The organism is Tabrizicola sp. (assembly GCF_051645465.1).
Taxonomy (GTDB): Bacteria; Pseudomonadota; Alphaproteobacteria; order Rhodobacterales; family Rhodobacteraceae; genus Tabrizicola.
Map to the genome: position 1 here is coordinate 1 of NZ_JBOFBI010000183.1, position 41,112 is coordinate 41,112.

The window sequence follows — 41,112 nt, forward strand, 5'->3', positions numbered from 1 at the left end:
GCCATGGCCTGATCGATCTGCGCTTTGCTCATTTCGATAAGCGTGGCCTGATCGACCCCGCTTTGCGCGGCAAGGGATTCCAGAACCTTCGGGGGCATATAGTCAAAGACCGCGCCCATGTCGCCGCTGGCAAAGATCTCATTGAAGGAGGCCACCCGTTCGGTCATGGCGGCGCGACCTTCTTCGCTCAGCTCCTGCGCGTGAAGGGCGGAAGTCGAAAGGGCAAGGCAAAGTGCTGCAGTTTTCCAGAAAGTCATGCATCATCTCCTGATATTAGGCTGAGTATGGACTTGGGCCGTGACTGACCCGCAGGCAACGAGCACCGGGTTACAGGCCAGACGGTGCCATCTCAAGTAAGGAAAAACGTCGGGCGGCAACCTGCCGATCCTCTCGGCAGTTGTGATCCCCGCGCCGTCACGGAAGGGCTAGTCCAGGACCGGTTCTATGGTCTCGCCCTTGAAGGTGACGCCCGCGAAGGCCGGGTAGGCATCCTGCAGGAGGGCGGTGTGGCTAGGGTCGGTGACGCGAGCGAGATACCACTGGCCGTCATCCTGGAAAGCAAGCATATCACTGGTGGCCTTCATCTTGCCGGCACCTTCGATAGTCATCACTATCTCGGTTGGGATCAGGAGATAGCCCAAGCTGCCATCCGGGGTCATCTGATAGGTGGCTGCGTCGACATTCATCGAGACGCTGTCAAACTTCATCTTAGGCGCCAACTCCGCCATGTTCGCTTTGGTCATCTCGATCAGAGTCGCTTCGTCCACGCCTTGCAGACTGGCAAGACGGGAAAGCAACTTCGGCGGCATGTAGTCGAGGGGCGCGCCCATGTCGCCCGCAGCGAAGCTTGTTTTGAAGCCTTCGACCCGTTCGGTCGCGGCAGCGCGGGCCTCTGCACTTAGCTCCTGCGCGTGAAGAGCAGAGGTCGAAAGAACAAGACAAAGTGCTGCAGTTTTCCAGAAAGTCATGCATCATCTCCTGATAAGAGGCTGAGTATGGACCTTTGGCCAAGACTGACCCGCAGGCAACGAGCACCGGGTTACAGGCCGGGCGGTGCCATCTCAAGTAAGGAAAAACGTCGGGCGGCGACCTGCCGGTCCTCTCGGCAGTTGTGGTCCCCGCGCCGTCACGGAAGGGCTACTCCACCACGGGTTCGGTTATCTCGCTTTTGAAGGTGACGCCCTCAAAGGCCGGATAGACGGTCTGCAGCAACGTGACCAGGCTCGGATTGTCAGTGCGCGCAAGATACCATTCGCCTTCATCTTCGAAAGCCAGCGTTTCGGCGGTGGACTTCATCTTGCCTGCGCCTTCGATCGTCATCACGGTCTCGGTCGGGATCAGGACATAGCCAAGGCTGCCGTCCGGCGTCATCTGATAGGTCGCGGCATCGGCATCCATCGAGAAGCTGTTGATCGTGGCGCTGGCCATCACCGTTTCCATTTGCGCCTTGCCCATCTCGACGAAAGTCGGGACATCAACGCTGCTCAGATCGGCAAATGCGGTTAGCAGTCTTGGCGGCATAAAGTCGAAGGCCGCGCCCATGTCGCCTTCGGCCACGCTTGCGCTGAAAGCTTCGACCCGCTCGGTCAAAGCGGTGCGGGCGTTCGCGCTTAACTCCTGTGCCTCAGCCGCGGGGGCCATAAGTGCAAGGCAAAGCGCTGCGGTTTTCCAGAAATTCATGCATCATCTCCTGATATGAGGCTGAGTATGGACTTTGGCCAAGACTGACCCGCAGGCAACGAGCACCGGGTTACAGGCCAGGCGGTGCCATCTCAAGTAAGGAAAAACGTCGGGCGGCAACCTTCTGGTAAGCACCGGGGCATAGTCGCTGCGCCTCCGTTGAAGGACTACTCTGCTACCGGTTCGATGATCTCGCCCTCAAAGGAAACACCTTCAAAGGCGGGATAAGCGGCCTTAAGGATATCGTCTTCACCCGAAAGCTCGATCCGGTAGAGATACCATTCGCCTGCGTCTTCGAAAGCCAAAGTGTCGCCGGTGTTCTTCATCTTGCCCATTCCATCGACCGTCACCACGGCCTCGGTGGGGATCAGGATGTAGGTGATGCTGCCATCCGGTGTCAGGTGAACAGTCGCGGCCTCGAGATCAAACGAAAAGCTCTCGATTGTGACTATTGCCATCGCCTCTTCCATCAGCGACTTGGTAGTCTCCATGATGAGTGCTTCGTCTCCACCGCCCTCTCTGACCAAATCGGCCAGGATCTTGGGTGGCATGTAGTCGAATGTCGCGCCCCAATCGCCTGCGGTCATGCTTTTATGATAGCGATCGACCGTCTCGCTCAGCGCGGCGCGGGCTTCGTCGCTCAACTCCTGCGCTTCAGCGGCCGGAGCCACAAGAGCAAGGAAAAGCGCTGCGGTTTTCCAGAATGTCATAGGGTATCTCCTGACCGGGGAAGGGGCGGCGAAAGACCCTTTCTGGTGTCCGCCGTCAGCCCCGCCTCCTCAAGTCCGGAAATCCGTCTTGACCGCCCGCTGCCTTAGAAGGCCTCGGCCGACAGCGCCATCACCGTGTCCGCGCCGCTTTCGATCCGGGCCAGATGCATCGAGCAGGCCGGAAGCTGGCGGGCCATGTAGAACCGGCCCGTCGCGATCTTCGCCTCGTAGAAGTCGCGGTCGCCCGCGCCTGCATCCAGAGCCACGTAGGCCGCCTTCGCCATCCGCACCCACATCAGGCCCAGGCAGACATGGCCCATCATGTGCATGAAGTCATAAGACCCGGCGAGTGCTGCATTGGGGTTCTTCATGCCGTTCTGCATGAAGAACATCCCCGCCTGCTGCAGCTGCTTCGAGGCAGCCTTCAGCGGCTCTACCAGACCCGCCATCCGTGCGTCGCCGTCGTGCGACTTGCATTCGGCCTTCACCATCTCGAAGAACGCCATCACATGCTTGCCGCCATCGGTCGCGAGCTTCCGGCCCACAAGGTCCAGCGCCTGCACGCCGTTCGCGCCCTCGTAGATCATGGCGATCCGGGCGTCGCGGGCGAACTGGGACATGCCCCATTCCTCGATATAGCCATGCCCGCCATAGACCTGCTGGGCTTGGATGGCCATGTCAAAGCCCTTGTCGGTCATAAAGCCCTTCAGGACCGGGGTCAGCAGGCCGATCAGCCCGTCCGCCGCCATGTCGCCCTGATGCGCCCGGTCGATCAGCGTGGCACCCCAGAAGGTCAGCGCCCGGGCACCTTCGACGAAGCTTTTCTGCTCCATCAGGTTGCGGCGGATGTCGGGATGGACGATCAGCGGGTCCGCCGGGCCGGTGGGGTTCTTGACCCCGGTCACGTCGCGGCCCTGCAGGCGGTCCTTCGCATAGATCAGTGCGTTCTGATAGGCGGCCTCAGCCTGGGCATAGCCCTGCAGTGCCACGCCAAGCCGGGCCTCGTTCATCATCGTGAACATGGCCTTCATGCCCTTGTGAAGGTCGCCCAGCAGCCAGCCCGTCGCCCCGTCATAGTTCATCACGCAGGTCGAGTTGCCGTGGATGCCCATCTTCTCTTCGACCTTGCCGACCGAGACGGCATTGCGGGCGCCAAGCGAGCCGTCCTCGTTCACCATGACCTTCGGCACGATGAAAAGGCTGATCCCCTTGGTGCCTTCTCCGCCGCCGGGAGCCTTCGCCAGCACCAGATGGACGATGTTCGACGCCATATCGTGGTCGCCGGCCGAGATGAAGATCTTCTGCCCGGTGATCTTGTAGCTGCCATCCGCCTGCGGTTCGGCCTTGGTGCGCATCAGCCCGAGGTCGGTGCCGCAATGCGGTTCCGTCAAGTTCATGGTGCCGGTCCATTCGCAGGTGACCATCTTCGGCAGCCACTTCTGCTTCTGGTCCTCGGTCCCATGGACCAGGATCGCCGAATAGGCGCCGTGGGTCAGGCCCTGGTACATGTTGAAGGCCATGTTGGCGGAAACGAAGGCCTCGTTCACCGCCGTATGCATCAGATAGGGCAGACCCTGTCCGCCAAACTCCGGCGCGGCGTCGAGCGCGGTCCAGCCGCCTTCGCGCACCGCATCGAACGCCGCCTTGAAGCCCGTGGGCGTGCGGACCACGCCGTTCTCCAGAACGCAGCCTTCACGGTCGCCCACGGCATTCAGTGGGGCGAGGATATCCGAGGCGACCTTCGCCGCCTCGTCCAGCACCGCCTCGGTGAAGCTTCGGTCCAGATCGGAATAGCCGGGGATATCGGCCTCGCTGATCTTCAGAACGTCGTGCAGCAGGAACTGCATATCCTTCACGGGGGCGGTGTAGCTTGGCATTGTCCTGTCCTCTTCCCTATGTCTGGCCGCCCCCTCTTTCGGGGGGCGGATCGTTCAGGCCGCCCGCCGGGGCGTCAGACCCTTGGCTTCGGCGTCTTTCAGTTCGGCCTTCAGCTCGGTGATGGCCGTATCGAGCTCGGCCCGCTGGGCCTCCATCTCGGCCAGCCGCTTGATCGCAAGCTCGTAGGCCTTCGTCCTTTGGGCGGTGTTGCCACCGTCCCGGTCATAAAGGTCCAGCGTCTGGCGGATATCCTCCAGGCTGAACCCAAAGCGCTTGCCCCGCAGGATAAGCGCCAGCCGCGCCCGATCGCGCCGACCGAAGAGCCGCTTGGTCCCGATACGGATCGGGTTCAGCAGTTCCTTGGCTTCGTAGAACCGCAAGGTGCGCGGGGTCACATCGTAGGCGTCACACATCTCGCGGATGGTCATCACGTCATTTGGAACTTCGGTTTTCATGGTCGACTCGTAAACAGGTTGCATTGACGCGACGTCAGATGCGTACCCTTGCTTCGGTTTACCAGAGCAGTTGACGTTAACGTCAGCGTGACGTCACGTCATGAAAGGGACTGACGTGAAGTCAGGGCAATTCCGTTTTGCCGGAAGGTGGCGGGGGCGCAGTTTTCTGTCGTTTGGATGATTTGCCGGGGCGCAACTGGCGGCAAGAGTGGGGTCGGCACCGTCGTTGATGGGCGGCAGTCTGGGCCGTCACTCGACGGCTTTGCACTCTAGCCCGAACTCAGCATGCATGATCGTGAATACCCCGAGAATCCCGTGATCCAAAGCAGAAGGATCGGGGCTTTTGAACCACTCTTCCAGACTGTCGGGCGTAGTGGCAAGGGAGATGAGCATTGGCGCTGCGGTCACGGGGTGCTCGAAAACCAAGGCTGCCCAGTCCTTCGACGGGTTGACCTCAGGAGGGTAGCTCGTGTCGCAGGCAGGCATGTCCGAAAGAGCGCCCGTTGCTTGAAGCTCCAAAATCGCCTCACGCAACGCTGTGAATTCGGCAAAGTCGTGGATGACGAGTTCGTGGGTTCCCCGCTTCTTCTCGATCGGGGCCTTTTCTGAGAATTGGTCGACAAGGAAAACGGCGACAGTTTCCATCGCAAGGCCTTCAGCGTCGCTTCTTGTGTGCACAAATCCGATCTGGGCTTCCGCGTCGAAGCAGCTGCTGCGGACAACTCCCGTTTCGTAGGTCTCGGCGACGACGCAATCAAAACCGCCAAGGTCGAACTTCCCGTCCTGCCCAATCGAGGTCACGATATTCTCGGCAAAAGCCGTCAACGACGAAGTACTGGGTTCCTGGGCCAGAGCGGCGGATGCAAGAAGGGCTGTCGAGCAGGACATCAACCGGACGGCGGCCTTGGAAAACCGGGCGGGTCTTGTTGCCATGGGCCTGCTCCCGATGCTGCTGTTGCGACAAGTTGGTTTGGGGTGGAAGCCCATCATCGCGCTGACAGTGATAGCTCAGAACGCGCTCGCGCGAACGTCACCAAATCCTTACCCAGACCCTAATGATCACATCCAACCCATTGATTTTACGAACCCGGAACGGCTGTTCACTGAGAACACCCTTGCGGAAGCATGTCCTGCCCGCATCGTCTGCGGGCAGGCCCGACGTGCCCTCAGCGCAGCAGCATCCCCTCGGGCCAGGTAAGGGTGTGTTCCAGCGTGATCGTCTCTTTCCCCCCGGCGGCAAGGTCGAACTCCCAGGCGAGGATGCCGCGCTGGCCTTCGACGTCGGCCTCGGTAGGCTCCGGGCTGGCCGAGGTCTCGATCTCAAGATCGTCCTGCTCGCTGTAGGGCACCTGATCCAGAATGCGGACCGGCCAGGCCTCGTCACCGGTGTTCTCGATGGTGATGACCGCGCTTTCGACCCGCTCGTTCGCGCTGCTGAAAACCCCGGTTTCACCTTCCGCCCGCTTCGGCATCTCCCGCTTGACCCGCAGGGTCTCCAGCGCCCCGAAGGCCACGTCGGTCTCGACCCCCGGAGCGATCACGTCGAGATAGGTCGATCCGACAAGCACACCCTCACGGAAGAGCATCGCCTCGCCCGGAAGCAGGGGTTCGCTCGACGCATTCGTAAAGCTCGCCATCACAAAGGCCGTCCGGTCCAGGCGCGGCACGGCGACCGCTTCGACGACGGGGGAGTAGGACAGACTGTCGAGGGAGAGGCGCAGGTCTTCGGCACCGGAGGCGACCGTTACAGCCTCGGGGTAGATGTAGACGACCGTGTCGCCTTCCATCGCGACCCCGGCAGTGGTGATAGCAGGCGCGGCCTCGGTCACGGCTTCCATCGGTGCGGGGGCCATGTCCGCCGCGACCTCGGATTTGCGGAGCCGTTCATCTTCCGAGACCTCTGCCTCGATGTAGCGCAGTTCCGGCCAGAGCTGCGAGGGCGCCGCCTGTTCCGAGGGACGGGAGGAGGAGAGCGTCAGGTCGACACCTGCCCAGTCTTCCCCCGTGTACTGGGTCACCAGAACCGACCGGTTCAGCGTCAGTGCATCGCCGCCCTCGCGGGTCAGGTTCAGGTCATAGACCGGGCGCCAGCTGGCCCCCGCGACATATTGCGTGACGGTCACCGTCTGCTCGCCCGCCACCGCGGCCTTCACGGCGACGGACAAAGCGGTGTACTCCATGTCGACCGAGGGAAGCGCGTCGTAGGCGGCCTGCGCCTTGGCGAGCGCCTCTTGCGCGTCCTCCAGCGCCTTCTGCGTCGGGAACAGCTCGGCCCGGGCGGCGAGGGCGGCCTGGCGGGCGGCCAGCGTCTCGGCGCCGATCATCGTGGCCATCGACTTGATCGTCTCGGGCGTCGCCCCGTCCGGCAGCGCGCCGGTGAAGGATGACAGGAAGCCGACCTGCGCCTCGGCCGCCTCGACCTTTGCGTTGACCGCCTCCAGCGCGAGGGCGGCCTGCAGCTGGGCGGCCTCAAGCCGCTCCACCTCGGCCTTCGCGGCCTCCTGCTCTGGCGTCAGCGGGTCCTCGCGCGGCGGAAGCCGATCGGCACGAAGGTTGAAGGCGCCCAGCTGCAGTCCCTCGCTCGGGGCAAGCCGGATCATGCCGGGCTGGCTTTCGACGGGCAGGTCGGTGACCAGAAGCTCGTGCGCGCCCGCCGACGGGGCGGTGAAGGTGACCTCACGCGTCAGCTTCGCGCCGTCGGGGTAGACAGTGATGGCAGTGATCGTGCTGGTGGCAGAGATCGTATCGGCCAGCGCAGGCATGGCGGTGGTCGCAAGAAGAACTGCAAGGAGGGCGCGCATCGACGGGGCCTTTCTAAGGGTGGGTTCGGGCGGAGCGTAGGCCCGTGGCCAGAGGCCCGGCAAGGGCGGTAAACCCGTCCCAAGGATTTTGCGGTGGCTTGCGTCAACCCATCTCGAAGGTCGCTGGGTCAGGCCCGCAGCGGGCACCTTCGTCCAGCGTCGCCATGGCGGCCATTTCGGCCTCGGTCAAGGCAAAGTCGAAGATATCCAGGTTCTCGGCCAGCCCCGCTTCGCGGGTGGAACGCGGGATCACCGAAGCGCCGATCTGGATGTGCCAGCGCAGGATGACCTGCACCGGCGTCTTGCCGCTGCGTCGGGCGGCGGCCTGGATGGGTGAGGCATCGAAGCTCTGCCCCCGGCCGAGCGGCGTCCAGCTTTGGGTGACGATGCCGTGTTTCGCATGGAACGCGCGCAAGGCCGGTTGCTGGAGACGCGGGTTGAGCTCCACCTGGTTCAGGACGGGGGTGACTCCGGTCTCGCCGATGATCCGTTCCAGATGCGGCTCAAGGAAGTTGGAAACGCCGATGGAGCGGGCCTTGCCGTCGTCGCGCAGCCGGATCAACGCGCGCCAGGTGTCGAGATAGCGGTCCTTTCTGGAACAGGGCCAGTGGATCAGAAGGAGGTCGACGTAAGGAAGACCCAGACGCTTGAGGCTGGCCTCCGCGGCGCGGATCGCGCTGTCGAAACCCTGGTCGCTGTTCCAGACCTTGGTGGTGACGAAGAACTGATCGCGCGGCAGACCACTTTGGCGGACACCTTCGCCCTGACCTGCCTCATTCCCATAGACCGCCGCGCCATCGACGAGACGGTAGCCGAGGCGAAGCGCGGCGGCGGTGGTCGTGGCGGTCGAACCAGCGGGGACCTGCCAGAGGCCGAAGCCAAGCTGGGGGATGCTTCGGTCATCGTTCAGGGCAAGGAGTGGCTGGGTCATGGCGCTGCCTTTACGGGGGGACCAGGGCAGGAAAGCGGGCGTAGCGGGGAAGCGCAAGGGGTCAGGCGCGGGCAAGGGCCTGGGCGGCAAGTCCGGGACGGGGATGGCCGGGGAAACCCGCGCTGAAGCGGCGGACGAGATCGAGATAGGCGGGGCCGACCTGGCTGGACTTGGCGAGGCTTCGGCTGGTTGCGATGTCGGTCAGAGTCAGGCCGCCGCCCGACGGAACAAAGCGCAGACCCCGGTGTCGGAGGGCGGACTGCAGGGAAGACCAGCCGTCAGCCTCGGCCAGGGCCTCAGCGACGAGGAGACGAAGTCGAACGAGGAGCCGCTCGTCGATGACTTCGTCACTCCTCGCTTTGCGGGATTCGTGGCGTTTGACTTCCAGGCGGACAAGGTCGCGCAGGACCGCACCGGGGGTTTCGTCCTGTGCACGGCAAAGTGCAGTGAACCGCATCCAGAGGGCGTCATCGCAATGAAAAAGGGTCTCGGCCATGACCGAGACCCTCTCAGATCAGGATTAAGGAAGGGTTAGCCCTTCTTCAGGACCCTCGAGCCCAGAAGCTCGGCAATCTGCACGGCGTTCAGCGCGGCCCCCTTGCGGAGGTTGTCCGACACGCACCAGAGCGACAGCCCGTTCTCGATGGTCGAGTCCTGGCGGACGCGGCTGACATAGGTCGCATATTCGCCCACGCATTCGATCGGGGTGATGTAGCCACCCGTTTCGCGCTTGTCGATCAGCATGATCCCCGGCGCCTCGCGCAGGATGTCCTGGGCTTCTTCCCAGTCGAGGAAATCCTCGAACTCGATATTGATCGCTTCCGAATGCCCGACGAAGACCGGCACCCGGACACAGGTCGCGGTGACCCTGATCTTCGGGTCGAGGATCTTCTTCGTCTCGGCCACCATCTTCCACTCTTCCTTGGTCTCGCCCGAGTCCAGGAAAACGTCGATCTGCGGGATCACGTTGAAGGCGATCTGCTTCTGGAACTTCTGCGGCGGCACTTCCTTGACCGGGTTGTAGACGGCCTTGGTCTGCTCCCAAAGCTCATCCATCCCTTCCTTGCCCGCGCCACTGACGGACTGGTAAGTCGCCACCACAACGCGCTTGATACGTGCCCTGTCGTGCAAAGGCTTCAGCGCCACCACCATCTGCGCGGTCGAGCAGTTGGGGTTCGCGATGATGTTCTTCTTGGCATAGCCATGGATCGCCTCGGCGTTCACTTCCGGCACGATCAGCGGGATATCGGGGTCGTAGCGGTAGAGCGACGAGTTGTCGATCACCACGCAGCCGACAGCGGCAGCCCTTGGGGCGTAGATCTTGGTCGCATCCGACCCGATGGCGAAAAGTGCGATGTCCCAGCCGGTGAAATCGAAGGTATCCAGGTCCTTGGTCTTCAGGGTCTTGTCGCCAAAGCTGACTTCGGTGCCGAGAGATTTGCGCGACGCCAGCGCGGCGATCTCATCGACCGGGAACTCGCGCTCGGCGAGGATGTTCAGCATTTCGCGGCCCACGTTGCCCGTGGCACCCGCGACGACGACCTTGTAGCCCATCGGGGTTCTCCTCATGTTCGTCCCCCACGTGGGGACGGGCGGCTGTTAGCGCATGGCTTGGGCGGGGGAAAGCGGATTCGACCTTGCGCCCGCAACCGGTGCGGACCTGTGGCGCCGGAAGGGCGGGAACGCCGGACTTGCCGGGCGGCGCGGTCATGAGTCAGATGAGGCGATCGCGATTGCATGGAGCCTCTATGATGCTTGACCGGACCTTCGTCCTTGCCGGAGCTGTCTGCCTTCTCGCCCTGCCAACAGCGGCGAATGACGGGTTCGGCGGGCTTTCGGCGACCGGGCTCACGTTCTCGGAAACCGAAGCGGTGGCAATGGAGGAGGAAAACCTCTTCATCGGCCTTGACCGGATCGCGGTCGATTATGTGTTCCGCAACATCACCGACAAGGATGTGACGGGCGAGGTGATCTTTCCGCTTCCGCCGGTACCCATATGGTCGGACTACGACTGGAACCTGCCCGAGGATCGCAACCGCCCCAACTTTGTGAACTTTACCGCAGTGGTGGATGGCGTCGAAGTGCCGGTCAGCGTCGACCGGATCGCGGTGATCGAGCCCCCATGGGAAGACGGTCGTCCTTTGGCCGAGCAGTACGACACCCCGGGCCGCGACGTCACGGCAGACCTGGAGCGGCTGGGCATTCCGCTGACGCTGGACGGCGATGCGGTGGTCTCGGCCCTGACCGCTCTTGACGAGGCAGGAAGAGCCGAGGTTCAGTCGTTGGAGCTGGCAGATTACGACAGTCTGGCCGCGGGCATCTATCCGAAATGGTCAATCGTTCTCCGCTATCACTGGACGCAGACCTTTCCGGCTGGAAAGACCGTGAAGATCAGCCATGAGTATGAAAACTACCCTTATGGCGGTCTGTTCGGGTGGAGCGATCCGCCGGATGAGTACGAGGCCGATCTGGCGAAACAATATTGTGTTGACCCAGGCACCTCGCGGGCAATGGAAAAGGCGTTGACGTTTACGGGTGATGACGGAGAGGTCCATTCCGCGGGCTACGCCTATTACACCGACTACGTCCTGCGCACCGCGAACAGCTGGGCGGGACCGATTGGCAAGTTCACCCTGACGCTCGACAAGGGCGATCCGAAGAACGTGATCTCGCTCTGCGCCGATGGGGTGAAGAAGACCGGCCCGACGACCTTCGTGGTTGAGAAGACCAACTACACGCCGGACCGCGATCTGGAGATTCTGATCGTGCAGCCCGTCCCGCGCGAATAGCGCTGCAGGTCACGCTGCCTGCACGACCATCGGCCTCTCGCGGATCGGGAGGTGGACAAGCGCCGAGAACGCCCCGACCCCGACCCCGATCCACCAGACGAGCGTGTAATCGCCGTTCAGGTCGTACATCCGCCCGCCCAGCCAGACGCCGAGGAATCCGCCGATCTGGTGGCTTAGGAACACGAAGCCGTAAAGCGTGCCCATGTAGCGGATGCCATAGATATGCGCGACAAGGCCGGAGGTGAGCGGCACGGTGGCAAGCCAGAGCGAGCCCATTACGGCGGAAAAGATCAGCACCGACGTGGGGGTGATGGGCAACAGGATGAAGACCGCCGCCGCGATCGTGCGACCGACATAGATGCCGAACAGGAGGTACTTCTTGGTGTAGCGCTTGCCGAGCCAGCCTGCGTAAAGCGTTCCCGCGATGTTGAAAATCCCGATGACCGCGATGGACACCGCGCCCAGGGCGGAGGTGGTGGTGACGCCGATCCCGGCCAGCATTCCGCCGGGGTCGATGGGGCCGCAAAGCTCGGTGACGAAGGCGGGGAAGTGGGCGGTGATGAAGGCCAGCTGATAGCCGCAGGAAAAGAAGCCGAGGAAGATCAGCGTATAGGTCGGGTCCTTGAAGGCTCGGATCAGGACGGTGCCGAGGCTTTCCTCCAGCTCCACCTTCGAGGCGAGTTTCGGGCTGCGCAGGAACGGCAGCGCGAAGAGCGTCAGAAGGATCACCACCGCGAAGATCACGAAGACGGTCTGCCAGCTGTAGCTCTGCAGAAGCCACTCGGCGGTCGGCGCGCCAAAGACTTGACCGGCGGAACCTGCGGCGGTGGCGATGCCCAGGGACATCGAGCGGTTCTCGGGGCTCGTCGCACGGCCGACGATGGCCAGGATCACCCCAAACCCGGTGCCTGCGATGCCGAAGCCGATCAGGATGTTCAGAAGCTGATGCTCGCCGGGCGTGATGGCATAGGACGAGATCACCAGGCCCGCCGCATAGAGGATCGCCCCCGTGATGATCGCCCGCCGGTCTCCGAAGCGTTCGGCCATGGCCCCGAACAGCGGCTGGCCGATGCCCCAGGCGAGGTTCTGGATCGCGATGGCCAGGGAGAAGTCGGTGCGGAGCCACCCGAACTCGGCTTCGATCGGGATCTGGAACACGCCAAAGCTTGCCCGGACCGCAAACGAGAACATCAGGATCACGCAGCCCGCGATCAGGACGGGGGTGATGAGGGGAGCTTTGGTCATGACGGCCTCCGGTCAGGCCTGGAAGGTGCTGCCAGGCGAAGGCAGGGTCAATCGGGATATTGTGATGGGTACAGGCCGACGTCATCCGAAGCTTTCCAACCGCCACGTCTTGCGTTGCGGATGTGCCTCAAACCGGTTCATTCTAGCGCCTGCAGGTCGAGCAAAACGCTTTGGGCTTTTGCGAAAGCCGAAGGCCGGTTAAGGGCCAGATCAGGCGTTTGAGGAGGCGGATATGACCGAGTGGTGGCGTGGTGCCGTGACCTATCAGGTCTATCCCCGGTCGTTTCAGGATTCGAACGGTGACGGGGTCGGCGATCTGCCCGGCATCACCCGCCGCTTGCCGCATCTGGCCGAATTGGGGGTCGACGCGGTCTGGCTCTCGCCCTTCTTCAAGAGCCCGATGAAGGACATGGGCTATGACGTCAGCGACTATTGCGACGTCGATCCGGTCTTCGGCACGCTGGCCGATTTTGACGCGCTGGTCGCCAAGGCCCATGCGCTGGGCCTGAAGGTAATCATCGACCAGGTCCTGAGCCACAGCTCGGACCAGCACCCGGCCTTTGCGGAAAGCCGGGCGGACCGAATGAACCCGAAGGCGGACTGGTATGTCTGGGCCGATCCCAAACATGACGGGACGCCGCCCTGCAACTGGCAATCGGTGTTCGGGGGCGCTGCCTGGACCTGGGACGCGCGGCGGAAGCAGTACTACCTGCACAACTTCCTCAGCACCCAGCCCGACCTGAACTACCACAATCCGGCCGTACAGGACTGGGCGCTTGGCGTCTTGCGGTTCTGGCTGGAGCGGGGGGTGGACGGCTTCCGCTTCGACACTGTGAACTACTTCTTCCACGACCCCCTCTTCCGCGACAACCCGGCGGACTACCGCGTGAAGACCGAGGCCGAGGGCAGCCCCTACGGCATGCAGTACCACCTCTTCGACAAGAACCGGCCCGAGAACCTGGCCTGGATGGAGCGGATCCGGCGGCTTCTGGACGAATACGGTGCGGCCTCGGTGGGCGAGATGGGCGAGGCGCACCACGCGATCCGGATGATGGGGGAATACACCGCCCCCGGTCGGCTGCACCAGTGCTACAGCTTCGAAATGTTCGGCTACGAGTATACTCCCGAGTTCTTCCGTTCGCGTGTCGAGGGCTTCTTCAAGGGCGCGCCGGATGGCTGGCCGATGTGGGCGTTTTCCAACCATGACGTTCCCCGGCAGGTCAGCCGCTGGGCCAAGCATGGCGTTTCGCCGGAGGCCGTGGCGAAGCAGGCGGCCTCGCTGCTTCTGTCGTTCGAGGGCTCGATTTGCCTTTGGCAGGGGGAGGAGCTGGGCCAGACGGATACCGAGCTGGACTTCGAGGATCTGACCGACCCGCAGGGCATTGCCTTCTGGCCCGAGCCGGTGGGTCGTGACAACACCCGCACGCCGATGGTCTGGGATGGGTCGGCAAATGGCGGCTTCACCACGGGCAAGCCCTGGCTGCCGGTGAAGCCGGAGCAGGCGGCGCGGCATGTGGCGGGGCAGACCGGGGTGGCGGGGTCGGTGCTGGAGCATTACCGCGCGATGATCGCGTTCCGGAAGACCGAGGCAGCGCTACGGGAAGGGCGGACGCGGTTTCTGGACCTTGACGAGCCGGTGCTGGGGTTCGTCCGGGGTGAGGGCGATGGAGCACTCCTGTGCCTTTTCAACCTCTCGCCGATCGCCCGGACCGTAACAGTGGCGGGGGTGGCCGGTCTGCTTGGACCTTCGCTGCACACCGCTCAGGAGGGGGAACGGCTGACGCTGGGGCCGAACGCTGCGGCCATGTTGCGCGTAGCGGGCGCCGTGAGCGTCAAGGACTGAGCGAGGGAGTCCACGATTTTTCGGCGAAAAATCGGGGATTTATGATCAGAGCGCGCTCCAATGCACCCCGGCGGGGGGAATGCTGACGCCGCCCCAGTCCGCCGGGACCGGGTTGTAGTTGAAGAGGAACCGGTGCGTCGCGGTGTCGCGGCGGCGGAGGCCTTCGGGGAGGGGGTCGGTCTCGATGCCCTCGGCCGCGCAGGCGCGCTGGAGGATGCGGGCGAGGGTGGTATCGTCCGGCCAGCCGGCGAGGTAGTGGAGCTTCTCGGCTGCGACGAGGGCGGGCCAGCCGTCCTCGGCGGCCTCGACGACCGTCGCCGACCCTTCCAGCTTTTCGCGCCAGTTGATCAGGGCTCCACCTTCGGTGAGCGGCACGGGGCAATCGGGGGGCAGGCTTTCGACCCGAGCGATGCGGGCATCGAGGCCGGGCAGGTTCGGCGGCAGGGGGACGGGGATCGAGAAGTTCGGGGTCTTGGAGTTCGTCCGGGGGCCGAGAAGCGACGTACCCTTGTGGGCGACAAGGGCGGCCTTCAGCGGGTCGGAGAGGGTGAAGAGACCAGGCGCGAGGACCAGTTTGTAGGCCGAAAGGTCGCCGGTGTCCGGGGGCAGGATGTCGACATTAAGGCCAAGGCGGCGGAGGCCTTTGTAGATGTGGAACACCAGCCAGAAGTAGCTGAAGCCGCGGCCCTGGGGCTGGATTTCCCAGGCCCAGTCGGAGGCATAGTCGAAGATCAGCGCCACATCAGCCTTGGTGGTGCCGACATCAGGCATCGCAGCTAGTTCCTTCGCCACCGTCTCGGCCTCGCCAAAGGCCTGCGCAGGGGCAGAGTCCGGGCGCAGCAACCCGGCGTGCATCTGCTCCTGCGCGAAGGGGGCCTGGCGCCAGCGGAAGTAGCAGACGGCCTCGGCGCCGTGGGCGAAGGCCTCCCACGCCCAGAGGCGGGCCATGCCGGGCAAGGGATCGGGGTTGTAGGGCGCCCAGTTCACCGGGCCGGGCTGCTGCTCCATGATCCACCAGCGGCCACGGCCCACGGCGCGGTAGAGGTCGTGGTGGAAGGCCTGGAAGTCCGGGTCGCCCTGGCGGACGAACCGGCGCTTGTGCTCGGGGTCGGCGGGGACGCGGTCGGAGAGAAAGCCCAGGGGGTAGCTGTCCCAGCTGGCGATATCGAGGTCGGCGCCGGTGGCGAAATGGTCGAACTCGGTAATCGCACCCATGTAGTTGTGCGCGATGGGGTAGGGCGAGTGCTTGCGGAGGATCTCGGTCTGCAGGCGGTTGAAGCTGGCCACCTCGTCCGACGCGAAACGGCGGAAGTCCATGACGTGGCTGGGGTTCGGTTCGGTGACGGTCAGGTTCGGCAAGCCGATCTCGTTGAAATCGCGGTATTCCATCGACCAGAAGACATTGCCCCAGCCGCGGTTCAGGGCGTCCGGCGACTGGTACTTCTGCGCCAGCCAGTCGCGGAAGGCTTCGGTGGCGGCCTTGGAGTAGCTGAGGGTCGTGGCGTGGCAGGCATACTCGTTGTCGGTCTGCCAGGCGGCGACATGGGGGTTCTTGCCGTAGCGCTCGGCCAGCGCTGTCACGATCTTCGCGCATTCGGTGCGGTAGCCCTTGTGCGAGAAGCAGTAGTGACGGCGCGAGCCGAAGCCGCGGGGTTTGCCGTCCTTGTCGAGGGCCACCATGTCGGGATGGCGGTCGATCATCCAGCGTGGGGGAGTGGCGGTGGGCGTGCCGAGGACGACCTTCAGCCCCGCCTTGCCCAGCGTATCGATCGCGCGGTCAAGCCAGGCCCAGTCGTAGCGGCCCGGTTCCGGCTCCATCCGGCTCCAGGCGAATTCGCCGATGCGGACCCAGGTGAGGCCGAGCTTGGCCATGCGGGCGGCGTCTTCGGCCCATTGGGTTTCAAGCCAGTGTTCGGGGTAGTAGCAGACGCCGAGCGTGCGTTTCATAAGGTGACCTGCGGTTCGGGAAGGCCCTTGGCGATGCCTTCGAAGGCGAAGACCTGGCCCGAAGCCGGGTTGGCGGTGCGGGCGGCGGCGTCCATGTGCTCCAGGGCCGTGGTGACGTAGAGGGTGGAAAGGTCCGGGCCGCCGAAGGCCGGGCAGGAGGAATGCGGCGCCAGCGGGGTTTCAACGGCGCGGACGAAGCTGCCGTCCGGCGCATAGGCCGCGACCTGGCCCGCGCCCCATTGGGCGTTCCAGAAGAGGCCCTGGGCGTCGATCACCGCGCCGTCGGGGTGGAGGCCTTCGCGGGTCAGGTCAAGCCATACCTGCGGTTCGCCCCTGGGCCAGCCGTCGGCGTCGAGGGCTACCTTCATCACCTGGCCAGTGATCGTGTCGGTGAAATGCGCGGCCTGTCCGTCAGGTGTGAAGCAGATCGCGTTCGGGATGGTGATCTCGGGGAAAAGCCGCCGATGCTCGCCCTTGTACCAGCGCCAGATCGAGCCGACACCCTTCTCGGCACGCTTGCCCATGAGGCCGAACCAGAAGCCGCCCTGCCGGTCGGCGCGGCCGTCGTTGGACCGGGTGGCGTGGGTGCCGGTGTGGACCAGGGCCTCACGCACGCCGGTCTCGATGTCGAAGCGGAAGAGGCCGGTTTCCGAGGCGATGATGAGCTGGTCGCGCGAGACCCATCCGGCGGCGGACACGATTTCGGGGAAGCTCCAGCTGACGGGGCGGCTACCGGAGGTTCGGGAGTGAAGCTTCTGACTCAGGATATCGAACCAGAACAGTTGTTCACGTATCGGGTGCCAGAGCGCGCCTTCGCCAAGCGTACATTTGCGGTCATCGTAGATCATGGGAAGGCCGCGTCGTAGGCCGCGACGATTGTGGCGGCGCGGGTGGCGATGTCGGCTGTCGAAAGGCCGGGGGTGTAAAGTGCCGTGCCGATGCCGAAGCCGTTGGCGCCCGCCTTCGCCCAGTCGGCGAAGTTTGCGGGCCCGGCGCCGCCGACAGCGTAGACGGGAAGGCTTTTCGGCAGGACGGCGCGGATGGCCTTCAGGCCCTCGGGTCCGATCAGGCTGCCGGGGAATAGTTTAAGGCCGGTGGCCCCGGCCTTGATGGCCGCGAAGCATTCGGTGGGGGTCATGACGCCGGGCCACGAAGCCATGCCTTGGGCGCGTGTGGCGGCGATGACTTCGGGGTCGCAGTTGGGCGAGACGACGAGAGTGCCGCCTGCAGCCTTGACCTGGGCAACCTCGGCGGTGGTCAGGACGGTGCCCGCGCCGATCTCGGTGCCCTCGGGTGCGGCGGCGACCATGGCGGCGATGGAGCGGAAGGGATCGGGCGAGTTCAGCGGCACTTCGATCCGGGTGATTCCGGCGGCGATCAGGGCCTGGACGGCGGGCACGGCCTCATCCGGGGTGATCCCGCGCAGGATGGCGATGAGGTTCCTGTGGGTCATCGGGCTGCCTCGGTCTGGGGGGCCAGGGACGTCAGGCCCGCAAGGGTGCAGTCGGTAGCCGAGAGGCGCTGCGCATCGATCCCCTGGGCGGCAAGCGCGCGGGCATAGGCGGCGGAAAGCTTTTCCGCCCCGATCAGCGTGACGCGCTGGCCAAGCCAGTAGGGCCTTGATCCGGCCAGTTCGAGCCCGATCAGCAGGCCCGACAGGCGCGAACGGGCGGCATCCGGGCTAAGGCCAGCGATCAGCCCCTCGGCTCGGAGGGAGAAGAGCCGGGTGCTCAGCCGGTTCGGATGTGAGATGGCGTCCGACACGGCGGCGTCGAAAGCCGCATCGTCCCAGCCATCGCCTTGCATGCCGTGGCGCAGGACGGATTGTCCGGACAGAAGAGCGAAAAGCTCGCCCGTCATGAAGGTATGGAAGCTGACGACTTCGCCCGCGCTGATGTGGGCCCATTTCGAGTGTGTGCCGGGTAGGCAGAAGACACCGTCATAGCCCGGCATCAGGGCAAGGGCGCCCGCGATCTGGGTTTCCTCGCCCCGCATGACATCAGGGGGGTTGGTCTGCTTCAGGCCGGGGGCGATGTGGACAGTCAGGCGGGGGTCGGTCGTCGGGGCGGTGGCCTGTGCCGCAGGGTCAAGGGGTGTGCAGGGAACGGCGCGATACGGCGCCTCGCACCAGCCCTGGCGGCTACCGACCATGCCGCAGGCGATGACCGGGGGTTGGGTCCCAAGCCAGGGCGAGATCAGCTGGAGGAGCGCAGGCTCGAAACCGTCACGGGTCAGCTTGCCCATCCCTTCGTCGGAGCTGGCTTCGGCCAGAATCTCACCACGCCCGCCCATGGCCCAGGCGCGGAGGTTGGAGGTGCCCCAGTCGACAGCGATCCAGGCGGGGGTGACACGTGTTTCGGTCATGAGGAGATATAGCCTCCATCCAGGATCAGGGTCTGCGAAGTCATCATCCGCGAGGCTTTCGAGGCTAGGAACAGAACCGCGCCCACCATGTCTTCGGGTTCGATGGGGTCGGGCAGGCACTGGCGCGCCAAGTGGGCCGCAAGGCTTTCGGGGGTCACCCAGAGCTCTTTTTGCCGATCAGTCAGCACCCAGCCCGGCGCAATCGCGTTGACGCGGATACGGTCCGGGCCGAACTCGCGCGCCAAAGTCCGCGTAAGGCCGACGATCCCGGCGTTCGCGGTGATGTAGGACGCATAGCCCGTATCGGCCATCATGAAGCTGATCGAGGAGAAGTTGATGATGCTGCCCCCGCCTGCCGCTTTCATGCCCGGGATCACCGACTGGCACGCGAAGAAGTACGACCGCAGGTTCACGGCCATCGACCAGTCCCACAAGGTCTCGTCGGTCTTCAGCGTCTCATGCCGCCGGTCATTGGCGGCATTGTTCACTAGGACGGTGATCGGCCCATGCGCCTTTGCGGCGGTGGAGAGCGTCAGCTGCAACTGATCGGTGACCGAGATGTCGCAGGGCAGGAACAGCGGCCGGTTGCCGGTGGCCTTCTCCATCGCATCGCAGAACCCGGTCGCATCGGACCGCTGGCAGAACGCGACCTTCGCCCCCTGGCGCAGGAACCCTTCGGTCAAGGCCGCGCCAATGCCCGATCCGCCGCCGGTGATGAAGACGGACTGGCCTTTCAGATCGGGGAAGACCGGATCGGTCATGCTTTGCGTCCTTCGACAATCCACATGGTCGCGGGCCAGGCCACGGGCAAGTGTATGCCGCGCGTCATCAGTGCCCGACCGGTCAGCATCAACGGCCCGGTCTTCAGCGCATTCGGCCCCCGCGACTGACGCGGCGCGTCTTCGGGGTTGAGGAGCCGGACTTCGTACTTCGCCTCCGGGTCAAGCCCGGTCAGGCGCAGCGGGCGGGGCAGGATCTGGCGGCTCGTCTCGGCCTGGCCCGCAAAGGTGACGAAGCGGCTGCCATCGCTGGCGATCTGCATCTCGCCGGTCACGGCTGGGTCATCGCTGTCCAGGCGGTGGATCGTGCCGCCGAGCATCCAGCCGCGGTTGTCCTTCCACCAGCGGGTGACGCGGGCGAGGGTCAGCGCCTCATCCTCGGTCAGTTCGCGCAGGTCCATCTCGAAGCCCATATGGCGCTGGGCGGCGACCCAGGCGCGGAACGCCATCGGCAGGACCCGGCCTGAGGTGTGGCAATGGCGGGGGCCGACATGGGAGCCAGTGATCGCGGCGGGCAGGAACAGGGCGGCATCGTGCTGGATCCGCAGGCGTTCGAGGGCGTCGTTGCTGTCGGAAAGCCAGACGCGGTGGGTTCGGGCAAGGATGCCGGCATCGATCCGGCCGCCGCCGCTGGCGCAGCTTTCGATCTCAACGCTGGGATGAGCGGCACGCAGGCGGCCCAGCAGGTCATAGATGCCGCGGGTCTGGGCGGCGTCGACGACGGGAAGCAGGCGGTTGTGGTCCCATTTGATGTAGTCGATGGGGTATTCAGCAAGCACAGCCGAGACCTGCTGAAAAAGGTTTTCACGCACCTCCGGCAAGGCGAGGTTCAGCACCATCTGGTGTCGCCCGGTGGTCTGGTCTTCCGGCCCCAGCCTCCAGTCCGGATGGGCGCGGTAGAGGTCGCTGTCGGGGTTGACCATCTCGGGCTCGAACCAGAGACCGAAGGTCATTCCCAGGGAATGGATGTGTTTGATCAGAGGGTGAAGGCCGTCGGGCCACTTGCGGCGGTCGATGGTCCAGTCGCCGAGGGACGAGCGGTCGTCGTCGCGCTTCCCGAACCAGCCGTCGTCCAACACAAAGCGTTCCGCCCCAAGGGCGGCGGCGCGGGTCGCGATTTCGGCCAGCGTGTCAAGCTTGTGGTCGAAGTAGACGGCTTCCCAGCAGTTGTAGTGGACGGGGCGCGGGCGGGTGGGTTCGGGCCATTGCACGACGCGGTCGCGCAGGTCTTTCTGGAATGCGGTGGCGATGCCGTTAAGGCCGGTGGTGGAGGCGGTGGCGATAAGCTCGGCGGTCTCGAAATGCGTGCCGGGTTCGGTTTCCGCACCGAAGGGGTGGCCGAACTGGACTTGGCGGCGGCCATCGGGAAGCTCTTCCGCCACCATGCGGTGCCCGCCGGACCAGGCGTAGTGCAGCGCAAGCGCGTCTCCGGCGGTGTTGGTGCAGCCGTCGCCCGCAAGGATCAGATAGGGCGGGTGTTCGTGGCCAGAGCGGCCGGTGCGGGCCTCACGCTGGCGGATGCCGGGGGTCCAGGGGGTGCGGATCAGGTGGAACTCACCGATCCATTTGCCGTGGACGTCGATCATGTCTCCGTGCTGAGGCGCGGGCAGGACGGGCGCGGCAAGCCATTGGACGCGGACCGGGCGGTCGGCTTGCAGCGTGGTTTTCAGGGTGATGGTGCCGGTCGGCTGGGCGGTCAGGTGGTGCGACAGCGTCAGGCCAGGCGCGCGGGAGATCAGGGTCAGGCGTCCGGGTGCGGTTTCGGCCCGGTCGAAGGCAAAGGCGGGATGGAGCTGTGTGCCGTCCGCCCCGGCCAGGATATGTCCCGGCTGGCCCTGAAAGGCGCGGCCCGGCTCGGGCGACAGCGACAGCGCGGGGAGCTTGTCAAGCATCCCGCCGGTAAGGTCATTCCGCTGTGCGGCGGCAAGCTGGGCAAGATCCTCGCTGTCAGGCAGGCGGGGACCCCACCAGATCACCTCGGGGATGCCGCCCGATGAGGCGAGCGCGATGGTCTGTCGGCCCGCGTCGACCCGCCAGTGCATTACTTGACGGCCCCAAGCGTCAGGCCCGCGATGAAGTGTTTCTGCATCAGGAAGAACATGGCGACCGGGGGCAGGGCGGCGAGGATCGAGCCTGCCGAGACGAGGTGCCACGCCGCGACCCACTGGCCGTTCAGCGACGACAGGCCCGCGGTGATCGGCTGGGTCTCGGGGCTGGTGGTCAGGACCGTGGCCCAGAAGAAATCGTTCCAGATGAAGGTGAAGATCAGCACTGAAAGCGCCGCTATGGCGGGCCGCATCAGGGGCAGCACGATGAACCAGAAGATGCGCCATTCGGCGACGCCTTCGACGCGGGCGGCTTCGATCAGTTCGAACGGCAGGGCCTTGATGAAGTTGCGCATGAAGAGGGTGCAGAAGCCGGTCTGGAACGCGATGTGGAATAGGGCAAGGCCCCAGTAGGTGTTGTACATCCCAAGGTTCAGCGTCATGTCGCGGACCGGGACCATGAGGATCTGGAACGGTACGAAGTTCCCAGCAACGAACATGAAGAACAGGATCAGGTTCGCCTTGAACTTGTAGACCGCCAGCGCGAAGCCCGTCATCAGGCTAAGGGCCACCGCGCCGATCACCGTGGGGATCGTCACGATGAAGCTGTTCAGGATGTAGCGGCCCATCGGCGTGTTGCGGAACACGTCGGCGTAATTCTCGAACGCGATGTAAGAGGGGATGCCGAAGTAGTTCCCTTGCGCAAGGTCAGCGGCGGGCCGGACCGAGGTGATCGCCACCCCGATCAGCGGGAAGAGCCACAGGAACAGCGAGACCGGAAGGGCGATCTTGTAGACCCACTGGGCGGCTTGCGAGCGTTGCTGGATGGGGCGCGGGAACATGGCTTAACGCTCCGTCTCGTCGCGCCACATCTTCCAGATGAAGCCCGAGATGAAGATCATCATGATGGCGAAGAGGACGACGGCGATGGCCGCGCCATAGCCCATCCGGTAGCCGTATTCGGAAAGCGCCGTCTCGTACATGTAGTAGCTGAGGACGCGGGACGAGCCGAAGGGGCCTCCGCTGGTCATGATCGACACAAGGTCGAACGACCGCAGCGCGCCGATCACTGTCACGACCACGGCGATGAACGTCGCAGGGCGCAGCTGCGGCAGGATGACGTAGTAGAGCATCCGCCAGCCCTTGGCGCCGTCCAGCCTTGCGGCCTCGACCTGGTCGGGGGCGACGTTGTTCAGGCCCGTAAGGTACAGGATCATCACATAGGCGATCTGCGGCCAAAGGCCTGCGGCGATGATGCCGTAGGTCACAAGGTCGGGGTCCGCCAGCACGGCGATGCCCGTTCCCGTGAAGAACTCGATGACCTTGTAGAGAAGGCCGAAACCGGGGGCGTAGAACCACGAGAAGATCAGGCCGACGACGACCTGAGAGATCACGAAGGGGAAGAAGAACAGCGACTTGTAAAGCCGGATCCCGGTGACCGTCTGGTTCAGGAAGATCGCGATGAAGAGGCCCGCCGGGACCGCCAGAAGATAAAGCACCAGCCAGATGATGTTGTTCTTGAACGAGGTGACCATGTTCGGATCGCCCACCATCTCGACATAGTTGGCGGTGCCGATCCAGGTGGCCTCACCCAGGCCGTCCCAGTCGTAGAAGCTGATCCACATGCTCTGGAAGATCGGGATGATCACGTAGACCGCGAACATCAGAAGGCCGGGGGCAAGGAAGAGCCAGGGGGCCAGGCGACGCTGGTTTGCTTTCCAGTAGCTGGTCATCGGGGATCTCCGGGCCAAGAGGTTTCGAAAACTCTTGCAACGTCCTTCGAAGGAATTTGCGGGAACGACGGCGGCCGGTCGCCCGGCCGCCGCAGTCACATCTTACTTGTAGACCTGCCCGCGCACTTGCTCGAGCCGTTCGAGGATCGCGTCCAGCTGGTCCGGCTGGACCAGGAACTGCTGGATGCCTTCCATACCGGCCTTCGCCATTTCCGCCGGAGCGTCACGGTCGAAGAACTGCGCCAGAGCATGCGCTTCGGACAGCATCTTGAAGCCCGCCGAAATGAACGGATCGTCAGCGGCCACCGTCGAGTTCTTGTTGGTGGGCAGCTGGCCGATCGCGGCGTTCAGCTTGGTCTGCGCGTCAGCCGAGGCCACGAAGGCCAGGAACTTCTTCGCATCTTCGACGTTCTTGGCACCAGCCGGGATGTGGATGGTGTCGGTCGGCGCATCTTCGGCACGCGGGATACCGGGAGTGATTTCCGGGAACGCCATGAAGCCGAGGTTGTCGTTCGTCATGCCGCCTTCCTTGAAGACGCCGACGGCAAAGTTGCCCATCACGTAGTTCGCAGCCTTGCCCTGCACCAGCAGCGCCGCCGCATCCTGCCAGTCGATTGCAGCGTGGTTGGCGGTGACATAGGGCTGCAGCTTGCCGAGTTCGTTGAAGACGTCCTTCACCTTCTGGTCCGTCCAGGCGATCTTCCCGGCGGTCAGTTCCATGTGCCACTCATAGCCGTTGGTGCGCAGCGACATGTAGTCGAAGATGCCAGCCCCAGGCCACAGCGCCTTGGTGCCGGTGGTCAGGCAGTCGATGCCAGCGGCCTTGAACTTCTCGCAGTTCGCGATGAAGGTCGCCCAGTCAACGCCCTCGGGTCCGGGAACCTCGACGCCAGCCGCGGCATAGGCGTCTTTGTTGAAGTAGATGCCCCACTGATAGTACGTGTAGGGAACGCCCCACTTCTTGCCGTCGATCGTCATCGAAGCTGCGGCCGAGGCCAGCGCGTCGTTCAGACCGTTGGCTTCCCAGACGTCGGTCACGTCCATGAACTGGCCGGCTTCGACAAACGGGGCCATCCGGTTTCCGGCGTACCAGTTCGCCAGGTCCGGCGCGTCGGTCGTCAGGAAGTTGCGGATCGCGGTCTTGTAGCCTTCGTGGTCGAAGTTGTTCAGCTGCACGTCGATGTCGGGGTTCGCGGCCTCGAAATCGGCGATCAGTGCTTCCATAGCCGCAAGCGGAATGGGATCGTAGTCGGCATTGTATTTCAGGATGCGTTTGTCCTGAGCCACCGCCGCGGTGGACAACAGCAACGCTGCCGCAAGGGCGAGCGCGCCCGCACTTTTATGGACCATGGTTTCCTCCCGTCTGGTTCCATTATGTGAAACTTAGTCTTGAATATTGAAAACTATGTCCGCTATCCTCTATGATGTCAACACGCACGACAGGGGACGCGCGATGGGCGCCGAGGGGCACGCGGACGGCACGGTCGGAAAGGCGCTCGACGTTCTCGACATGGTCGCAAGCCATGGCCGCCCGGTGCGCTTTTCCGATCTCTTGCAGCAGTCCCACTCTCCGAAGGCCACGCTTTACCGCCTGCTGCAGACGCTGACCCATCAGGGCATGCTGACCTATGACATGGGGGTCGGCACCTCTGCGCTGGGCGTGCGCCTTGTGCGGCTGGCCCATGCGGCCTGGGCGCAGTCCTCGCTTGCGCCGATTGCCCGACCCTATCTTGATGAATTGGCTCAAAGAACCGGCGAGACGATCCACCTGGCACAGATCGATCTGGGGCAGGTGCTTTACGTCGACAAGCGCAATGCGACCAGGCCCGTCGACATGTTCTCGTCAGCCGGAAAGGTGGGCCCGGCGTATTGCACCGGGGTGGGCAAGGCGATGCTGGCTTTCCTTGACGAGGCCACGCTGGCGAACGCGATTTCGCGGCAAAGCTTTCACCGCTTCACGCCACAGACACTCGACACGCCAGAGCTTCTGAAGGCCGAGCTTGAGGCGATTCGCCGCCGCGGCCACGGCTTCGACCGCGAGGAACATGAGCCGGGAATCATCTGCTGCGCGGTGCCGATTCTTACCCGGTCTTCCCGGGTGCTTGGGGCGGTTTCGGTGACATCGACGACGGCCCGGACCACATTGGAGGCGCTGGAAGGCCATGCGCCCATGATCAAGGACATCGCGGCGCGGATCGCTGCCGAGGCGGAGAGCTGGCGCTTTCCGGAACAGGCTTAGGGGGAGGGACATAACATGACAGGCGTAACGCTCGACAAGGTGACGAAGCGATTTGGTGATCTTCAGGTCATTCACGGCGTCGATCTGACGATCGAGGATGGCGAGTTCTGCGTCTTTGTCGGCCCGTCGGGCTGCGGCAAGTCCACGCTTCTGCGGATGGTCGCGGGGTTGGAGGAAACCTCGTCCGGTGCCATCCGGATCGGCGCGCGGGACGTGACCCACGTCGATCCGTCGGAACGGGGCGTCGCGATGGTGTTCCAGACCTATGCGCTTTATCCGCATATGACGGTGGCCGAGAACATGGGTTTCGGGTTGAAGATGACCGGTCATCCGAAAGGTCAGATCGACAAGAAGGTCGCCGAAGCCGCGCGGATCCTGAAGCTGGAACCGCTCCTTGAGCGCAAGCCCAAGGCGCTGTCCGGCGGCCAGCGTCAGCGTGTGGCGATCGGGCGGGCGATCGTGCGGGGGCCGGAGGTGTTTCTGTTCGACGAACCCCTGTCGAACCTGGACGCTGAGCTCCGCGTCGAGATGCGGGTGGAAATCGCCCGGCTTCGGCGCGAGATCGGTGCGACGATGATCTACGTGACCCACGACCAGGTCGAGGCGATGACGCTGGCCGACAAGATCGTCGTCCTGCGGACCGGTCGGATCGAACAGGTGGGCAGACCGCTAGACCTCTACAACAACCCCGACAACCGCTTCGTCGCGGGCTTCATCGGCAGCCCGGCGATGAACTTCGTCGCAGGCGTGGTGGAAGGGCCGGGGGCTGTTCTGACCAAGGGGCTGGGGCAGCCCGTCGCAACCGGCGCGGCCTTGCCCGCAAAAGGGACGGAGGTCACCGTAGGCCTCAGGCCGCAGCACGTGAAGATCGGCGCGGGTGAAACCCATCGGGTGGAACTGACTGAAGCGTTGGGCGGGGTCGCCTATGTCCACCTGACCGCGCCGTCGGGCGAAAAGCTGATCGTGGAACGCCACGACCAGATCAGCCTTGAACCCGGCAGCATGGTGGGCGTCGGTTTCGACGCCAAGGACGCGATGCTGTTCGACAAGGAAGGCGCCCGGCTGCGCTAGAGCGTGTCCGACAAAAGTGGAATCCGGTTTTGGCGCAAGACACGCGACCACTAAGGAGCTAGGGCCTGTCTGGCGCTTCTATCAGCGCCGGACAGGCTCTAGCGCCGACTGGCAAAACCTTACCGATTCCTGAACGGGGCCTCGCAAGCCATTGATTTTACTTGGGCCAAAAGACTGCGCACCGTGCCCAGGTCAATGCCCCGCCAGGAACTTCTCCGCGTCCAAAGCCGCCATGCAGCCCATCCCGGCACTGGTCACAGCCTGGCGATAGATATGGTCCGTCAGGTCCCCCGCCGCAAAAACGCCGGGGATCGCAGTACGGGTCGAGCCCGCCTCGACCTCGACATAGCCGCCGTTATGCAGGGGCAGCTGGTCCTTCACCAGCTCGGACGCCGGAGCATGGCCGATCGCCACGAAGAACCCGGCGCAGGGAATGACCTGCTCGGCGCCCGTCGTCACGTGACGGACCTTCACCCCATCAACCCCACGGGGCTCATGCGCGCCCACGACCTCGCTGATCTCGTGGTTCCAGAGGACTTCGATCTTCGGATGCTTGAAGAGACGGTCCTGCATGATCTTCTCGGCCCGCAAGCTGTCCCTCCGGTGGATCAAGGTGACCTTCGTCGCGAAGTTCGTCAGGAACAGCGCCTCTTCAACAGCCGTATTGCCGCCCCCGACCACGACCACCTCTTTGCCACGGTAGAAGAACCCGTCGCAGGTCGCGCAGGCGCTGACTCCGAACCCCTTGAAATGCTCCTCCGACGGCAGCCCCAGCCATTTCGCCTGTGCCCCGGTCGCCAGGATCACCGCATCCGCCGTATAGGTCGTCCCACTGTCCGCGGTCGCCGTGAACGGGCGCTTCGAGAGGTCAAGCGAAGTGATGTAGTCATGGATCACCTCGGCCCCCATCGCCCCTGCATGGGCCTGCATGCGGACCATCAGGTCGGGACCCATCACATTGGTGTCGCCCGGCCAGTTCTCGACCTCGGTCGTGATCGTCAGCTGACCGCCGGGCTGGAGGCCCTGGATCAGGATCGGGTCTAGCATCGCGCGCGCCGAATAGACCGCAGCCGTATAGCCGGCGGGCCCCGAGCCGATGATCAGAACCTTCGTATGACGCGTGTCGCCCATGCTTGCCCCCAGGAATCCGGCCCTCGATATAGCCATCTGCGCGGGGGGCGGAAAGCCCCTGCATGGCGGCTATGCAGGCAGCGCTTGGGCTGAAGCGATGCGTTTTCTTGCGCGAAGTTGAAATATTATTGCGTGGGCCCGGCTTGCCGCGTACGTAAGTCGACGAACGGAGGCACCATGCCCGCACACAAGCTTGACCCCATCGACCGTCAGATCCTGGCCGAACTGCAGGCTGACGGGCGGATGACCAATGTGGAACTGGCAAGCCGGGTCGGCATTTCCGCGCCGCCCTGCCTGCGCCGGGTCCGCGGGCTGGAGGAGGCGGGCTTCATCCGCGGCTACCATGCCGACATCAATGCGCGCGAACTGGGGTTCGAGGTGCAGGTCTTCGCGATGGTGCGGCTGAACAGCCAAGCCGAGGCCGACCTTTCAGCTTTCGAGGCACGCTGCCGGGCATGGCCACTGGTTCGTGAATGCCACATGCTGAATGGCGAGATCGACTTTATCCTGAAATGCGTGGCGCCCGATCTGTCCACCTTCCAGAGCTTTCTGACCGAAGAGCTTCTGAAAGCCGAACACGTGGCGAATGTGAAGACGAGCCTTGTCATCCGTTGTGCAAAGGATGAACCCGGCCTGCCGTTCAATGTGCTTGAGGCGCGGCTGGCGAAGAACGCCTGAGCCGCAGGTCTGTCAGCGCGAAGCGTCGTTCACGTGGCGGGTTGCCGTCTTCAGGCGCATGGCAAAGCCCTTCTGACCGGCCACCATCGTGCGGCCTGAGGTCTGACGAGCGGTTGCGCGGGCAACGACGCGGGTATCGGTTGCATCACCGACCGTCTCAAGAATCGACAGAATCCAGCGGCGCTTGGTCTTCATCTGGATGATCATCAGTGTCCCCGTCACATGCAACCCGTGTACGTATTTGATGCCCGGGGAATGCGGCAGGGTTGGGGAAGAATGATGCTGCAATCAGAGCATTTTCATGCCCGCTTTCGCCGCATCACAGCCTTATTGCCGAGATCAGCCGTCCGTAGTCCGCCTCGCCCGCATGGGTCGTTCTGCGGAACGAATAGAAGCGCGACGGGTCGAGGTAAGTGCAATGACCGGTCCACAGGGCATTTCCGACGCCAGCGCTCCGAAGCCGATGAAGGCCGTAGCCCGGCAAGTCAAAGTGCAACCGGTCGCCCTTGCCGTTTGCAAAGAAACGGCTGTTCCCATCGTCTTCGGCCCTGAAGCGGTCAAGGAACTCCGGGCCGACCTCGTAGGCGGCCTGGCTGATCGTCGGGCCGATCACAGCCGTCACTTGCGACCTTTTCGCGCCAAGCGCCTCCATCGCGTCAAGCGTCGCTTCCAGTATTCCGTCGACAGCCCCGCGCCAGCCGGCATGGGCAGCGCCCACCACCCGCGCAACGGGGTCGCTGAAGAGGACGGGCTGGCAATCTGCGGTCAGCACCGCCAGAAGAACGCCCGGCGTCGCGGTCACCAGCGCGTCAGCCTGCACCGGACCGGGGAGCGGGCCGGTAACGGGGATTGCAGTGGCCGAGTGCACCTGGTGCAGGGTAACAAGCGCCTCGGGGGCCACCCCCATCGCATCAGCCACGCGGGCGCGGTTGATCGCCACGATCTCGGTCTGGTCGGTCGATCCGGTGCCGCAGTTGAGCCCGGCGAAGATCCCCGACGACGCCCCGCCCTTGCGGGTGAAGAAGCCATGGCGGCTGGCCAGGGCGCCCGAGGTGATGATCTCCAGCGTGGTCGGCATCAGGGGGCGACTCCCGGTGGCAGCGGCGCACCGGCGCGGGTCAGCGCCAGTACTTTGAACAACGAACCCATTTCCTCGGGGTGGGTCAAGCGGCGAAGCGCAGCGTGGTGACTTTCTAGTGCTGCGCCGGTGACGCTTTGGGCCAGCCGAGCGGCGCGGGCCTCGATTCCAAGGCGAAGAAGAAACTCGCCCTGGGTGGTGTAGGCATGCGCCATGCCCGGCGATGTAAGCGCCTCGAAGTCGACATGCGCGGTCAGGTCGGCCTCGCCGGGATGGGCCAGCGGGTCGTCATAGGCGTGGGCACGGAGGGCCTGCAACGTATCGCCGCGTGAGCGCCAGTCGCCGTAGTCGATGATCAGGGCCAGGCCGCCGTGGTGGTGCAGGCGGTGATGTACGGCGCTCACGACGAAGCGGGCGATCCGGCCCTGTTCGATGATCAGACCCTCTTCGCTCTGCTGATCGGGCGCGAGGCCAACCATCCGCTCGCCGCGCTCGGCAAGACCGAAGGCCAGCGCGCCGTCTTTCAGCCCGACCAAACGTTCGTGCCAAAGCCCGTTCACGAACTGGTACTGGTGGATGGGCAGCGCGTCGAAGAACTCATTGGCGATCAGGAACAGCGGCTGCTCGGGCAGGTCGTGTGCGGCCTCGATCCAGCGCAGACCGAAGTCGTGCCCCCGGCCGACTGTCCGCTCCTGCGCATGACGCAGGACAGGCGAGGCCTCAACCAGCACCACCTGCGCCGACGCGTGGAACCCCGGCACCCCCTTGGTCGCCCGCAGGATGTCGGCCATCAGCGTGCCCCGGCCCGGCCCAAGCTCGGCCAGAGTGAACGGCGAAGGCGCGCCCTGGTCCAGCCAGGCCTGGGCCAGCGCGAGGCCGATCAGCTCGCCGAACATCTGGCTGATCTCGGGCGCGGTGGTGAAGTCGCCTGCCGTCCCGAAAGGATCCCGCGTCGTGTAGTAGCCGTGGACGGGGTGCAGCAGGCATTCCGCCATGTAGTCGGCCACCGAGATCGGCCCGCCCTCACGGATGCGCTCGACCAGAAGGGTCGCAAGCGGCGTCATCTGGCCTTTGCGCGGAAGGCGAACCAGAGGCCCGCCGCGATCATCGGCAGCGAGAGCAACTGGCCCATCGTCAGCCCCCAAGCGCCCCAATGCAGGGCAAAGCCGATGGGGTTCCCCTCGCTGACGAACTGGGCGTCGGGCTGCCGCACGAATTCGACCAGAAACCGCGCGAGACCGTAGCCCGCAAGGAACACCCCCATGATCGCGCCGGGCCGCTTCAGCCAGCCGCGCCGGAACGCCAGCCAGATGATCACGAGGGCAACGAGAAGCCCCTCAAGCGCGGCCTGATAAAGCTGGCTTGGATGTCGGGCGCAGGCGCCGACCAGCTGCGGGCAGGTCTGTGCTGCCGCTCCGGGGAAGATCACGCCCCAGGGCAGGTCGGTGACGCGGCCCCAAAGCTCGGCGTTGATGAAGTTGGCAATCCGTCCCAGCATCAGCCCGACGGGGGTAGCAAGCGCCAGAAGATCCCCCATCGACAGCATCGGGATCTTCTCGCTCCGGCAGAACCAGATGGCGGCGATCGCCACCCCGGCGAAACCACCGTGGAAGGCCATGCCGCCATCCCAGACCCGCGGGATTTTCCAGGGGTCCGCGATGTAGGTCGAGGGCTCGTAGAAGATGACATAGCCAAGCCGCCCGCCGACGATGACCCCGATGATGATCCAGGTCAGAAGCCGCTCCACCTGTTCCGAGGTGATCGGCGGGTCGGTTGCCCAAAGCCGACGCAAGCGGATTGCACGGAGGACGATCCACCAGCCGAAAAGGATACCGACGATATAGGCCAGCGCATACCAGCGCAGCACTATAGGGATCCCGAAGATCTCCCAGTCGATCAGGTTCGGAGAGATATCGGGGAAGGGGATCATGCAGGCCCTCGGGTGCTTTGCCCGCTTGTCGCGGGCGGGGCGGGCGATGTCAACCGGCGGCAATCGGGCGCCTTGCCCCGCGACGGAGGCGGGGCCATATATGAGGCGCAAGCGCGAAGGAGAGGCCCATGCAGACCCGCAACAAGTTCTTTGATGACATGAGTCAGCTCATGACCAATGCGATGGGGGTGGCCCAGGGCGCCAAGACCGAGGCCGAGACCGCGTTTCGCAGCTTTGTCGACCGCTGGATGGCCGACCGCGATTTCGTGACGCGGGAAGAGTTTGATGCCGCTCGCGCGATGGCCCAGAAGGCGCGCGAGGAGAACGCAGCGCTGGAAGCCCGGATTGTGGCGCTGGAGGCAGCGCTGGCGAAGAAGAAGAGCTGATCTGACGGACTGCTCGTCGATGACTTCGTCACTCCTCGCGGAACGCCCTCCGACGAGGAGACGAAGTCGAACGAGGAGGGTCCCCTAGACCCGGATCAGCCGGAACGCCGCCGAGGCGCCCCAGCCCGCGATTGCTGCCAGAACCAGTGACAGAAGGCCGTAGATGAGCGGTTGCTCCTGGGCGAGGTTGAAGATGAACCGCTCCAGCCCCTCTTTCCTGACCCCGATCACCCTCTCCTGACTGGCGATCACACGCTTGTTGCGCAGAAGGAACAGCCGCACCTTGTATTCGCCTTCGGTCAGGTTCGCGGGCAGCACGATATCGGCGCGGAAAAGTGTGTCTTCGGTCAGCTCGACCTTGCCTTCCAGAATCCGGTAGCGCCCGTCGTTGGTGCGGACCCGAAGCAGCGCCAGCACGAACTCGCCAGACTTCTCGGCCTCGGACGCGATGCCGACCGCGCGGATGACACGCTCGATGGTAATGCCGTAGCGGAGGTTGTCGATGTCGGACAGGATGTGCCTCAAAGGCCCGGTCGTCGCTACGGCGTAGAAGCTGGGCGCGCTGTCGATGCGGACCTGGGCGTTGTTCAGCCAGATCCCCGCCACGCGGCCTTTGCGGCGTACCATGACCGGGGCCGACGGACCCTCGACCGTCACGATCACTTCCAGCGGGCCGCCTTCCGGCGGGGGCGCCTCGCGCTTGACCGCGCCGTAGATCAGGATCTCCGAACCGTCGAAATCGGCGGTGATCGAGACGCGGTTCTGGCTCATGCCCGCGACGATGGTTTCATCGGCCAGGGCTGGCGTCGCAATGGCCAGAAGAAGGATCAGCGCGCGGATCATGGCAGGGCCCCCGGTGCGACCGAGTAAAGCTCATCCGGGGTAACCAGCAGATCGATCGCGATGCGGACGGCGACAGTAAGGACCAGAAGCGACAGAAGGATGCGCAGCTGTTCGGCCTTAAGCCGCACGCCCACCCGCGTGCCGATCTGCGCACCGATGACGCCGCCAAGGATCAGAAGAAGCGCCAGAAGCATGTCGACCGTCTGGCTGGTCACGGCGTGCATCACGGTGGTGAAGGCGGTGACGAAGATGATCTGGAAAAGCGAGGTGCCGATCACGACCTTGGTCGGCATGCCCAGCAGGTAGATCATCGCGGGCACCAGGATGAAGCCGCCGCCGACGCCCATGATCGCGGCCAGAAAGCCGACAGCGGCCCCCACCAGGGCCGGGGGGATGACGCTGATGTAAAGGCCGCTTGCCCGGAACTTCATCTTGAAGGGCAGCCCATGCACCCACGAATGCACGTGGCTCCGCCGAACGGGCGCATTCGTCTGGCGCGACCTGAGCAGGCTTCGCAGGCTTTCCTGGAGCATCATCGCGCCGATAAGACCCAGGAAAATGACATAGGAGAGCTGGACGAAAAGGTCGATCTGTCCAAGCCGCGTCATCCACTGGAAGACCCAGACACCGATCGCCGATCCCACGATCCCCCCAAGAAGCAGGACCGTTCCCATGTGGAAGTCCACGCCCTTGCGGCGAAGCTGGGCCAGGACGCCCGAGATCGAGGAGGCCACCACCTGGTTGGCGCCTGTCGCGACGGCCACGGCAGGCGGCACGCCGATGAAGAACAGAAGCGGCGTGATCAGAAAGCCGCCGCCGACCCCGAACATGCCCGACAAAAAGCCCACGATGCCGCCCAGCCCCAGGATGAGGAAGGCGTTCACCGAGACTTCGGCGATGGGGAGGTAGAGCTGCATCGAAGCGGCCAAAGTGCGGAAAGCGGTGGTTTGATCAAAGGCTTGCGCGTCTTTCGGGGGGAAGTCAAACCCACATTGCCGTCATCGCAAACCGCGCAGGAATTCCCTCAAAATGCGTTCCAGTTTTGCCGCACCAAGCGGGGCCATGGCCTTGGTATGCTCATGGCTGATCTTCTCTTCAGACATCCCCGCCGCCATGTTGGTGATGGTCGAGATGGCTGCAACCTTAAGGCCCAGGAACCGGGCCAGGATCACCTCCGGCACTGTCGACATCCCCACCGCATCGCCGCCGAGCAGCTTCAGCATCCGGATTTCCGCCGGGGTCTCGAACGAGGGGCCGGAGTACCAGCAGTAGACGCCTTCGGGCAGGTCGACGCCCTGGCGCACGGCAGCGGCCTCAAGTTCCCGACGCATGTCGGGGTCATGCGCATCGGTCATCGGCACGAAGCGCGTGTCGGTCTTTTCGCCGATCAGCGGGTTGAGGCCGGAGTAGTTGATGTGGTCGGAAAGCAGCATCACATTGCCAGGCGGGATGTCCGGCCGCATCGAACCGGCAGCGTTGGTCAGGATCAGCTGTTCCGCCCCCAGCGCCTTCAGGACCTGCAGTGGCAGAAGCATCGCGCGGGGATTGCCGCTTTCGTAGTAATGCTCCCGCGCCCCGAAGACCGCGACGCGCACGCCTTCCAGCGTACCGACATGCAGGTTCGGGTTGTGGCCCGAAACGCCGACATGCGGGAAACCGGGGAGGTCGGCATATGGGATCGCCACGCCTTCCACCGCATGCGCCAGATGGCCCAGGCCCGAGCCGAGGATCAACCCAAGGCGCACCGGTTCGGTCCCGGCGCGGGCGTGGATCAGGTCCGTCAGCGCTTTGGCGTCGGTCACCCTTAGCGCTCCTTCACATAGGGTTCGCCGCCTGCCCTGGGCGGGATCGCCTTGCCGACAAAACCGGCCAGCACCAGAACGGTCAGCACGTAGGGTAGGGCATCGAGGAACGGGACCGGCACCTTGACCTGCACCACCGCCTCGACCACGTCGGGCCGAAGGGCCAGTGCCTGGAAGAAGCCGAACAGCAGACACGCCCACATCGCCGCGACCGGGCGCCACTTGGCGAAGATGAGCGCGGCCAGCGCGATGTATCCCCGGCCCGCCGTCATCTCTTTCCCGAAACCCGCCTGCAGCGCGGTCGCCATGTAGGCCCCCGCCAGACCGCAAAGGATGCCGGTGATCATCACCGCCGAGAAGCGCAGGCCCTTGACGCTGACCCCCGCCGTATCGACCGCCGCCGGGTTCTCGCCCACCGCGCGCAGGCGCAGGCCATAGCGGGTGCGGTAAAGCACCCACCAGGTCAGCGCGACGATGGCGAAGGCAGCGTAAACCAGAACCGAGTGACCGGTTAGCACCTCGGCGTAAAGCGGACCAAGCGCCGGTATCGACCGTATTCCATGGTCTATCCACTCAAGGACCCATACCAAAGGCCGTACCACAGGCGCTAGGAATGTGCCGATCCAAGACGTCTCCGCCCATACGGCCAGCTCGTCGGGCGTGGGTAGGCCCACCGGGCTGAACCGCGCATTGCCTGTCAAAGGTGGTGTCCGACCGCCCTGACCGAATAGGTACTGCGCCACCAGCACCGTCATCCCCGAGGCGAGGAAATTCAACGCCACCCCGGCGATCAGCTGGTTGCCGCGGAAGGTGATCGACGTCACCCCATGAATCAGCGCAAAGACCATCGCCCCCGCAATGCCCGCCAGCGCACCCACCCAGGCGGACCCGGTGTAGAACGCCACCGCCCCCGCACACATCGCGGCCACCAGCATCTTGCCCTCAAGCCCGATGTCGAACACGCCCGACCGTTCGGAGTAAAGCCCGGCGATGCAGGCGAGCAGAAGCGGCGTCGCCAGCCGCAGCGTCGAGTCGAGGATTTGCAGAAGCGTGCCGTAATCCATCACGCAGCCTCCATCCGACGGGGGCGGAAGAGCGCGAAGATGCGGGTCAGAAGCATCCGCACCATCACGTCCAAAGCCCCGGTGAAGAGGATCACCAGACCCTGCACCACGGTTCGCAACTCGATCGGAATCTTGGTCCAAAGGCCAAGCTCGGCCCCGCCCTGGAAGAGGAACCCGAAGAGAAGCGCGGCCAGCACCACGCCAATCGGGTGGTTCCGCCCCATCAGCGCCACCGCGATCCCGATGAAACCTGCGCCCGACGCCGAGTTGCCCAACAGCCGCTCCGCCTCGCCCATCACATTGTTGATCGCCATCAGGCCCGCGAGCCCGCCCGAGATCAGCATGGCGATCATGATGATCCGCGTCGGGTTGATCCCGGCATAGCGGGCAGCCGGTTCCGACTTTCCGAAAGCTCGTATCTGGTAGCCAAGCCGCGTGCGCCACAGAAGCGCCCAGACGACGACCGCCATTGCCAAAGCGATGAAGAACGTCACGTTCGCGGGCACGCCGGAGGTAAAGATCAGGTTCAGCCCGGGGATTTCGTTGAAGCTTGGCAGATGGGTTGCTTCAGGGAAGTTGTCGGTGGCGGGGTCCATCTTGCCGGGAGGACGCAGCACGTCGACCAGCATGAAGATCAAGAGGCTTGCAGCGATGTAGTTGAACATGATCGTGGTGATGACGATATGGCTGCCGCGTTTCGCCTGCAGATAGGCCGGTATCGCCGCCCAGGCCGCCCCGAACAAGGCCCCCCCAGCCGCCGCGCCGACCAGCGCCAGCGTCCAGTGCGGCCAGGGCAGGAAGAGACACACCAGCGCCACCCCAAGGCCGCCAAGCTGCGCCTGCCCCTCGCCCCCGATGTTGAAAAGGCCCGCGTGGAAGGCGACCGTTACTGCAAGCCCGGTGAAGATGAAGCTTGTGGCGTAGTACAGCGTGTAGCCCCAGCCATAGGCGCTCATCAGGCTACCCTGGACCATGACGGTGATCGCTTCCCAGGGGTCCTGGCCGATCGCGATGATGACGAGGGCCGAGATGATTGCGGCGAGGGTCAGCGAGACGAGGGGCACAAGGGCGACATCGGCCCAGCGTGGCAGACGGTCCATCAGGCGGCCCTCCGATCAGATGACATGCGGCGGGAAGCCCCCCCTCCCCAGCCCTCCCCCACAGAGGGGGGAGGGAGGTACCCGGCCCAGACCTCGGGCATAAAGGGCAACGTCGGAAAAATGGCGCCTCCCCTCCCCCTCAGTGGGGAGGGGATGGGGGTGGGGGGTAGCCGCTGGTCATGCATCACGCGGCCTCCTCTTTCGCGGTGACCCCGGCCATCAAGAGGCCCAACGCGCGTTCGTCGGTGGTCTCGGGGTCGCGGAAGCCCATGATCTTGCCGTCGAACATCACCGCGATGCGATCGGACAGCGACATGATCTCGTCCAGTTCCACGCTGACCAGAAGGATCGCCGCCCCCTGATCGCGCAACGCTATGATCTGGTTGTGAATGAACTCGATTGCGCCGATGTCGACGCCCCTCGTGGGCTGACCGATCAGAAGGAGGTCAGGCTTCTGCTCCATCTCGCGGGCGACAACGATCTTCTGCTGGTTCCCGCCCGAAAAGCTTTTCGCGGGCAGCCAGCAGTCTGGCGGACGGACGTCGAACTTCTCCATCTTCTTCCGGGTGTCGTCGCGGAGCGCGTCGTTGTCCATCAGAAGGGCGTTCTTCTGATACTCGGGTTCGTTGAAATAGCCGAAGGCCATGTTCTCCCAGGCGGTGAAATCGAGGATCAGCCCGTAGTGGTGGCGATCCTCGGGCACATGGGCGATGCCCGCCTTCCGGCGGCTTTGCCCGTCCGCGCCATGGCCCGAAAGCGGCAGCTCCGCGCCCTTCAGCGTGATCTTGCCCGTGGCCCGCTGCATCCCTCCCAAGGCTGCCAGAAGCTCGGACTGGCCATTCCCAGCCACCCCCGCGATCCCCAGAATCTCGCCCGCACGGATCTCGAAGCTGACACCTTTCAGCCGCTCCACCTTGTGCTCGTCCCGGACCCGAAGATCCTCGACCGACAGCACCACCGCGCCGGGCTTGGCCGGACCTTTCTCGACCTCCAGAAGCACCTTGCGGCCCACCATCAGCTCGGCCAGCTGCTCGGGGCTCGTCTCGGCGGTCTTCACCGTCGCGACCATCGTGCCCCGCCGCATGACGCTGACGTTGTCCGTCGCCTCCATGATCTCGCGCAGCTTGTGGGTGATCAGGATCACCGTCTTGCCCTGGTCCTTCAGCCCCTTGAGGATGCGGAACAGATGGTCCGCCTCGTCCGGGGTCAGCACACCCGTCGGCTCGTCCAGGATCAGGATATCGGCGTGCCGGTAAAGCGCCTTCAGAATCTCCACCCGCTGCTGATGGCCGACCGAGAGGTCCTCAATCAGCGCATCGGGATCGACGTCCAGCTCATAGTCCCGCGCCAGCCGCTCAAGTTCCTTCCGCGCCTTGGCCAGCGAGGTGTTTAGCAGCGCCCCCTCCTCGGCACCCAGAACGATGTTCTCCAGCACCGAGAAATTCTGCACCAGTTTGAAGTGCTGGAACACCATCCCGATTCCGGCGCGGATGGCGCTCTGGCTGTCGGGGATAGCGGTCAGCTGGCCGTTCACGAAGATCTGGCCCGCGTCGGCTTTGTAGAACCCGTAGAGGATCGACATCAGCGTCGATTTCCCCGCGCCGTTTTCGCCGATGATCCCGTGGATCGTGCCTTTCGGCACCGCGATGTTGATGTCCTTGTTCGCCTGGACCGGACCGAAGGCTTTCGAGATGCCCTTCAGTTCGATCGCAAAGGTGCCGTCGGCCATGTCACCCCCTCGGCTCGGCCCGCTTATCCTCGCGGGTTCGTCTTGCAAAAGTGCCGCGCCAGCTGGCCTGGCGCGGCACCTTTCGTTTCAGCTTTGGCTGATCAGAACGTTGCCGCCGGGCAGGTGTTGTCCGACATGTAGTCGTGGACAACAAGCTCACCCGACTTGATCTTCTCGGCCGCCGCATCGACCGCCGCCTGCATTTCCGGCGTCACGAGCGAAGCGTTGTTTTCATCCATCGCATAGCCCACGCCTTCGTTCGCCAGACCCATGACATTGATGCCGGGGGTCAGGGCTTCGCCTTCCTTGAAGGCCTCGTAGACGGCGTTGTCGACACGCTTCAGCATCGAGGTCAGGACCTTGCCGGGATGCATGTAGTTCTGGTTGCTGTCGACACCGATCGACAGGATCCCCTCATCCGCAGCGGTCTGCAGAACACCGATCCCGGTGCCGCCCGCCGCCGCATAGATCACGTCCGCGCCTTGCGCTTTCTGGGCCTTCGCCAGTTCCGCGCCCTTGACCGGGTCGTTCCAGGCTGCAGGGGTGGTGCCGGTCATGTTGAGGACGACCGTTGCGTCCGGGTTGACCGCCTTCACGCCCTGGGCATAGCCGCAGCCGAACTTGCGGATCAGCGGGATATCCATGCCGCCGATGAAGCCGACCGTGCCCGACTTGGAGGCCAGAGCAGCCATCATGCCGACAAGGTACGACCCTTCATGCTCGTTGAAGACGACCGACTTCACGTTCGGCTGCTCCACCACCATGTCGATGATCGCGAACTTGGTGTCCGGGAAGTCCGGAGCCACCTTCGCCAGCACGTCACCAAAGGCAAAGCCGGTCATGACGACGGGGTTGGCACCCGCTTCAGCCAGACGGCGCAAGGCCTGCTCACGCTGGGCTTCGTCCTGCATCTCGAGCTCTTTGTAGGTGCCGCCCGTCTCTTTCGCCCAACGCTCGGCACCGTTGAAGGCGGCCTCGTTGAAGGATTTGTCGAACTTGCCGCCAAGGTCGAAGATGATCGCCGGTTCGGCCAGCGCGGCGCCTGCAAGAAGGGCAAAGGCGCAGGTGGCCCCGGCAAGGGATTTCATAAGGCTCATGGGTGTTCTCCCGGTTGATTAACACATTGCCGCCCTGTCCGCCGGGGTCAGCCGGTCGCGGGCGCGTTCTGGATTGATTAGCGACAAAGCCCGCATGGGGGTCAAGCCGGATTCGCGTGAGCTTTGGTAAAATCCTGACCCGTTGGTCAAGATCGCTTAAGCCAGCGGCTCTGACGGAAGATCACGGGCCAGAACCAGCGCGTCGACGCGTTCGCCCTCAGGCGTCCGGTAGTAGCCGCGCCTTTGCCCCGCCTGGCTGAACCCCGCCGATTCGTAAAGCGCGATGGCGGCGGTGTTTTGCGCCGAGACTTCCAGGAAGACCCGCCCTGCCCCCCGCAGCCGCGCCTGGTACAGGAACCGCGCCAGAAGCCTGCCCCCGAGGCCCCGGCGGCGGGCTTCCGGGGCGACAGCCAGCGTCAGAAGCTCGGCCTCACCGGCGACTGCCCGGCCCAGCAGGAACCCGGCATCGCCTTCGACCAGAAGGAAGACCAGAGGGTCGGACGTCACGCCCGAGAAGTCCTCGGTACTCCAGGGCCGCGGCGTCCGGAAGCAGCGCGCATGGAGTGCGGCCAGCGCTTCGGGCGTCACGGCAGGATCACCGGCGGGGGGTCGGACGGAGGGGTCGCATCCGCCCCGCGCAGGTAGAAGGGTGCCGGGCGAGGTTGCGGCGTCATCGCCCTTATCGCACCGATACGGGCGATCGCTTCGGCAAGCGGCATGGCGGGGGGGAGTGCGTCCGGACCTGCCGCCGATCCGGTGACATCGGTTGCCGCTACGATACGGTTGGCAAGATGGGCCGGTCCCTCTCCGGCCGCGGTGAAGAGCTGGACATAGACCTCGCCGCGCCGCGCATCCTCAACCACCGTCAGTGGGCGCGGCAGCCCATGGGCCAAGGCCTCCAGCCGCGTCACCCCAACCGCCGGAATGCCAAGCCCCAGTGCGAGCCCTCGCGCCGCGGCAACAGCGATCCGGACACCGGTGAAGTTACCCGGGCCAGTGCCCACCGCCAGAGCCTTGAGGTCGCCCCAGCCCAGCCCGCCCTCGGCCAGAACCTCCTCCAGCATCGGGATCAGCCGTTCGGCCTGACCTTTCTCCATCGGCTCAAGCCGCTGGATCACCCGGTCGGGCGAAAGCAAAGCGGCCGCGCAATGCGCGGCCGAGGTGTCAAAAGCCAGGATCGGCAGGATCACGGGGCAGGCTCAGGCGGCGACAGGCCGCACTTCAACCACTTCCGGGATGTAGTGCCGCAGCAGGTTCTCGATCCCCATCTTCAGCGTCAGGGTCGAGGACGGGCAGCCCGCGCAGGCGCCCTGCATGTGCAGATAGACCACCCCACGGTCAAAGCCGTGGAAGGTGATGTCGCCGCCATCCTGGGCCACGGCCGGGCGGACGCGGGTGTCCAGAAGCTCTTTGATCTGGCGCACGATGTCGCCGTCCTCGCCGGTATGCTCGGCATGGCCGCCACCCGTCGCGCCCTCACCTTCGATCGTCGGCTGACCCGACTGGTAGTGCTCCATGATCGCGCCAAGGACCTGCGGCTTGATATGCGGCCAGTCCACGCTCTCGGCCTTCGTCACCGTCACGAAATCGGTGCCGAAGAACACGCCTGTCACCCCACCGGCCGCAAAGATGCGACGGGCCAGGGGCGACTTTGCCGCCGCCTCGGCGCTGGGGAAATCGGCGGTGCCAAGATCAAGCACGGTCTGGCCGGGCAGGAACTTCAGCGTCGCGGGGTTCGGCGTGGATTCGGTCTGGATGAACATC

Annotated in this window: 42 protein-coding genes; 6 read left to right on the top strand and 36 right to left on the bottom strand. The window is 64.5% G+C overall.

From position 1 onward, the window contains the following. From ACRCSW_RS11675 to ACRCSW_RS11725, 11 genes are all read right to left on the bottom strand, one after another. Positions 1–257, bottom strand: a 257-nt coding sequence (locus ACRCSW_RS11675) for a hypothetical protein (RefSeq protein ID WP_438705252.1), incomplete at its 3' end; no start/stop codon positions are given. Between the two features lie 168 nt (positions 258–425). Then, positions 426–968 carry a hypothetical protein gene (locus tag ACRCSW_RS11680; protein WP_438705253.1) on the bottom strand — a complete coding sequence of 181 codons (543 nt, stop codon included), beginning with the start codon at positions 966–968 and terminating at the stop codon, positions 426–428. Between the two features lie 169 nt (positions 969–1,137). Next, on the bottom strand, positions 1,138–1,680 hold the full coding sequence (locus ACRCSW_RS11685; RefSeq protein ID WP_438705254.1) for a hypothetical protein: 543 nt from the start codon (positions 1,678–1,680) through the stop codon (positions 1,138–1,140). 167 nt (positions 1,681–1,847) lie between these two features. Next, on the bottom strand, positions 1,848–2,390 hold the full coding sequence (locus ACRCSW_RS11690) for a hypothetical protein (protein ID WP_438705256.1): 543 nt from the start codon (positions 2,388–2,390) through the stop codon (positions 1,848–1,850). Between the two features lie 104 nt (positions 2,391–2,494). Continuing rightward, on the bottom strand, positions 2,495–4,267 hold the full coding sequence (locus ACRCSW_RS11695) for an acyl-CoA dehydrogenase C-terminal domain-containing protein (protein WP_438705258.1): 1,773 nt from the start codon (positions 4,265–4,267) through the stop codon (positions 2,495–2,497). Positions 4,268–4,321: 54 nt separating this feature from the next. Continuing rightward, positions 4,322–4,723, bottom strand: coding sequence for a MerR family transcriptional regulator (locus ACRCSW_RS11700; RefSeq protein ID WP_438705260.1), 402 nt, complete (start codon positions 4,721–4,723; stop codon positions 4,322–4,324). Between the two features lie 249 nt (positions 4,724–4,972). Next, a complete protein-coding gene (locus ACRCSW_RS11705) occupies positions 4,973–5,713 on the bottom strand; it encodes a hypothetical protein (RefSeq protein WP_438705262.1) in 741 nt (246 codons plus the stop codon). Positions 5,714–5,889: 176 nt separating this feature from the next. Continuing rightward, entirely contained in the window at positions 5,890–7,524 is a 1,635-nt protein-coding gene (locus ACRCSW_RS11710) for a DUF4139 domain-containing protein (RefSeq protein ID WP_438705264.1), read from the bottom strand. 103 nt (positions 7,525–7,627) lie between these two features. Next, positions 7,628–8,455, bottom strand: coding sequence for an aldo/keto reductase (locus ACRCSW_RS11715; RefSeq protein WP_438705265.1), 828 nt, complete (start codon positions 8,453–8,455; stop codon positions 7,628–7,630). Between the two features lie 61 nt (positions 8,456–8,516). Beyond that, positions 8,517–8,951, bottom strand: a complete 435-nt coding sequence (locus tag ACRCSW_RS11720) for a hypothetical protein (RefSeq protein ID WP_438705267.1) — start codon at positions 8,949–8,951, stop codon at positions 8,517–8,519. 35 nt (positions 8,952–8,986) lie between these two features. Continuing rightward, positions 8,987–10,009, bottom strand: a complete 1,023-nt coding sequence (locus ACRCSW_RS11725) for an aspartate-semialdehyde dehydrogenase (RefSeq protein WP_438705269.1) — start codon at positions 10,007–10,009, stop codon at positions 8,987–8,989. A 194-nt stretch (positions 10,010–10,203) separates the two neighbouring features. Between ACRCSW_RS11725 and ACRCSW_RS11730 the strand changes: the two genes are divergently transcribed. Next, the gene (locus ACRCSW_RS11730; RefSeq protein ID WP_438705271.1) at positions 10,204–11,244 is read left to right on the top strand and encodes a DUF4424 family protein; all 1,041 of its coding nucleotides are present in this window, start codon (positions 10,204–10,206) and stop codon (positions 11,242–11,244) included. A 9-nt stretch (positions 11,245–11,253) separates the two neighbouring features. Here ACRCSW_RS11730 and ACRCSW_RS11735 read toward each other — a convergent pair whose 3' ends face one another. After that, complete coding sequence (locus tag ACRCSW_RS11735; protein ID WP_438705272.1) at positions 11,254–12,489, bottom strand: MFS transporter; 1,236 nt, start codon at positions 12,487–12,489, stop codon at positions 11,254–11,256. 232 nt (positions 12,490–12,721) lie between these two features. Between ACRCSW_RS11735 and ACRCSW_RS11740 the strand changes: the two genes are divergently transcribed. Then, the gene (locus ACRCSW_RS11740; RefSeq protein ID WP_438705274.1) at positions 12,722–14,332 is read left to right on the top strand and encodes an alpha-glucosidase; all 1,611 of its coding nucleotides are present in this window, start codon (positions 12,722–12,724) and stop codon (positions 14,330–14,332) included. A gap of 45 nt (positions 14,333–14,377) precedes the next feature. On the opposite strand, the gene ACRCSW_RS11745 is transcribed toward ACRCSW_RS11740, so the two are convergent. The 9 genes from ACRCSW_RS11745 to ACRCSW_RS11785 form a co-directional block, all read right to left on the bottom strand. Beyond that, positions 14,378–16,279, bottom strand: a complete 1,902-nt coding sequence (locus tag ACRCSW_RS11745) for a beta-galactosidase (RefSeq protein WP_438705276.1) — start codon at positions 16,277–16,279, stop codon at positions 14,378–14,380. Further along, positions 16,276–17,127 (bottom strand): SMP-30/gluconolactonase/LRE family protein, encoded by an 852-nt coding sequence (locus tag ACRCSW_RS11750; RefSeq protein ID WP_438705278.1) that lies wholly within the window; start codon positions 17,125–17,127, stop codon positions 16,276–16,278. The genes ACRCSW_RS11745 and ACRCSW_RS11750 overlap by 4 nt, the downstream gene beginning before the upstream one ends. Next, positions 17,124–17,732 (bottom strand): 2-dehydro-3-deoxy-6-phosphogalactonate aldolase, encoded by a 609-nt coding sequence (locus tag ACRCSW_RS11755; protein ID WP_438705280.1) that lies wholly within the window; start codon positions 17,730–17,732, stop codon positions 17,124–17,126. The genes ACRCSW_RS11750 and ACRCSW_RS11755 overlap by 4 nt, the downstream gene beginning before the upstream one ends. Next, positions 17,729–18,643 carry a 2-dehydro-3-deoxygalactonokinase gene (locus ACRCSW_RS11760; protein ID WP_438705281.1) on the bottom strand — a complete coding sequence of 305 codons (915 nt, stop codon included), beginning with the start codon at positions 18,641–18,643 and terminating at the stop codon, positions 17,729–17,731. Before ACRCSW_RS11760 ends, ACRCSW_RS11755 begins: the two co-directional genes overlap by 4 nt. Beyond that, positions 18,640–19,404 carry an SDR family NAD(P)-dependent oxidoreductase gene (locus tag ACRCSW_RS11765; RefSeq protein WP_438705283.1) on the bottom strand — a complete coding sequence of 255 codons (765 nt, stop codon included), beginning with the start codon at positions 19,402–19,404 and terminating at the stop codon, positions 18,640–18,642. Before ACRCSW_RS11765 ends, ACRCSW_RS11760 begins: the two co-directional genes overlap by 4 nt. Next, positions 19,401–21,464, bottom strand: a complete 2,064-nt coding sequence (locus tag ACRCSW_RS11770; RefSeq protein WP_438705285.1) for an alpha-galactosidase — start codon at positions 21,462–21,464, stop codon at positions 19,401–19,403. The genes ACRCSW_RS11765 and ACRCSW_RS11770 overlap by 4 nt, the downstream gene beginning before the upstream one ends. Further along, on the bottom strand, positions 21,464–22,309 hold the full coding sequence (locus ACRCSW_RS11775; protein WP_438705287.1) for a carbohydrate ABC transporter permease: 846 nt from the start codon (positions 22,307–22,309) through the stop codon (positions 21,464–21,466). The genes ACRCSW_RS11770 and ACRCSW_RS11775 overlap by 1 nt, the downstream gene beginning before the upstream one ends. A gap of 3 nt (positions 22,310–22,312) precedes the next feature. Further along, positions 22,313–23,200 (bottom strand): carbohydrate ABC transporter permease, encoded by an 888-nt coding sequence (locus tag ACRCSW_RS11780; protein WP_438705289.1) that lies wholly within the window; start codon positions 23,198–23,200, stop codon positions 22,313–22,315. 102 nt (positions 23,201–23,302) lie between these two features. Then, the gene (locus tag ACRCSW_RS11785; protein WP_438705291.1) at positions 23,303–24,550 is read right to left on the bottom strand and encodes an ABC transporter substrate-binding protein; all 1,248 of its coding nucleotides are present in this window, start codon (positions 24,548–24,550) and stop codon (positions 23,303–23,305) included. Between the two features lie 103 nt (positions 24,551–24,653). On the opposite strand from ACRCSW_RS11785, the gene ACRCSW_RS11790 reads away from it, so the two are divergent. Beyond that, the gene (locus ACRCSW_RS11790; RefSeq protein ID WP_438705293.1) at positions 24,654–25,439 is read left to right on the top strand and encodes an IclR family transcriptional regulator; all 786 of its coding nucleotides are present in this window, start codon (positions 24,654–24,656) and stop codon (positions 25,437–25,439) included. A 15-nt stretch (positions 25,440–25,454) separates the two neighbouring features. Next, positions 25,455–26,510, top strand: a complete 1,056-nt coding sequence (locus tag ACRCSW_RS11795; RefSeq protein ID WP_438705294.1) for an ABC transporter ATP-binding protein — start codon at positions 25,455–25,457, stop codon at positions 26,508–26,510. Positions 26,511–26,702: 192 nt separating this feature from the next. On the opposite strand, the gene trxB is transcribed toward ACRCSW_RS11795, so the two are convergent. After that, on the bottom strand, positions 26,703–27,641 hold the full coding sequence (gene trxB / locus ACRCSW_RS11800) for a thioredoxin-disulfide reductase (RefSeq protein ID WP_438705296.1): 939 nt from the start codon (positions 27,639–27,641) through the stop codon (positions 26,703–26,705). Positions 27,642–27,818: 177 nt separating this feature from the next. On the opposite strand from trxB, the gene ACRCSW_RS11805 reads away from it, so the two are divergent. After that, entirely contained in the window at positions 27,819–28,319 is a 501-nt protein-coding gene (locus ACRCSW_RS11805; protein ID WP_438705298.1) for an Lrp/AsnC family transcriptional regulator, read from the top strand. Between the two features lie 12 nt (positions 28,320–28,331). Here the strand turns inward: ACRCSW_RS11805 and ACRCSW_RS11810 are convergent, their stop codons facing one another. The 4 genes from ACRCSW_RS11810 to lgt all read right to left on the bottom strand — a co-directional run bounded on the left by ACRCSW_RS11810 (position 28,332) and on the right by lgt (position 31,327). Next, complete coding sequence (locus tag ACRCSW_RS11810) at positions 28,332–28,526, bottom strand: hypothetical protein (protein WP_438705300.1); 195 nt, start codon at positions 28,524–28,526, stop codon at positions 28,332–28,334. Between the two features lie 112 nt (positions 28,527–28,638). Further along, entirely contained in the window at positions 28,639–29,397 is a 759-nt protein-coding gene (pgeF, locus tag ACRCSW_RS11815; protein WP_438705301.1) for a peptidoglycan editing factor PgeF, read from the bottom strand. Beyond that, complete coding sequence (locus tag ACRCSW_RS11820; protein WP_438705303.1) at positions 29,397–30,461, bottom strand: class I SAM-dependent methyltransferase; 1,065 nt, start codon at positions 30,459–30,461, stop codon at positions 29,397–29,399. The genes pgeF and ACRCSW_RS11820 overlap by 1 nt, the downstream gene beginning before the upstream one ends. Then, positions 30,458–31,327: a prolipoprotein diacylglyceryl transferase gene (gene lgt, locus ACRCSW_RS11825; protein WP_438705321.1), complete on the bottom strand. Its 870-nt coding sequence runs from the start codon at positions 31,325–31,327 to the stop codon at positions 30,458–30,460. Before lgt ends, ACRCSW_RS11820 begins: the two co-directional genes overlap by 4 nt. A 128-nt stretch (positions 31,328–31,455) precedes the next feature. Here lgt and ACRCSW_RS11830 point away from each other — a divergent pair, with 128 nt between their 5' ends. Further along, positions 31,456–31,713 (top strand): accessory factor UbiK family protein, encoded by a 258-nt coding sequence (locus ACRCSW_RS11830; RefSeq protein ID WP_438705305.1) that lies wholly within the window; start codon positions 31,456–31,458, stop codon positions 31,711–31,713. 84 nt (positions 31,714–31,797) lie between these two features. On the opposite strand, the gene ACRCSW_RS11835 is transcribed toward ACRCSW_RS11830, so the two are convergent. The 10 genes from ACRCSW_RS11835 to ACRCSW_RS11880 all read right to left on the bottom strand — a co-directional run bounded on the left by ACRCSW_RS11835 (position 31,798) and on the right by ACRCSW_RS11880 (position 41,111). Continuing rightward, a complete protein-coding gene (locus tag ACRCSW_RS11835) occupies positions 31,798–32,556 on the bottom strand; it encodes a TIGR02186 family protein (RefSeq protein ID WP_438705307.1) in 759 nt (252 codons plus the stop codon). Further along, on the bottom strand, positions 32,553–33,473 hold the full coding sequence (locus tag ACRCSW_RS11840; RefSeq protein WP_438705309.1) for a sulfite exporter TauE/SafE family protein: 921 nt from the start codon (positions 33,471–33,473) through the stop codon (positions 32,553–32,555). The genes ACRCSW_RS11835 and ACRCSW_RS11840 overlap by 4 nt, the downstream gene beginning before the upstream one ends. 81 nt (positions 33,474–33,554) lie before the next feature. Continuing rightward, positions 33,555–34,358 (bottom strand): purine-nucleoside phosphorylase, encoded by an 804-nt coding sequence (locus ACRCSW_RS11845; protein ID WP_438705311.1) that lies wholly within the window; start codon positions 34,356–34,358, stop codon positions 33,555–33,557. A gap of 2 nt (positions 34,359–34,360) precedes the next feature. Beyond that, on the bottom strand, positions 34,361–35,422 hold the full coding sequence (locus tag ACRCSW_RS11850; protein ID WP_438705312.1) for an ABC transporter permease: 1,062 nt from the start codon (positions 35,420–35,422) through the stop codon (positions 34,361–34,363). Then, the gene (locus ACRCSW_RS11855; protein WP_438705314.1) at positions 35,422–36,522 is read right to left on the bottom strand and encodes an ABC transporter permease; all 1,101 of its coding nucleotides are present in this window, start codon (positions 36,520–36,522) and stop codon (positions 35,422–35,424) included. Before ACRCSW_RS11855 ends, ACRCSW_RS11850 begins: the two co-directional genes overlap by 1 nt. A gap of 184 nt (positions 36,523–36,706) precedes the next feature. After that, positions 36,707–38,251 (bottom strand): ABC transporter ATP-binding protein, encoded by a 1,545-nt coding sequence (locus ACRCSW_RS11860; protein ID WP_438705315.1) that lies wholly within the window; start codon positions 38,249–38,251, stop codon positions 36,707–36,709. Between the two features lie 101 nt (positions 38,252–38,352). Next, on the bottom strand, positions 38,353–39,348 hold the full coding sequence (locus ACRCSW_RS11865; RefSeq protein WP_438705316.1) for a BMP family lipoprotein: 996 nt from the start codon (positions 39,346–39,348) through the stop codon (positions 38,353–38,355). Positions 39,349–39,504: 156 nt separating this feature from the next. Further along, positions 39,505–39,936, bottom strand: a complete 432-nt coding sequence (gene rimI, locus ACRCSW_RS11870) for a ribosomal protein S18-alanine N-acetyltransferase (RefSeq protein ID WP_438705318.1) — start codon at positions 39,934–39,936, stop codon at positions 39,505–39,507. Further along, positions 39,933–40,535 (bottom strand): tRNA (adenosine(37)-N6)-threonylcarbamoyltransferase complex dimerization subunit type 1 TsaB, encoded by a 603-nt coding sequence (gene tsaB / locus ACRCSW_RS11875; protein ID WP_438705323.1) that lies wholly within the window; start codon positions 40,533–40,535, stop codon positions 39,933–39,935. The genes rimI and tsaB overlap by 4 nt, the downstream gene beginning before the upstream one ends. Before the next feature lie 12 nt (positions 40,536–40,547). Then, positions 40,548–41,111 carry a NifU family protein gene (locus ACRCSW_RS11880; protein WP_438705319.1) on the bottom strand — a complete coding sequence of 188 codons (564 nt, stop codon included), beginning with the start codon at positions 41,109–41,111 and terminating at the stop codon, positions 40,548–40,550. Position 41,112 lies beyond the last annotated feature (1 nt).

Coding starts and splice junctions, on each gene's coding strand:
- ACRCSW_RS11770 (WP_438705285.1), bottom strand. CDS start 21,464: ATGCACTGGCGGGTCGACGCGGGCCGACAGACCATCGCGCTCGCCTCA.
- ACRCSW_RS11680 (WP_438705253.1), bottom strand. CDS start 968: ATGACTTTCTGGAAAACTGCAGCACTTTGTCTTGTTCTTTCGACCTCT.
- ACRCSW_RS11735 (WP_438705272.1), bottom strand. CDS start 12,489: ATGACCAAAGCTCCCCTCATCACCCCCGTCCTGATCGCGGGCTGCGTG.
- ACRCSW_RS11820 (WP_438705303.1), bottom strand. CDS start 30,461: ATGACGCCGCTTGCGACCCTTCTGGTCGAGCGCATCCGTGAGGGCGGG.
- ACRCSW_RS11835 (WP_438705307.1), bottom strand. CDS start 32,556: ATGATCCGCGCGCTGATCCTTCTTCTGGCCATTGCGACGCCAGCCCTG.
- lgt (WP_438705321.1), bottom strand. CDS start 31,327: ATGATCCCCTTCCCCGATATCTCTCCGAACCTGATCGACTGGGAGATC.
- ACRCSW_RS11705 (WP_438705262.1), bottom strand. CDS start 5,713: ATGATGGGCTTCCACCCCAAACCAACTTGTCGCAACAGCAGCATCGGG.
- ACRCSW_RS11750 (WP_438705278.1), bottom strand. CDS start 17,127: ATGATCTACGATGACCGCAAATGTACGCTTGGCGAAGGCGCGCTCTGG.
- ACRCSW_RS11740 (WP_438705274.1), top strand. CDS start 12,722: ATGACCGAGTGGTGGCGTGGTGCCGTGACCTATCAGGTCTATCCCCGG.
- ACRCSW_RS11775 (WP_438705287.1), bottom strand. CDS start 22,309: ATGTTCCCGCGCCCCATCCAGCAACGCTCGCAAGCCGCCCAGTGGGTC.
- ACRCSW_RS11780 (WP_438705289.1), bottom strand. CDS start 23,200: ATGACCAGCTACTGGAAAGCAAACCAGCGTCGCCTGGCCCCCTGGCTC.
- ACRCSW_RS11880 (WP_438705319.1), bottom strand. CDS start 41,111: ATGTTCATCCAGACCGAATCCACGCCGAACCCCGCGACGCTGAAGTTC.
- ACRCSW_RS11865 (WP_438705316.1), bottom strand. CDS start 39,348: ATGAGCCTTATGAAATCCCTTGCCGGGGCCACCTGCGCCTTTGCCCTT.
- ACRCSW_RS11805 (WP_438705298.1), top strand. CDS start 27,819: ATGCCCGCACACAAGCTTGACCCCATCGACCGTCAGATCCTGGCCGAA.
- ACRCSW_RS11745 (WP_438705276.1), bottom strand. CDS start 16,279: ATGAAACGCACGCTCGGCGTCTGCTACTACCCCGAACACTGGCTTGAA.
- ACRCSW_RS11830 (WP_438705305.1), top strand. CDS start 31,456: ATGCAGACCCGCAACAAGTTCTTTGATGACATGAGTCAGCTCATGACC.
- ACRCSW_RS11755 (WP_438705280.1), bottom strand. CDS start 17,732: ATGACCCACAGGAACCTCATCGCCATCCTGCGCGGGATCACCCCGGAT.
- ACRCSW_RS11855 (WP_438705314.1), bottom strand. CDS start 36,522: ATGGACCGTCTGCCACGCTGGGCCGATGTCGCCCTTGTGCCCCTCGTC.
- ACRCSW_RS11795 (WP_438705294.1), top strand. CDS start 25,455: ATGACAGGCGTAACGCTCGACAAGGTGACGAAGCGATTTGGTGATCTT.
- ACRCSW_RS11810 (WP_438705300.1), bottom strand. CDS start 28,526: ATGATCATCCAGATGAAGACCAAGCGCCGCTGGATTCTGTCGATTCTT.
- ACRCSW_RS11690 (WP_438705256.1), bottom strand. CDS start 2,390: ATGACATTCTGGAAAACCGCAGCGCTTTTCCTTGCTCTTGTGGCTCCG.
- pgeF (WP_438705301.1), bottom strand. CDS start 29,397: ATGCCGACCACGCTGGAGATCATCACCTCGGGCGCCCTGGCCAGCCGC.
- ACRCSW_RS11860 (WP_438705315.1), bottom strand. CDS start 38,251: ATGGCCGACGGCACCTTTGCGATCGAACTGAAGGGCATCTCGAAAGCC.
- ACRCSW_RS11700 (WP_438705260.1), bottom strand. CDS start 4,723: ATGAAAACCGAAGTTCCAAATGACGTGATGACCATCCGCGAGATGTGT.
- ACRCSW_RS11715 (WP_438705265.1), bottom strand. CDS start 8,455: ATGACCCAGCCACTCCTTGCCCTGAACGATGACCGAAGCATCCCCCAG.
- trxB (WP_438705296.1), bottom strand. CDS start 27,641: ATGGGCGACACGCGTCATACGAAGGTTCTGATCATCGGCTCGGGGCCC.
- ACRCSW_RS11725 (WP_438705269.1), bottom strand. CDS start 10,009: ATGGGCTACAAGGTCGTCGTCGCGGGTGCCACGGGCAACGTGGGCCGC.
- ACRCSW_RS11695 (WP_438705258.1), bottom strand. CDS start 4,267: ATGCCAAGCTACACCGCCCCCGTGAAGGATATGCAGTTCCTGCTGCAC.
- ACRCSW_RS11785 (WP_438705291.1), bottom strand. CDS start 24,550: ATGGTCCATAAAAGTGCGGGCGCGCTCGCCCTTGCGGCAGCGTTGCTG.
- ACRCSW_RS11850 (WP_438705312.1), bottom strand. CDS start 35,422: ATGGATTACGGCACGCTTCTGCAAATCCTCGACTCGACGCTGCGGCTG.
- ACRCSW_RS11710 (WP_438705264.1), bottom strand. CDS start 7,524: ATGCGCGCCCTCCTTGCAGTTCTTCTTGCGACCACCGCCATGCCTGCG.
- ACRCSW_RS11765 (WP_438705283.1), bottom strand. CDS start 19,404: ATGACCGATCCGGTCTTCCCCGATCTGAAAGGCCAGTCCGTCTTCATC.
- ACRCSW_RS11730 (WP_438705271.1), top strand. CDS start 10,204: ATGATGCTTGACCGGACCTTCGTCCTTGCCGGAGCTGTCTGCCTTCTC.
- ACRCSW_RS11685 (WP_438705254.1), bottom strand. CDS start 1,680: ATGAATTTCTGGAAAACCGCAGCGCTTTGCCTTGCACTTATGGCCCCC.
- ACRCSW_RS11760 (WP_438705281.1), bottom strand. CDS start 18,643: ATGACCGAAACACGTGTCACCCCCGCCTGGATCGCTGTCGACTGGGGC.
- ACRCSW_RS11790 (WP_438705293.1), top strand. CDS start 24,654: ATGGGCGCCGAGGGGCACGCGGACGGCACGGTCGGAAAGGCGCTCGAC.
- ACRCSW_RS11840 (WP_438705309.1), bottom strand. CDS start 33,473: ATGCAGCTCTACCTCCCCATCGCCGAAGTCTCGGTGAACGCCTTCCTC.
- ACRCSW_RS11720 (WP_438705267.1), bottom strand. CDS start 8,951: ATGGCCGAGACCCTTTTTCATTGCGATGACGCCCTCTGGATGCGGTTC.